The sequence below is a fragment of the Phenylobacterium sp. genome, assembly GCF_013822795.1.
Lineage (GTDB): Bacteria > Pseudomonadota > Alphaproteobacteria > Caulobacterales > Caulobacteraceae > Phenylobacterium.
Map to the genome: position 1 here is coordinate 1 of NZ_PNLB01000004.1, position 54,805 is coordinate 54,805.

Consider the following 54,805-nt stretch of genomic DNA (forward strand, 5'->3'; position numbering starts at 1 on the left):
GCGGCGGACCATCGCGCCGATCATGCCGAAGCCGGCGATCATCATCGCCCAGGTGGCGGGCTCGGGCACGGCCGACGCCACGTTCAGCTTCAGGCCCGCGCCGTCCGCAGGGTCGTCGACGAAGCTGTAGACCTTGCTGCTGGAGTCGCTGAAGCCGAACGTCACCTTGGTTCCGAGCAGGCTCAGCACGGTTGCGCCGTAGGCCGGGTTGTCGACCGCGTCGGGGTCGACGCCGTACAGCGAGAAGCTCTCGCCCGGGTTCCAGCCGTCGCCGCCGAAGAGGAAGGTCAGCACCGAGGTGTCGACGCCGGTCATGCTGACCGTGGCGCCCGCCGGGCTATTGTAGCTCACGCTGTCCCAGACCAAGGGGACCGGCGTGGCCGTTCCGCCGTCGATGATCAGCGAGGTGATGTTCAGGGTCGAGGACAGGTCGTTCAGGAACGACATGTCGATCGCGAAGCTGGTGTCCGGTCCGGCCAGGGATCCGCTGATCACCGAGGCGGCTTGAGCTGAGACAGGCGCCGACAGCGCCGCGCAGGCGGCGAGCGCCAGCATCATTTTCTTCATGGAATTTTCCCCCGCAGAATCTGGGCGAACCTCTACCAGGGGTTAAATGCGGTTGGGAATTGCAATCGCGCGAGGCGGGAACGCTTCCGGCGCCGCCTAGTCCGCGCGGGCGTCGAACAGCGTGCGGATGACCGGGATCAGGATGGCCTCGAGGTCGGCGGGTCTGGCGCCGGCCAGGGCCTCGATCTCCATCATCTGGCGCATGACCTGCAGTCCGGCGACCAGCGACAGGGCCAGGGCCGCGCGCTCGCGCGAGAGCGGCCCGCCGATCATCCGCTCGAGGGTCGTCTGGTGGCCCTGGCCGATCCAGTCGCGGCCGATCTGGGCGGCGCGTTCGCTCGACGCCGAGTGCAGCAGCACCAGGAAGCCGTCGAGCGGGGTCTCGCCCGGGGCGGTGACCTGGACCAACGCCTTGGCGAAGGCGGCCGGGAAGTCGGGGGCCGCCAGGTTCGCGGCCGAGAGGATGACGGGATCGCGCATGGTGTCGGCGCAGACCTCGGCGAACAGCTTCTCCTTCGAGCCGAAGTAGCGGTTGACCAGCATGGCGGTGACGCCGGCGCCGGCGGCGATCTCGCGCACGCCGGCTCCGTCGTAGCCCGAACGGGCGAAGGCGCGCCGCGCCGAGGCGAGGATCGCCGCGCGCGTGGCGGCGGCGTTGCGGCGGCGGGGCGGGGCGGCGGTCTCGGTCATGACTCTACGCTTGTAGACATACGCCCGTTCGATAAGTATACAAGTGAAGACTTATGATGCGTGCAGGCAGGAGCAGGCGATGGCGCAGCGGGTGTTGGTGACCGGCGGGACCGGCTTCGTCGGCGGCTGGACGATCGTGGAGCTGCTGCGGCGCGGCTACGCCGTACGCACCACAGTGCGCAGCGCCGCCCGCGAGGCGGACGTGAGGGCGGCGGTCGGCACGCAGATCGCGCCGGACGGGCTGGAGTTCGCGTTGGCCGACCTGACCGCCGACGCCGGCTGGGACACGGCGGCGGCCGATTGCGACGCGGTGCTGCACATCGCCTCGCCGCTGGGCAATGGCGGCGATGACGAGAGCCTGATCGCCGCAGCTCAGGGCGGGACGTTGCGGGTGCTGGCCGCGGCGGCGCGGGCCGGCGTCAAGCGCGTGGTCATGACCTCCTCGACCGCGGCCTGCACGCCGGCGAAACCGCTGGAGCGGGCCATCGACGAGAACGACTGGACCGATCCGGAGCAGAAGGACCTGGCGGCCTATCGCAAGTCCAAGCTGCTGGCCGAGAAGGCGGCCTGGGACTTCATCGCCGGCGCGCCACAGACGCAGCTGACCACCATCCTGCCCGGCGCGATCTTCGGGCCGGTGCTGACCCGCGAGCACCTGGGCTCGGTGGGGATCATCCAGCGGCTGCTGGACGGCCAGCCGCCGGCGCTGCCGCGGCTGGGCTTCAACATCACCGACGTGCGCGACCTGGCCGAGCTGCACATCAAGGCGATGGAGACGCCGCAGGCGGCCGGCCAGCGCTACATCGCGCTCGGCGAGTCGCTCTGGTACGGCGAGGTCGCCCAGGCCTTGAAGGAACGTCTGGGCGAAAAGGCCGCCAAGGTCCCGACCGCGGCCATGCCCGATCTGGTGGCCAAGGGGCTGGCGGTGGCCTCGCCGCAGATGAAGGCGCTGCTGCCGTTGCTCGGCCGGACCCAGAAGTTCAGCACTGACAAGGCCCGCGCGGAACTGGGCTTCGCGCCGCGGCCGGCGCGCGACACGGTGGCCGACTGCGGGGCGAGCCTGGTCGACTGACGCGACCGGAACGGGCGCCGGGCGCGGGCGTTGCCTTCACAGTCAAGGAGGCGTTCCGATGCTGAAATGGGCTCTGATCTTTGCGGTGGTGGCGTTGATCGCCGGCGCCCTGGGGTTTGGCGGGATCGCCGGCGCAGCGGCCGGCATCGCCAAGATCCTGTTCTTCGTGTTCCTGGTCGGCTTCGTGCTGTTCCTGGTGCTCGGCTTCATGGCCGGGCGGAAGATCACCGGCGGATAGCGGTCCCCAATCCCCGGCCGCGCATGCGAGCCGGGGATCCATATGCGCCGGGGATTACCGACGGAACTCGGCGTTTATGGATGGCCGGGACCTGACGGCCCGGCCATGACGAGCCTTAGGAGCTACTTCTGGGCCAGATAGGCCTGGGATTGGCTGCCGACGAGATCGACCAGGTTCCCCATGGTCAGGTTCACGTCGATCAGATGCAGGCCCCAATCCTTGAGCACGATCGGGCCGACCTTCACATCGCCGGCGATCTCGTCCGTACGCGGATCATTGGGGTCGGCGTTGATGCGCACCGACAGATAGTCGAAGCCGTCCTTGGAGACGCACTCGCCGGTCAGCAAGCCCGGGACCGAGACGAATGGCGTGGTGATCTTGGCGCCGTCCTTGGTCCAGGCCGGCGGGGCGGCGGACTCCGCAGCGATCATCGCGCCCGACGACAGGTAGGCGTGCAACTCGCCCTTGCCGCCGGCGAGCGCGGCGGGGTTGACGCAGGCCGCCTGCATGGCCGGGTTCGGCTCGCGCGGGACGCCGAAGCGGCTGCCCTTGGGCGGCGGCGAGGTCTCGCGGAAGCTGACATAGGCCACCGCGCAGCCGACCTGGCTCGGGCTCTTGCAGAGCGGGATCGACTTGAAGGTTCCCGTGTCCTGGCCCTTGAGCACCGGCAGGTTGGTTCCGAGCAGCAGGGCCGAGATCAGCTGCTTCTGGGCGGGCTTGCCGTCGATCTCCTTGGCGATCAGTTCGGTCAGCAGGCCCGCGCCCTGGGAGTGGCCGATCAGCACGACGCCGCGGCCCTTGTTCTCGTGCGTCAGGTAGTGGTTCCAGGCGTCGACGACGTCGTCGTAGTTGGTGGTCGGGATCGGTCCGGCCGGCGGCTTGGCGCCCGGGGCCATGCGCGCGCGCAGGGTGGTCAGGGTCACCTGCCGGTACATCGGCGCGTAGATCCTGCACTTGGAGCCGAAGCGGGCGAGCTGCTGCTCGACGACGCGGCGCTCCTCGGCGTTGGGGGTCATGTCGGAGAATACGCCCGGATCGTTGGAGACGGTCGGGTAGACGTAGAAGCAGTCGACCTGTGCGGCCGGGTCGGGCTTCCAGGTCTCCTTGGTCATGGAGCCGTCGGCCTGGATCACCGTGGTGGTGTTGTCGATCGCGCAGGCGTCGGCGCGGCCCGGCCAGCACAGCCAGTTCTCGGTCTTCGAGTAGTCGTTATGGGCCGCTGCGGCCGGCGCCTGGGCGGCGGCCGGGACGGCGAAAGCACTGAAAAGCAGGCCGGCGGCTGCCGCCGCGAGCGTTATCCTGGACATGTTCCCCACCTGAAAATCTGGTCTTCGTAATGGGGCGGAGAATGCGCAGAACGTCGGTTGGCGTCCAGGCGTCTTAGCTAACCTAGAGTGTCAGGCGACCCGCTGGTCGGCGGCCAGGCGGGTGTCGAGCGCCCGGTCGATGGCGTCGAGCAGGTGGGCGATCTCGATCGGCTTGGGCACGAAGCCGTTCATGCCGGCGGCCAGATACTCGGCCACCTGATGGGGCATGACGTTGGCCGACAGCGCCAGGATCGGGATCGGCGGCAGGTCGCGCTCGCCCTCCAGGCGGCGGATGGCGGCCGTGGCCTCGACGCCGTTCATCACCGGCATCTGGCCGTCCATCAGGATCAGCTGGAAGTCGCCCTCGAAGAATGCCTCGACCGCCTGGGCGCCGTCGCCGACGATGGTCAGGTCGATGGCGAACGGCTCCAGCATGGCGCGCAGGATCAGCTGGTTGGTCAGGTTGTCCTCGGCCGCCAGGATGCGCGCGCGGGCGCCGGGACGGGCGACGCGGGCCTGGGCCGGGGCCAGCGGCGCGGCCGGCGCCAGGGCCGCGGCGCGCCATTCGAGCGGCAGGACCAGGGTGAAGACCGAGCCTTGCCCCTCGATGCTCTCGACCGAGAGCTCGCCGCCCATCAGCGCCGCCAGTTCGTGGCTGATCGCCAGGCCCAGGCCGGTGCCGCCGTAGCGGCGGGTGGTGGAGGCGTCGACCTGGATGAACTTGTCGAACAGGTCGTGCATGCGGTCGGCCGGAATGCCGATGCCGGTGTCGGCGACGGTGATGCGCACGCCGGCCGCTTCGCGCTGGACGCGGACGGCGACCTCGCCGGCGGCGGTGAACTTCACGGCGTTGGAGACCAGGTTGGCGACCACCTGGCGCAGGCGCACGCCGTCGCCGCACCAGACGCCGTCGGCGGCGGGGTCGAGCTCGAAGCGGAAGGCGACGGCCTTCTGTTCGGCCAGGGCCGCGAAGGGGGCGCAGGCGACGTGGACGGCCTGGCCGAGGTCGAACTCGTGGGCGTCGAGCTGCAGGCGACCGGCCTCGATCTTCGACATGTCGAGGATGTCGTTGAGCAGCACCAGCAGGGTCTGGCCGCTCTCGCGCACGACGTCGAGCTGGCGGCGCTGGCCGGGGGTCAGGTCCTCACGCGAGAGGATCTGGGTCATGCCGAGGATGCCGTTCAGCGGGGTGCGGATCTCATGGCTCATGTTGGCCACGAACTGCGACTTGGCGATGCTGGCGGCGGCGGCCTCGTCGCGGGCGCGGACCAGGTCGTCCATGGTCTGGCGCAGGACCAGGTCGTTGCGGTCGATCTCGCCGAACACCCGGTGGACGCGCGCGGCCAGCAGCAGGGCCGAGATCAGCAGGGCGACCATGCCGAGGGCGAACAGCGGGGCGATCTGGCGCAGCACCATGTTGCCGGGATGGCTGCTGGTCCAGGCCAGGGCGGCGATCGGGGTCTGGTCCGGTGCGCGCAGCTGCACGCTGGCCGGGATGGCGCGGTTCCAGGGCAGCAGCCGCACGTCGGAGACCCGCATGGCTTGGGCGACGTCCTGCAGCATGGCCGCGTCGATGCGGCGGGCCGAGATGAGCAGCCGGTCGGGAGCGCCGCGCGAATTGATCGCCGGGGTCTCGGGCACGATGTTGGTGACCGCGGCCATGTAGAGCTCGCCGCCGACGCTGATCACGCCGGTGCGGGTGATCGAGCCGCCGATGCCGCGATTGCGGGCCGCGCCGCGCAGGGCCTCCAGCTCGCGCACCTGGGCGACCAGCGGCGCGGTCTCGCGAAGGAAGGCGGCGGCCTGGCGCTCGCCGGCGCGGGCTCCGTCGCGCCAGGCGTAGGCCGGCTGGTCCGCCTCATCGAGCACGAAGGAGGCGGCGTGGCGCATGTAGGTTTCGAAGTAGCTGCCGATGTAGAGGTCGGCCCATTCGGCGTCGACGTCGTGGCCGAGCTTCAGATAGGCGTCGTCCCAGATCGAGGCCGAGATCACCTGGCCGACCAGCTCGTGCTCGCGTTCGCTCAGGTAGTTCGAGATCAGCGCGCGTTCCTCGTCCACGTGGGCGCGGTCGACGACGCTGGCGGTGTAGAAGATCAGGCCCAGGCAACCGGCCGCCACGATCAGCAGCACCGCTGAGGAGAAGGCGACAATCCGGCTGATGGCGCGCCGGTTACGGGCGAGACTCGATCTGATCACACGACACACGGCACCTGGTTCGCCCCAGATGTCGCCTGCGCCGCGCTAGCAAATGGTGAATCGCGCCGACCGGGCGGGAGGTCTGCGACATCCCGCCTCAGTCGGTGAGGTCGTCAGGCCACGCGGACGCGGGCGGTGCTTTCCGGCAGATCCTGGCCGAAGGCGCGCTGGAAGAACTCGGCCACGGTGCCGCGCTCGAGCTCGTCGCACTTGTTCAGGAAGGTCAGGCGGAAGGCGAAGGCCAGGTCGCCGCCGAAGATCTCGGCGTTCTGGGCCCAGGTGATCACGGTCCGCGGGCTCATGACGGTCGAGATGTCGCCGTTCATGAAGGCGTTGCGGGTCATGTCGGCGACACGGACCATCGCAGCGATGGTGCGCTTGCCCTCGGCGGTGTCGTAGTGCGGCGACTTGGCCAGCACGATCTCGGCTTCGACGTCGTGCGGCAGGTAGTTCAGCGTGGTGACGATCGACCAGCGGTCCATCTGACCTTGGTTGATCTGCTGGGTGCCGTGATAGAGGCCGGTGGTGTCGCCCAGACCGATGGTGTTGGTCGTCGAGAACAGCCGGAAGAACGGGTTCGGGCGGATGACGCGGTTCTGGTCGAGCAGGGTCAGCTTGCCCTGCGCCTCCAGGATGCGCTGGATCACGAACATCACGTCCGGACGGCCGGCGTCGTATTCGTCGAACACCAGGGCGACCGGGCGCTGGATCGCCCAGGGCAGGATGCCTTCGCGGAATTCGGTGACCTGCTTGCCGTCCTTCAGGACGATGGCGTCCTTGCCGACCAGGTCGATACGCGAGACGTGGCTGTCGAGGTTGACGCGGATCAGCGGCCAGTTGAGGCGCGCGGCGACCTGCTCGATGTGGGTCGACTTGCCGGTGCCGTGATAGCCCTGGACCATCACGCGGCGGTCGAACGCGAACCCGGCGCAGATGGCCTTGGTCGTCTCGGCGTCGAACTTGTAGGCTGGGTCGATGTCCGGGACGTGAGCGTCGCGTTCGGAGAACGCGGGGACGGTCATGTCGACGTCGACGCCGAAGGTGTCGCGGACCGAGACCTTCTTGTCCGGCACCAGGGCGATGAGCTTGTCTTCTTGCGTATTGGCGAAAGAGGTCATGGCGCGGTTCGATTACAAGGTTACGGGGCCGATGCAAACGGCTGTTTGCGGATGACGTAGCGTCGGCCAGGGAAGGGGAATGTCTTTAGCCGGATTCCACGCGGCGGGGCAGTCCGATTGACCAAGCCAGGGCAGACCGCTCCGGCCGCCGCGTCTGGCGTGTAATGTCAATTCTTTGGCGCCTGGGGTCAAGCTGGCCGGCCTAGGGTGGCGCTCAAACAGGAGGAAACGACCATGGGCCAGATGCTCGCCGACGCCATCACCGTCACGCCGCAGCCGAGCGGCTTCGGCGCGGAGATCACCGGCCCGGACCTGTCGCGGCCGCTGGACGGGCCGACCCTGGCGGCGGTCAAGGACGCCTGGGCGCGGCATGGCGTGCTGGCGTTTCCCGACCAGCCGCTGAGCCTGGAGGCGCTGGAGGCCTTCACCCTGCAGATCGGGCCGTTCGGGGTCGACCCGTACATCAAGCCGATGGCCGGCCATCCCAACGTGCTGGAGTTGCGCCGCGAGCCCGACGAGAAGTCCAAGAACTTCGGAGCCGGCTGGCACTCGGACTGGAGCTTCCAGAAGGAGCCGCCGGCCGCGACGCTGCTGCGTTCGGAGGTCACCCCGCCGGTCGGCGGCGACACCCTGTTCGCCGACTGCGCGCGGGCCTACGACGCGCTGTCGGACGGGATGAAGGCGCTGCTGGCGCCGCTGAAGGCGGTGCACTCGGCGACCCGCGCCTACGGGACCGCGGGAGCGTACGCCAACGAGACCGAGGCGCGGACGATGGAGATCATCGTCTCGGCCGAGGCCGACAAGACCCTGACCCATCCGCTGGTCCGCACTCACCCGGTGACCGGCCGCAAGGCGCTGTTCGTCAGCCCGACCTACACGGTCGGCATCGAGGGCCTGACCTTCCAGGAGAGCCACGCGATCCTCGGCTACCTCTATCAGCACATGACCCAGGAGCAGTTCATCTACCGCCACAAGTGGAAGCAGGGGATGCTGCTGATGTGGGACAACCGCTGCACTGTGCATTTCGCCGAGGGCGGCTATGACGGCCACCTGCGGGTCATGCACCGCACGACCGTGGCGGGGGACGCGCCGGTTTAAGGGCGCTGGCTCGACCACACCTCATCCGCTCACCCCGGCGAAAGCCGGGGCCCAAGCGGCGCCTTGACTAGGCTGGAGCGCCGCACGCTTGTTGGCGCCTCGGCTTGGGTCCCGGCTTTCGCCGGGATGAGCGGTGTGAGCGAGAGGCGCGATGCTAAAACTTGGCCCGGCGTTGGTGATGACGCCCGACCTCGCTGCCGCGCTCAGCTTCTATCGTGACGTGCTGGGGTTGAGCCTCAGCGAGCAGTTCGAGAGTCAGCTGGTGTTCGATCTCGGCGGTCGGACGCTGCACGTGTTCGCCTGCGCGCGGCCGGCGCCGGAGGCCGCGCATGGCGCCGACGGCGCCAGCGTGATCAGCTTCGAGGTCGAGGCGATCGGGCCGGTGATGGCCGACCTCGCCGCCAAGGGCGTCGAATTCCTGCATGCGCAGCCGGCGTGGAACGCGCAGGCGGGCCTGGCCTATGCGGCGTTCCGCGCGCCGGGCGGGATCGTGCATGAACTGGTCGAGCGGCGGCGGAGCTAGCGCTTCACCCCGCCCGTACGACCTCGGGCAATTGCTGCGTCCCGTCGAGCAGCCCTTGGGTCGGGACGTAGGTGCGGACCAGCAGCGCGAACTGGCCGGCCGGCGCCGGCAGCCAGTTGGCCTTGGCGGTCGGATCGGCGGGCTCGCGGTGCGACATTGTCAGGGTCAGCGAGCCGTCGCCGGCGAAGACCAGTTCGTTGGCGTCGAGATTGACCGTGCCGAGGTTGGTCCGCCCGTTCGGGCTGTCGGCCAGCATGTAGTAGTCCTCGTCGTACATGCTGAGCGACCAGAAGCCGCCGCGCGTGCGGTCGACCGGCGGCAGGCCGTCCTTCGGGAAGGTGAGCGTGTAGGCGTAGCGGCCCTCGAGCAGCGCCCCCTTCGCGTCCGTGCCGCGAACGAAGTAGATCGCCTCGTGAAAGTCGTTGACATAGATGTAGATCACCGCGGCCTGGGCGCGGCCGAACCAGTCGGTTCCCCAGGCGCCGCCGTTCTCTTGCCGCTGCCAGCCGCCGCCGGCCCCGACGCCGACCTGATGGTACTTGGCGGACTCGAAGAGCTCGGCCTCGGCGACCAGCGCGACGCGATCGATCAGCGCCTTCCAGGCCGGGCCGCTGGCGCGCAGGGCCAGCAGGGTGCGGGCCTGATCGGCCATCGGTGCGTCGTCGCTCGAGACCTGGGGATTGAAGTCCAGCGCCGCCTTGAGGTCGTCCCAGAAGGTGGCGGCGTGGACCGGCCGGGCGCGCAGCATGTCGGGATCGGCGGCGATCATCTGCGGCGTGATCGGCGGGGTGAAGACCTTGTTGCGGGCGCTGGCCTCGCAGTCGAAGGTCCGCAGTCCCGGCTGGTCCTGGCCCAAGGGATAGACGCCGATCTGGTTGAGGACCTTGCGCGCCTGGGCCTTCGACTCCGGCGAATGGGCGGTGTAGCTGCGCCCGAAGAGCCCGGTGACGTTGGTCGGCGAGCGCAGCACGTCGATGAAGCCCTCGGGCTTTTCGCCCTGCCAGTCCGGCCCGACCACCAGCAGCTTGCCGCCGGGGGTTCCGGAGGCCGAACCGACTTGGTGGGTCACGGTGGTGAAGAGGTCGACGATCTGGATCGTCCAGTAGTGTCCCTCGGGAACCTCCGTCGGGGTCTGGACCACGAGCGCTTCGGTGGTCAGGTCTGCGAAGGAGACGCCGTAGATGGTGTCGCTGTTGGGGGTGACGACCTTGCGCTGGGCCGGCGACATGTAGTCGTCGAGATAGCCCATGGCGTTCTTCGGCGCGCCGGGGAACAGGCCGAAGGTGGCGCCGGGACCGGCCTTCATCACCTCCCACGAACTGGTGCGCCCGAAGGTGTCGACCGCCGGATAGCCCCAGTAGAACACCAGCTTGGCCAGGGCCTCGACATAGGCCTCGTTGGCCAGCTTGGCCGGCACGCCGGCCGAGTTGGCGAGGTCTGGATGGGCGGCGTTGAACTGCCGCGCGACGTAAGGCGTGGTGTCCGGCATCGGGCGCTCCTGTGACGGAGACGACGCTATGGGGCCGGACCTGAGGCGGTTATCCGGGAGCGCCCTGATGGCGCGGGCCCAGTCTACCGAGAGTGCTGCCGGCTAGGCGCTGCGGATTGCTTTCCAGTGGTCGAGGCGCTGGGCGATCAGGGCGGTGCGGGCGGCGTCGTCGCGGCCGTCCATGATCGCGACCTCGTCCGGGGCGGCGCGCAGATAGGTTCCGGAGGTGCGGGCGTTGAGGTCGGGCTGGCTGGCCGACAGGGTGGTGAAATAGCCCGAGGCGCGGTCGGGGGCTTCGAGTTTGAGCTCGCCGGTTCCGTGCAGCTGCGGGGCGTCGGGATCGAGCGGGCGCTCGCCGTTCCAGTAGTAGAACAGGCCGGCCGGATCGCGCCGCTCCTTCACCGCCTCGCTCCAGTAGCGCGAGGAGAGGGCGCCGTCCTCGCGCCAGGCCCGGCCGGTCATCTCCAGCTCGCCGCCGCGGGCGCGGGCGATCCGCATGAGGCTGAGCGCCGAGGGCTCGCGCTCGGTGCGGGCGGTCAGCGAGAACTGCCACCAGGCGCCTTCGATGCGGGCCAGGGCGCGTTCGGCCTCGATGGCGCCGCGCAGCTTCTGGAGCATGGCCTTGGTCTCGGCGGCGGTCAGCGCGTCCTCGTAGCGCACGCAGGTCAGGCCGAGCAGGTCGGTGGGCAGCTTCGCGCCGCGGGCGTGCAGGATGAAGGTGCGGCGCATGCCGAGCACGCCGCCGAACAGCCCCGCCTCGAAGACCACGTTGTCGCGCGGCGAGGCCTGGGCGGACTCATGGTCGGGGGCGGCGGCGGTCCAGTCGTCCTGGGCGAAGACGAAGGCGGCGAAGTCGACCTGGCCGGTCAGCTCCAGCAGGCGGCCGAGCGTGGTGGTGCCGGGGTTGAACGTCGTGGTCCAGGGCTCGACCTCGGCGACGTCGGCCAGGCCGCGGGTCAGGGCGGCGAGCAGCTTGGCCTGCTTGCCCGAGGAGCCCAGGAAGATGCGCGGCTTGTCCATGTGGTCCTCCGGCCGGAGGGGCCAGAGTGCCGGGGCGGCGGGCGGCCGCGCCATCCGGGCTTTCCCGCAGAGCGGGGGCGTAGACTCAGCGCCGAGACCACACGACCAGCGGGCCGATAGGATCGAACCCGCGTTGCTGGGCTGAGGCATTTCCGCCGGCTTCGTAGCAGACGACGGCGCGTTGCGGCAGCAACGAGGCGACGGCCGCCAGGGCCTGACCGCGTGATCCGAACACATTGGTCAGGCCGATCACGCCGGCGGCTTCGTAGGCGATCGCGCCGGCTATGATTTGGTCTTCGGCGTCGAAGCCGCCGAGGACATGAACTTGGGCGTCGCGCAGCAGGCCGTCGGGAAAGGTTCGGGCGGGTGCGACATGGTCGTCCCCGCGCCAAGCACGCTCCCAGCGGTTCAGATCGGGGAGCTCGACTCGCCGCCAGCGCACGTCGTCGCGCAGGGCGGGCGCGCCGACCGGCTCGCGCCAGAGCCAGGTGGCGGCGAAAAGCTGCTCCAGGCCGGCTTCGGCGAGGGGCAGGGATGCGAAGCTATCCTTGACGCTGAACTCGAACGCCGACCGCCCGGCGAGGTCGTGGATGAACCTGGTCTGGACCTGGAGATCGGCGTCGGGATCGACGGTCACGACGTTGGGGTAGAACTGCGGGGTCTCTAGGGCGCAGAACCACAGGCCGTGCGCGCGCTCGACAGGGAGGCCATGCGCCTTCCACACGGCGGCGCACCATTCGGCGTTGTTGCGCGCTGCGATCGCGTCTCTTCTCTCGAACACTCTGGACTCTCGAAAGCTAGGCGTCGCGCCCCGCCAGCCGCGCGGCCAGGGTGCGGGTGCGGCGCACGACGGTCCAGGCGGCGCCGGCGACGATGACCAGCAGGCCGAGGATCAGGCTCTGGCCGTCCCAGTCCCACATCGGCTCGAAGGCGGCGATGGCGCAGGTGAGGGTCAGCGCGGCCATGCGGTGCGGCTTGGCCATGGGGCCGGAGAAATCGGCCGGGAAACCGAGGCCGCGGCCGAGCTCCCGGACGTAGGCGGTGAGCACGGCCAGCACCGCAGCCGCCCAGCCGAGCGGCGCGCCGAGGGTGAAGCCGGCCAGGCCCGCGCAGTAGCCGGCCCCGACCAGGAACAGGGCGTCGGCGATGCGGTCGGGCAGCTCGTTCCAGATTGGGCCGGAGGGACCGCCCTTGCCGTGCTCGACCGCGACCATGCCGTCGAGCAGGTTGCAGAGCAGGCGCAGCTGGATGCAGACCCCGGCCCCGATCAGCAGCACGCCGCGATGGAACGGCGTCTGGTCGCCGGCGGCGTAGAGGAAGGCCAGCAGGCCGAGCAGGGCGAAGATGATGCTGCCGGCCGAAATCATGTCCGGGCTGGCGCCGGCCTTGGCCAGGCCCGAGGCCAGGCCCTGGGCCCAGCCGGTTCCGCGCGACTTCAGGGGGCGGCGGTTCTCTGGGGTCTCGGTCATTTGGGAGCCTTGGCTTGGCCGCGCGCCAGGGTCGCGGCGTAGACGACGGCGTAGAGGGTCGAGACCGACCACGGCACGGCGATGGTGCGGACGATCTCCGGGGTGCCGATCAGCTTGTGCACGGCCACCAGCAGGGCGAGCACGGCGCTGGCGGTGATCGCCGGCGGGACGACGTAGGCGAGGGCGCCGGGGAAGCGCGGGCTCATCGCCTCGAGCGCGCGCTTGAGCACCAGGGTGATCAGGCCTGACAGCACGCCTTGCGCCACGGCGGGCAGGGCGGCGGCGGCCAGGCCGTGGCCGGAGTTGGCCAGCAGCGCCCAGCCGCCCATGGCCAGGAACGCGAATCCGACATGGGCGAAGGTGGTGCCGGCGAAGGTGCGGAGCGCGCTCAAAGGTGGCAGGACGAGGCTTTGCTGCTGGGGGATGGAATCTGCGCCGTCATCGGCTGTACGGTCAAGCCAGCGAACCAGCGGGGAGCAGCTAACGGATGGACGCGGTCACGGCCTTTTTCGCGCAGCAGTCGCCGGTGGTGCTTTGGGGCCTCGGCGGGGTGCTGGCGGTGCTGACCCTGGCGGTGGGGATCACGGCGCTGCTGCCGGTGCTCAAGCCGGCCGGCGATTTCACCAACCTGCGCCAGCGGATCGCCTCGTGGTGGGTGATGATCGCGCTGCTGGCCGGGGCGCTGCTGCTGGGCTGGCAGGCGTTCACGGCGCTGATGATCGTGATCTCGTTCATCGCCCTGCGCGAGTTCCTGTCGCTGGCGCCGGTGCGGCGCGAGGACCGGCTGATCGTGCTGGCCGCGTTCGTGGCGATGGGGATCAACTACCTCTTCATCATCCTCGACGACTACGGCCTCTATCGGGTGTTCATCCCGACCTACGTGTTCCTGATCATCCCGTTCCTGATGGCCTGCATCGGCCAGACGCGGGCGTTCCTGGCGACCACGGCGACGTTCCACTGGGCCATCGTCACCTGCGTCTACAACCTCGGCTACATCGCCTTCCTGATGCGCACGCCGGCCGCCGAGGCGCAGCCGGCCGGGGCGGCGGGGCTGGTGTTCTTCCTGCTGGTGGTCACCGAGGCCAACGACGTGGCGCAGTACGTCTGGGGCAAGCTGTTCGGGAAGCGGAAGATCGTCCCCAAGGTCAGCCCCAACAAGACCTGGGAGGGCTTCATCGGCGGCTGGGTGACGACGAGCGCGCTGATCTGGTTCCTGGGTCCCGTGTTCACGCCGCTGAGCGGGATCGGGCTGGCGACGCTGGCCCTCTTCCTGCCGCTGGCGGGCTTCGCCGGCGACGTGACGATGAGCGCCATCAAGCGCGACATCGGGGTCAAGGACACCAGCGCGCTGATTCCGGGCCATGGCGGCCTGCTGGACCGGGCCGACAGCCTGACCTTCACCGCGCCGCTCTACTTCCACATCCTCGCCTACTTCGCCCTGGGGCACTTCTGATGCGCTGGTTCCGCCGCCTCGTCCTGGTGCTGATCGGCCGTCCGATCGCGCGCGTGTTCACCGGGGCCGACATCATCGGGCGCGAGAAGCTGCCGCTGAAGGGGCCGGCGATCCTGGCGGCGAACCACGCCAGCCACGTCGACACCATTCTGATGCTGACGCTCTACCCGTCGAAGGGGCTGGACCGGGTGCGGCCGGCGGCGGCGGCCGACTACTTCCTGCGCGGCGGGCTGATCAGCTGGCTGTCGAACACCATCATCGGCATCGTGCCGGTGGCCCGCGACAAGGCCGGGACCGGGGTCGACGTGCTGGCCCCGGTGCGCGCGGCGCTGGAGGCCGGCGACATCGTGCTGATCTTTCCGGAGGGCACGCGCGGCGACGGCGAGGAGATGGCGCAGCTGAAGAGCGGCGTGGCGCGGCTGGCGGCGGACGTGCCGCAGGCGCCGGTCTATCCGATCTGGCTGCAGGGCGCGGGCCGGGTGCTGCCCAAGGGCGAGGCGCTGCCGGTGCCGATGAACTGCACGGTGCTGGTCGGCGACCCGCTGCATTGGCAGGGCGACCGGAAGGCTTTCCTGGAGGAGCTGCGCGTGCGGCTGGAGGACCTGAAGGCCAAGGCTCCGCCGCAGCGGTGGGCTTAGGCGTCTAGTTGCTCCCCCAGCGGGGGAGGATCTAGGAGCTACTTCTGCCGGGGCGGCTTCAGGTCCTGGCCGGCCATCAGCAGCTTGCCGGCGTGCCGGGCCTTGGCGGCTTCGACCAGGGTGAGCGCGGCGTTGCGGACCTCGTCCTGGATCGCCTGGTCGGCGTCGAGTTCCTCGTGGTTGGTGGCGTAGGGCTTCCAGTAGCCGATGTAGCGGTCGAGCTCGGCGTTCACGCCGGCGGGGACCAGGTCCATGAACCGCAGCCAGTCCGAGACGCTGCGGCGGACGTTCTCGGCGCCTTCGACGTCGCCGTGGACGACGACTGAAAACACCCGGCCCTCCAGGTGCTTGGGGTAGGGCCAGCCCTTCAGTTCCTCGGCCTTGGCCTTCTTGGCGTCCTTGCCGTGGGTCAGGGTGGGGTCGGGGTTGCCGCCGTCGGCGCAGACCAGCCGGTCCATCATCAGCTTGAGCGGCGAGGAGACCTGGTACCAGTTGACCGGGGTGATGATCATCACCCCGTGGGCCTCGACCCACATCGGGTAGATCTCGTTCATCCAGTCGTGGACCTGGCCCAGCGAATAGTTGGGATAGCAGGAGCACGGCCAGTGGCAGAGGGCGGCGGCGGTCGAGAAGCAGGCCTTGCAGGGATGGATTTCGCGGCCGTACTCGGAGGCGAGGCGCGAGAGGTCGAGCAGGTTCACCGCAACACCCTCCTCCTCCATCGCCTCGCGAGCCAGGTCGGCCAAGCGGTAGGACTTGGACATCTCGCCGGGGCAGGTGTGCTCGCTGCGCGAAGAGGCGTTGATCACCAGCACGCGGCAGGGGCCGTCGTCGTCGTCATGCCGGACCTGGGCCGCTTCGATCGCGGCCTTCGTCGCCAGCCAGTCGACGGATAGGTCATAGTCGGGATCGGCGTAGCCGGGGCCGGCCTTGCGGGTGACCGGAGCCTTGCGGGCGTTGTCGTAGGCGTCCCAGGCGGCGGTCGCGATCTTGTCCAGCTCGACGGCGAGCGCTTCGAAGGCGGGGTCCACGAAGGCCGAGAGATAGCGGCGGCGGAACTCCTCCTCATCGAGCTGCGGGCTCGGCATCCCCTTGCGGGGTTCGGGAACGCGCGTCATCGGCGGCCTCCTTGCGGGAGGCCAACGTGAGGCGGGGAGGGCGGTTCCGAACGCCTTGCCGGTGTTAGAAGCCCTCGACGTCGAGCGCCACGGCGATATCGGAGCCGGCGGCGAGGTCGAGCCAGAGGGCGACGCGGGGCATCTCCTGTTCGAAGAAGAACCGGCAGGCGGCGACCTTGCCGGCGGTGAAGGCGTCGGCGGGCAGGGCCTTGGCGGCCAGCGCCTGGTCGAGCCACAGCCAGCCGACCACCGCGTGGCCGAAGGCGCGCAGGGCGCTGGTGGCGCCGGCCAGGGCGTGCGGGGTCAGCGGCGAGGCGATGGCCTCCGCGAAGGCGGCGATCTGCTCCCAGGCGGCGAGCAGGGCCTGGGCGTTTTGGGCGAGGTCCGGGTGGTTTTGCGCGGCCGCAGCGGTGGCTTCGATGAGGGTGCGCAGTTCGGCCAGCGCCTGCGGATCGCGGGCCAGCTTGCGGCCGACCAGATCGATGCCTTGGACGCCGGTGGTGCCCTCGTGGATCGGGTTCAGGCGGTTGTCGCGGTAGATCTGCTCGACGTCGAAATCGCGGGTGTAGCCGTAGCCGCCATGGATCTGGATGGCGAGGTCGTTGGCGGCCAGGCCCATCTCCGAGGGCCAGGTCTTGGCGGCGGGGGTCAAGAGGTCGAGCAGGCGGCGGGCGGTCTCGGCGTCGTCGCCGGTCTGTTCCTCGTCGAGCAGGCGCGCGCAGTAGAAGATCAGCGCCATGGCCCCTTCGACGTAGGCCTTCTGGGCCAGCAGCATGTTGCGCACATCGGGGTGGCCGATGATCGGGGCGGGCGCGCTGGCCCCGGCCGGGCGACCCTGCAGCCGCTCTTGCGCATAGGCCAGCGACTGGCGGTAGCCGCGGTAGCCGAGCATGGCGGCGCCGAGGCCGACATTGATCCGCGCCTCGTTCATCATCTGGAACATCTGCGCCAGGCCCTGGCCGACCTCGCCGACCAGGTAGCCGACAGCGCCGGGCCGGCCGCCGGGCGTGTGAGCGCCGTCGCCGAAGGCGAGCACGGTGTTGGGGATGCCGCGATAGCCCATCTTGTGATTGAGGCCGGTGACGACGACGTCGTTGCGCGCTCCGTCCAGCAGCTTTGGCACGATGAACAGCGAGATGCCCTTCACCCCCGGCAGCGGCTTGCCGTCCGGACCCGGCGTCTTGGCCAGCACCAGGTGGACGATGTCGGCGGTGATGTCGTGGTCGGCGCCGGAGATCCACATCTTGCCGCCGCGCAGCCGGTAGCGGGCGCCGAGGCTGTCCTGTCCGTCGGGCGTCGCCAGGGTGGTGATGTCGGCGAGCGAGGAGCCGGCCTGCGGCTCGGAGAGGCACATGGTGCCGAGCGCTTCGCCGGCGATCTGCGGCTGGGCGAAGGCGGCGACCTGGGCGGGCGTGCCGAAGGTCGCGATCAGCCGGGCGTTGGCCATGGTCAGCATCGGGAAGGCCGAGGCCGAGATGTTGGCGGCCATGAACGCGGCCATCGAGGCGCTGGCCGCGACGATCGGCAACTGCATGCCGCCGAGGTCTGCGTCAAAGGTCCCGGCCATCAGCCCGGCGGCTGCGTACTGGCGCACGGCGTCGGCGATCTCGGGGATGACGTGGACGCCGGCCTCGTCGAGCCACGGCTCGCGGTGGTCGGCGGGCTTGTAGGCCGGAACGAAGACGTCGGCGGCCAGGCCCTCGCTGAGGTCGAGCACGGCGTCCAGGGTTTCGCGCGAATGGTCGGCGAAGCGCGGCCGGGCGAGCAGATCCTCGACCTTCAGCCAGTCGAACAGCAGGAAGTCGAGATCGCGCCGGTTCAGGTGATAGTTGCTCATCGCTACGCCCTCGCGGCGCACCCGCGCGCCGGGGCGCGTGCTAGCAGACGCGCCTTAACTTGCAAATTGAAACTTATTGCGCGGCGCGAGCCATTGATAGCCTGAGCTAATAGGTCCTAGCGCATTTCGCGACCTAATGGCTGAGCGCCGCCGGACCTATCTTGAGGCGCTCGGGCAACAGGAGCGCTTCGATGAATGGCTGGTCGGCTTGGCTGACGATGCTGGCGGTCGCCGCCTGCACCGGGCTTGCATCGGCGCAGGAGCCGCTGGCGATCCAGAGTCAGGGCAGTTTCGCCGTCGGCGGGACGATGGCGCGCGCGCCCGGGACGTTCGATCCGCAAAAGCCGCTGGAGCCCGCGGGGCAGACCTATCGTGGCGACCACCTCTATGCCCGCTACCAGGCGCCGGTGAACGCGCGCCGCTATCCGATCGTGATGTGGCACGGGGCCGGGCAGTCCTCGAAGACCTGGGAGACCACCGCCGACGGGCGCGAGGGCTTTCAGACGATCTTCCTGCGCCGCGGGTTCGCGACCTATCTGATCGACCAGCCGCGTCGCGGCGCGGCCGGCCGCAGCATGGTCGCCGCGACGCTGACGCCGACCCCCGACGAGCAGCTCTGGTTCAACCAGTTCCGGGTCGGCCTGTGGCCCAGTTACTTCGAGGGCGTCCAGTTCGACCAGGGGTCGGAGACGCTCGATCAGTTCTTCCGGTCGATGACGCCGAACACCGGGGCCTATGACGTCGACGTGGTGTCCGACGGCGGCCAGGCGCTGTTCGAGAAGATCGGCCCAGGCGTGCTGTTCACCCATTCGCAGGGCGGCGGGCCCGGTTGGATGACCGCGATCAAGGCCCCCAATGTCAAAGCCGTCGTCGCCTTCGAACCGGGAAGCAGCTTCGTCTTTCCCGAGGGCGAGCTTCCGCCGCCGATCCCGAGCGCCTTCGACACGGTGGCCGGCGCGGCCGTGCCGAAGGACCAGTTCATGGCGCTGACCAAGATCCCGATCCTGATCGTCTATGGCGACAACATCCCCGATCGGCCGGTCGCAACGCCCGCCCAGGACAGCTGGCGGGCGCGGCTGGAGATGGCGCGCCAGTGGCGCGACACGGTCAACCGGCACGGCGGCCAGGCGACGCTGATCCACCTGCCGCAGATCGGCGTCCGCGGGAACACGCACTTCCCGTTCTCGGACCTCAACAATGTCGAGGTGGCCGACGTCGTCTCGAGCTTTCTGAAGGAGAACCACCTTGACTGATCGCCAGGCGCCGCGCGGCGCGCGCAAGCTGGTCGGGCCGCTGCTGGCGGCGAGCGCCCTGTGTGCGGCGGAGGCCGCCGCGGCGCAGACGCCGTCGCGGGCGCAGCAACTGATGGGCGACGTCGCGCCGAAGTTGGCGGAGCTGACCGATGAGGTGCTGCTGGGCGACGTCTGGGAGCGGCCCGGGCTTTCCAAGCGCGACCGCAGCCTGGTGACGGTGGCCGCCCTGGTGGCGCTGAACCGTCCCGAGCAGTTGCGCTCGCACATCGCGCTGGCGCGGCGCAACGGGGTGACCGAGGAGGAGATCGTCGAGGCGATCACCCAGCTGGCCTTCTATGCGGGTTGGCCGAACGCGATCACCGCGGTGGGCGTGGCGCGGGAGGTGTTTCGGAGCGAGCCGGACCAGTCAAAGGAGACCGGGAAATGAGCCTGATCGCAGCGTCCGTCGCCGCCGTCGCCCTGAGCGCCTCCGCCGCCAGCGCCATCGTCATCGAGCGTTCGAAGCCGCAGCCGCCGGTCGCCGGCGTCCCCAATTTCACCGGCGAGGTCAGCGTCAGTTCGCGGTTCCAGCGGGCGGGCCCGGCGCGCGTCGGCGGCGGCGTGGTGCGGTTCGCACGTGGCGCGCGGACGGCCTGGCACACCCATCCGCTGGGGCAGACGCTGTTCGTCACGGTCGGCGTCGGCCACGTCCAGAAGTGGGGCGGCCCGGTCGAGGAGATCCGCCCCGGCGACGTGGTGTGGATTCCGCCCGGCGTGAAGCACTGGCATGGCGCCACGCCTTGGTCGGGCATGACCCACATCGCGGTCTCCGAGGCGCGCGAAGGCAAGTCGGTGGAGTGGCTGGAGCCGGTCGCCGACTAAGGGCGGACGCGGGCCCAATCGTCGCGTTTGGATTTGGTGGGGCTCGAAGGCTGGCGTTCGCCGCCGGCCCGAGCTAGCAGACCGCCCCATGATCCGCCTCGACAATATCTCCAAGCAGAACGGCCACCAGATCCTGTTCATCGAAGCCTCGATGGGCATCCAGAAGGGCGAAAAGGTCGGGCTGGTCGGCCCGAACGGCGCCGGCAAGACGACGCTGTTCCGCATGATGACCGGTCAGGAACAGCCCGACGACGGGCTGGTCACGATCGATCCCGGCATGCGGCTCGGCTATTTCAGCCAGGACGTCGGCGAGATGGCGGGCCAAAGCGCGGTCGCCGCGGTGATGGACGGCGTCGGCCCGGTCAGCGCGCTGGCGGCCGAAATGGCCACGCTCGAGGCGGCGATGGTCGATCCAGAGCAGGCGGACGCCCTGGACGCCGTCATGGAACGCTATGGCGAGGTGCTGGAGCGCTTCCAGGAACTGGACGGCTACGCGCTGGAAGCCCGCGCGCGCGAAGTGCTGGCGGGCCTGAGCTTCAGCCAGGAACGCATGGACGGCGATGTCGGTATGCTGTCCGGCGGCTGGAAGATGCGCGTGGCGCTGGCCCGCATCCTGCTGATGCGGCCCGACGGCATGCTGCTGGACGAACCCAGCAACCACCTCGACCTGGAAAGCCTGATCTGGCTGGAGGCCTTCCTCAAGTCCTATGACGGCGCGCTGCTCATGACCTCGCACGACCGCGCGTTCATGAACCGCATCATCGGCAAGGTGGTGGAGATCGACGGTGGCGACCTCATCACCTATTCAGGCGACCTCGATTTCTACGAACAGCAGCGCGCGCTGAGCGAACAACAGCGCCAGGCGCAGTACGAGCGCCAGCAGGCGATGCTGGCCAAGGAAATCAAGTTCATCGAGAAGTTCAAGGCGCGCGCCAGCCACGCCGCCCAGGTCCAGAGCCGGGTGAAGAAGCTCGACAAGATCGAACGGGTCGAGGCGCCGCGCCGCCGCCAGTCGGTCCAGTTCGAGTTCCAGAGCCCGCCGCGCTCGGGCGACGACGTGGTCAGCCTGCGCAATGTCCACAAGGGCTACGGCGCCCAGCCGATCTATGCCAATCTCGATTTCCTGGTGCGCCGCAAGGAGCGCTGGTGCGTCCTTGGCGCCAACGGCGCCGGCAAGTCGACGCTGCTCAAACTGGTGGCCGGCGCCACCGCGCCCGACCAGGGCACGGTGAACATCGGCGCCAGCGTCAAGATGGGCTACTTCGCCCAGCACTCCATGGACCTGCTGGACGGCGAAGAGACGATCTTCGAGTCCCTGGACGGCTCCTTCCCGCAGGCGGGCCAAGGGGCGCTGCGCACCCTGGCGGGCTGCTTCGGCTTCTCCGGCGACGATGTCGAAAAGCCCTGCCGCGTGCTGTCCGGCGGTGAGAAGGCGCGTCTGGTCATGGCCAAGATGCTGTTCGACCCGCCGAACCTGCTGGTGCTCGACGAGCCGACCAACCACCTCGACATGGCCACCAAGGAGATGCTGGTCGCGGCCCTGGCCGACTTCGAGGGCACCATGCTGTTCGTCTCGCACGACCGCCACTTCCTGGCGGCGCTGTCGAACCGCGTGCTGGAGCTGACCCCCGAGGGCGTCCATCAGTACGGCGGCGGTTACTCGGAATACGTCGCCCGGACGGGCCAGGAAGCGCCGGGGCTGCACCCCGGAAGCTAGCGGTGCTAGATGCCGGCCGCGATCAACTTAGGCGCTGGAGACAGGCGGGCGATGATTCAACCAGGTGCGACGTTCAAGGATAACCTCCAGCAATTGCCGCCGGTCGACGGCGTGCAGCGCATCGACCTGCTGGACGGGACCGGAAGCGTGGTCGCCAGCATCGAGAACCAGCCGGGCAAGCAAGGCTCCCTGGCCGTCTACCAGTACCTGAAGCAGGCCTTTGGGAGCCTGGACGCGAGCGCGGCGGACCATGGCCTGGCGGTGTTCGCCGAGCACACCGCCGACGCCCGCAACCGCCCGGGCGCGCACCCGAATGTCGACCGCCTGCTGGAGATCGCCGCCGGCGGGGCTCCGCTGCGGATCGAGGTCGTCGCGGCCTGACGGGTCAGCGATTGGTCTGAGCCAAGACCGCCTGCGGCAGGCGGGCGCCCTGGATGGTGATCTGGGCGGCCGCCGCGTCGATGGCGCCGAGGTCTTGCAGCGACAGCTCGACGGCGGCTGCGCCGAGGTTTTCGTCCAGCCGATGCAGCTTCGTGGTGCGGGGGATCGGAACGATCCAGGGCCGCTGGGCCAGCAGCCAGGCGAGCGCGATCTGGGCGGGCGTCGCCTGCTTGGCCTGCGCGATCGTCGTCAGCAGGTCGACGATCGCGCGGTTGGCGGCGCGGGCCTCGGCGGTGAAGCGCGGGGAGATGGCGCGGAAATCGCCGGGCGCCAGCGGGGTCGCCGCGTCGATCGTGCCGGTCAGGAAGCCGGCGCCCAGCGGGCTGAACGGCACGAAGCCGATCCCCAGTTCTTCGCAGAGGTCCAGTACGCCGCCCTCTTCGACGTCGCGGGTCCACAGCGAGTACTCGCTCTGAAGGGCGGTCACCGGCAGGACGGCGTGGGCCCGGCGGATCGAGGCGAGGCTCGCTTCCGAAAGGCCGAAGCACCGGACCTTGCCTTGTCCGATCAGATCCTTCACGGCCCCGGCGACATCTTCCATCGGCACGGCGGGATCGACGCGGTGCTGGTAGAGCAGGTCGATGCGATCGGTGCGAAGGCGCGTCAGCATGGCCTCGACGACCTGCCGGATATGGTCTGGGCGACTGTTCAGGCCGCCGCTACGGGCGCCGGTCTGCGGATCGATGTCGAAGCCGAACTTGGTGGCGATCACGATCTGGTCGCGGAACGGCGCCACCGCCTCGCCGACAAGCTCTTCGTTGGCGAACGGGCCGTAGGCCTCGGCCGTATCGAACAGGGTCACGCCGCGTTCGTAGGCGGCGCGGATGATGGCAATGGCTTCGGGGCGAGGCGTAGGTGGTCCGTAGGCGGACGAAAGCCCCATGCAGCCATATCCGAGGGCGGAGACCTCGAGCTCGCCAAGCTTGCGCTGTTCCATGTCGAGTTCCGATCGCAGTGATGTGGATGTAACGCGGGAGGCGGCCTCCTGCGCCTGGTGCGACAAGGAATTTAGGCGGCGTGCATCCAGCTGATTAGCCGCTAGGATGCGCATGTACTTATGCCTGGAGCTTATGAATGCGCCGCGAGGATCTTGGCGGGCTCGCCGCCTTCGTCGCCGTCGCCGAGGAGGCCAGCTTCACCCGTGCGGCGGCGCGGATGGGCACGTCGCAATCGGCGCTGAGCCAGACGGTCAAGCGGCTGGAAGCGCGGCTCGGCGTGCGGCTGCTGACCCGCACCACGCGCAGCGTCGCGGTCACCGAGGCCGGGGAGCAACTGCTGGCGTCCCTGCGGTTCGCCTTTGATGAAATCGAGACCCAGCTGGTCGCGCTCGGCGAGCTGCGCGACCGGCCCGCCGGCACGATCCGGATCACCGCCGGCCAGCACGCCGCCGACACGCTGCTGTTCCCGGTGATCGCGCAGCTGCTGCCCGACTATCCCGACGTGAATGTCGAGCTTTCCGTCGACACCGGCTTTCGCGACATCGTCGCCGACCGCTTCGACGCCGGGGTGCGGCTGGGCGAGCAGGTCGAGAAGGACATGATCGCGGTGCGCATCGGCCCGGACCTGCGCATGGCGCTGGTCGCCGCGCCCGCCTATTTCGCACAGCGGCCCGCGCCGCGCACGCCGCACGACCTGACCGGCCACAACTGCATCAACCTGCGGTTCCCGACCCTGGGCGGGCTCTATGCCTGGGAGTTCGAAAAGGACGGGCGTGAGCTGAACGTGCGGGTCGAGGGGCAGCTGGTCTTCAACGAGACCAGGCTGATCGTGCGGGCGGCCTGCGCGGGCCTGGGCCTGGCCTACGTCCTGGAGGACCATGTCGCCGAGCACCTGGCCGACGGGCGGCTGGTGCGGGCGCTGGAAGACTGGTGCCCGCCGTTCTCCGGCTATCACCTCTACTATCCGAGCCGGCGTCAGCACACGCCGGCCTTCGCGCTGCTGGTCGAGGCGCTGCGCTCGCGCAGCTGAGGCGAGGCTTAGCTCGACCTGATCACCGCCGGCGGCGTCCACGAGCCCTCGATCACCTCCCGCTTGGGCCAATAGGTCCGCATGTACAGCGAGAAGTCGGCTCCCTTGGGGGCGGGCAGCCAGTTGGCGCGTTGGTCGTCCGGCGGCGGATCGGCCTGCACATAGATGGTCAGCGAGCCGTCCGCGCCGTACTGCAGCGTCTTGTTCTTGGTGCCGAGCGAGAAGCGCTTGATCTCGTTTGGCGCGAAGAAGTGCTGAGCGTTGTAGAGGGTGAGCGACCAGAATCCATCCACCGGGGGCGTCCGCCCCTTGGCGAAGGTCACGGTATAGCGATTGGCGCTGTTGAGGCGCGCGCCGGCGCTGTCGAGGTCCTGGTAGAAGTACCGGGTCTCGCGGGGCGCGTTGACCAGGATGTTCGACTTGGCCACCGCCGTACGGGTGAAGTAGTCGACGCCGAACGTCGCGCCATTGGTGACCGTGCGCCAGTGGTCCGGGAGCTCGATCCCCCAGTTTCGAAACTGCAGCAGCGGGCCGACCAGCTCGGTCTCTGCCTTGGCGGCCTCGTCGATCATCGCGGCCTTGAGCGCCGGGTCGCGTTCCGCCGCGGCGATCACCGCCAGGATTTCGGCGTAGCGGGCCTCTTCGCCCGGCAAGGGCGGGGCGTCGGCCAGGACCGCCGGCAGCTGGTCGAAGATCTTGTCTGGAAACACCCAATGGGTCTCGGCTTCGGCGTCCGCCGAGGGCGGCTTGTCGAAGGACGGCAGCTTGGTCCAGTCCCGCGTCTTGGTTTTGCCGTTGTACTCGGCGAGGGGATAGACATCGACGCCCGCGATCACGGCCTGGATCGCCGCCCGGTCCTCGTCGGTGTCGTCCATGAACACGCGCGGGACGATGAACCCCGTCGAGGTCTTGGCGCGAAAGACCCCCTCGATCCCCTTGGGCGTGTCGCCGTCCCAGTCTGGACCGACGAGCAGGTAGAGGCCCGGCCGCGTGCCGTACATCTGGCCAAGCGTGGCGAAGCTGTCGGTGCGCAGGTCGACGACCTGATAGACCCAGAAACGATCGCCGAAGTCCGGGACTTGCACGACGGCGGGGCTCAGATCGAACGCTAGCACGCCGCCGCCGTAGGCCACGTCCTGGTTGGGGCAGGCGACGTCGCGCTCCTGCGGCTCGACATAGTCGTGGAGCATCGCGAGCCGGTTGAGCGGCGCGGCCGGCAGGACCCCCGCCATCAACCCGGGCGTCGGAACCTGCGCGAACGCCAGCCTGCGATTGTAGATGTTGACCAGCGGCCACGCCCAAAAATAGGCGTTTCGGGCGACGAGCCGGGCGTAGGCCTCGGTGATCGTGACCGCGCGATCAGGAGCCGTGGGGGCGGCGAGCGCCCAGTTCGGCGAGGGGGCGAGACGGTCCGACCGATCGGACTTGGCGCCGCCGGCTTTCACTTGGCCCATGAGTGCGCTCCTTTTGGCAAGGAACGGCGCCACACAGTCCGGCGTGCGTCTATCGGGGGTATCCCGGATGCGAGAAGCGGATCGCGTTCCGGCTTCGCCATGCGCCGAGCATCGGCCGCCAAGCTTGCTGAGGAGCGCCGCCGACTGCTGACACGTTTCGGGCGGCGGGGGACGCAAGCTGGCGTCCTGACATGGAGGCGAGGATGATCCGGGGAAGCTGCAACTGCGGGACGGTCAGGTTCGAGCTGACCGCGCCGCCGACGATGATGGGCACGTGCCACTGCTCGCGCTGCCGCAAGGCCGGGGCCGGGACGTTCGTGCTGGTCGCCCGCGAGAGCCTGAGCTGGATCGCCGGGCGCGAGGCGGTGGCAAGCTATCTGCCCGAACCGCCGTTCAAGTACGCGCGCTGCTTCTGCCGCCATTGCGGCACGGGGCTGGGGGAGATCGCCTCGGAGGCCGAGACCTTCCCGATCGCCGCCCACTGCCTGGACGACGACCCGCAGGTGCGCAACCGCTTCCACGAATGGGTGTCGGTCAAGCCGGGCTGGTACGAGATCTGCGACAGCGCCAAGCAGTTCCCGGAGAACCCGGGGTAGGGCGTTGCGCGGGCCGCAGCCGGCTGCGAGGCTCGCCGTATGAGCGAGGGCGACCTGATCATCGGCTTCGAGGCGGCGCTGACCGGCAAGGGGCATGCGATCCGCGGCGCCGGCGAGCTGTCGCGGTTTGCGCGATACGCGGTGTCGCGCGGCCACCTGATCTGCAACGTCGAGACCTATGAGCTGCGCGGCAATCTGGAGGTCCCGAGGATCGACCTTGGCCTCTATCAGGGCTCGGCCGAGGAGACCAAACTCTCAGCCGACGAGCGGGCGGGGCGTTCGATGCTGCGGCTTGGCGAGATCATCGAGGACTGCGAGGCCGAGGGGGCCGGGTTCCTGTTCCAGGTCTGGATCGACTGCCTGGCGGCCTAGGCCATCTTGGCTTTCTTGAGAACCAGTCAGGGACGCGTTCGAGCTTGTGCTCCAGCGAACATCGCCTAAATTGAATTCAATTCAATCTCTGGGGCCGCTATGGGCGCTGCAAGGATCGGCACGGCGGAGCGGCTGGTTCAGGCCGCCCAGGAGGAGCTGATCCACAGTCAGGGCCTGCTGGAGATGCAGGCGGTCGCCAAGCGGGCCAAGGTGTCGGTCGGGCTGGCCTATCACCACTTCGGCTCCAAGGCCGGGCTGATCGCCGCGGTGGTCGAGGCGTTCTACAACCGGCTCGAGGCGGCGGCCTTCGATCCGGCGAGGCTGAGCGCGGCGGATTGGGCGGGGCGCGAAAAGGAGCGGATCGCGGCCTACATCTCGTTCCACTACGACCATCCGTTCGCACCGCTGGTCGTCGGGGCGCTGAGCCGGGCGCCCGAGGTGCTGGACGTCGAGCAGGCGTTCACGCGCCGGCAGCTGACCGCCGGCGCGTACAATGTGAGAGCCGGGCAGCGGGACGGGGTGATCCCCGCCGATCTCGATCCAAGGCTGACCATCGCGCTGCTGATCGGCGGCATCCGGCAGGCGCTGATCGGTGCGCTCACCGCCAGCCATCGCCCCGACCGCGGGGTGCTGACCGAAAAGATCTGGGTCTTCGTCGCGGGCGCGCTGCGCCTGTCGCAATAAGGGAGGAAGGCCATGGCCGATCCGCACGCGTTCCACACGCCGCAGTCCAGCTATTCGAAGGCGGAGCTGCTGCTTTCCAGCAAGGGCAGGTATTTCGGGCCCGGCAATGCGCAGCTGCCGGCCCCGCCGATGCTGATGATGGACCGCATCACGTCGCTGAGCCTGGACGGCGGCGAGTTCGGCAAGGGCAGCATCGCCGCCGAGCTCGATATCACCCCGGACCTCTGGTTCTTCGCTTGCCACTTCCCAGGCGACCCGGTGATGCCCGGCTGCCTGGGGCTGGACGCGTTGTGGCAGATGCTGGGCTACTGGCTCGGCTGGTCGGGGTCGCCGGGCAAGGGCCGGGCGCTGGGCGTCGGCGAGGTGAAATTCCGCGGCGACGTCACGCCCAAGACCCGCAAGGTCCGCTACGAGGTCGACCTGCGGCAGGCGCGGCGCGGCCAGCTGGCGCTGGGCGTCGCCAACGGCCGGATGTTTTCGGATGACGAGTGCGTCTACTGGGCGACCGACCTGCGGGTCGGGATGATCCGGCCGCAGGCTTAGGCCATCTTGGCTTTCTTGAGCGCCTGGTAGGCCTTGATGACGCGCTGGAGCTTGTGCTCGGCCGAGCGGTCGCCGCCGTTGGAGTCGGGGTGGGTGCGCTTGACCAGCTCGATGTAGCGGGCGCGGATGGTCGGGCCGTCGGCGTCCTCGTCGAGGTCGAGGTCGGCCAGGGCGTTGCGCTCGAGCTTGCCGAGGCGGCGGGCCGGCTCGGCCGCCTTGGCCTGCGGCTTGGCGCCGGCCCCGAACAGGCTGAACGGATCGGCGTAGCCTTCGCCCTTGCCGAAGCCGTGGGCGGCGCCGGCCGCTTCACGCGAGAACTTGCTGGCCTTGAACTGCCAGGTCGGGCGGTCGCCGACGGCGCTCTGGGCCTGGCGATTGCGAATCTCGCCCTCGCTCATGCCGGCGAAGAAGTCCCACTGCTTGTTGTACTCGGCCGCGTGCGGCTGACAGAACCAGTAGTGCTCGTTGAGCATGTCGCGCGACTTGGGCGCGCGCGCCGTCGCCGCCGTCCGGCAGCCCGGATGGTCGCAAGCCCGTTCGCCGGGCTTCAGCGCATAGACGTCCTCATTCCGCTTGGCCTCCTCCTCCGAACCGGGGGGACGCACTCGGATATCGACGAATTTAGGCTTGTATTGAAACGCGCCGGCCATGGCCCAAGTATGAGGCTCCCTGAGTCCCTTTCAAGAATTGAACATCGATACGATGGGCGCCATATTTGAGGCCATCCGCCACAAGCTGAACGCGGCGTTTTCACCCACCCGCCTGGAAGTCGTCGACGACTCCGACCGGCACGCCGGTCATAGCGGCGCGCGCGAGGGCGGCGAAAGTCACTTCAACGTGCTGATCGAGTCCGCGGCCTTCGCCGGGGTGTCGAAGGTGGTGCGCCAGCGGCTGGTCTACAAGGCCCTGGCCGACGAACTGGCCGGGCCGGTGCATGCGCTGTCGGTGAAGGCGCTGGCGCCGGGCGAGGCGGCCTAAAAACAACGCCGCGGACCGGAACGAGCGTTTGAACGTTCGTAGCTGGACCCGCATACTGACGACGTATGTGAGTGCTCACATCAGGGGAGGTGGGGATGCGCACGACGATCACGGTCAATGGGACGGCGCGAACGCTGGACGTCGACCCGCGGACCACCCTGCTCGACGCCCTGCGCGAGCATCTGGGGCTCACCGGCTCGAAGAAGGGCTGCGACCACGGGCAGTGCGGCGCCTGCACCGTGCTGGTGAACGGGGTGCGAATCAATTCCTGCCTATCGATCCTGGCGATGCACGACGGCGATCAGGTGACGACGATCGAGGGGTTGGGCCAGCCGGGCGCGCTGCACCCGGTGCAGCAGGCGTTCCTGGAGCGTGACGCCCTGCAGTGCGGCTACTGCACGCCCGGGCAGATCTGCTCGACGGTCGGCATGTTGCAGGAAGCGGCGGACGGCTGGGCCAGCAAGGAGACCGCCGACCTCAGCGCGCCGACGGCGCTGACCGACGCCGAGATCCGCGAGCGGATGAGCGGCAACATCTGTCGCTGCTCGGCCTATCCGCAGATCCTGGCGGCGATCCGCGACCTGGCCGGAGAGGTGGCATGAAGCCCTTCACCTACGAGCGGGCGGCCGACGCCAAGGCCGCGGTCAAAGCTGTGGCCGAAAACCCTGGCGCGAAGTTCCTGGCCGGCGGCACCAATCTGCTGGACCTGATGAAGCTGGAGATCGAGACGCCGACTCACCTGGTCGATGTCGGGCGGCTGCCGTTTGCGGGGATCGAGGCGACCGACGAGGGCGGCCTGCGGATCGGCGGGGCGATGACCAACGCCAAGCTGGCGGCGCATCCGAAGGTGCGCGAGCTCTATCCGGTGCTGGCCCGCGCGATCCTGGCCGGGGCCTCGGGTCAGCTGCGCAACAAGGCGACGACGGCCGGCAACCTGCTGCAGCGGACGCGCTGCGACTATTTCTACGACACCGCCAAGCCCTGCAACAAACGCGAGCCGGGCTCAGGCTGCAGCGCGATCGGCGGACCGGGCGGCTATGGGGCGATCTTCGGGGCCAGCGAGGCCTGCATCGCCACCCACACCTCGGACATGGCCGTGGCGCTGACCGCGCTGGACGCCAGCGTCGAGACCATGACCCCGGACGGCGGGGCGCGGACCATCAAGGTCGAGGCGCTGCACCGGCTGCCGGGCGCGAGCCCGCAGGTGGAGACCGACCTGGCGGCCGGCGAGCTGATCACCGCGGTGGTGTTGCCGCCCCCGCCGGCGGGCGGCCAGGCCTACGCCAAGGTCCGCGACCGCGCCTCGTACGCCCACGGCCTGGCCATGGTGGCGGTGGCCGGCGGGCGGGTGGCGTTCGGCGCGGTGGCCCACAAGCCCTGGCGTGCGGAAAAGGCCGAGGCGGCGCTGGCCGCCGGGGCGAGCGCGGCCGAGGCGGCGAGCGCCGAGGTGGCCGGCGCCGACGCCGACGACCGCCGCGCGCACAAGATCGCCCTGGTCCGTCGGCTGGCGGCCGCGACCATCGAAGACGCCGGGAGCGCCCGATGACCTCCGTCCGCGACTGGGCCGAGCCCAACCCCGTCACCGAGAACCGCGGCGGCGTGATCGGCAAGGGCGTCGACCGCTACGAGGGGGCGCTGAAGGTCACCGGGACCGCGCCCTACGCCTATGACACCGTGGCGCCCTCGCCGCCCGCCATCGGGGTGCTGGTCACCGCGACGATCCCGCGGGGGCGGGTGACGTCGGTGGACACCGCCGCCGCCGAGGCCGCGCCGGGCGTGCAGTTGGTCTGGACCCACCTCAACGTGCCGGCCCAGGCGCCGCGCGGGACGCGGGCCAATCCACGCAGCCAGCGGGCCTCGAACCCGGCGCTGGGGAGCGACCGGGTCGAGTACTACGGCCAGAGCGTCGCCTTCGTGGTCGCCGACACTTTCGAGAACGCGCGCGCTGCGGCCGAGCTGGTCAAGGTCGCGTACGCGGCTGAGCCGGCGGTGGTCGACTTCATGGCCAGCTTCGACCAGGCGACCTTGCCGCCGGACGAGGAGGACGTGCACATCGGCGACTTCCACGGCGCATTCGCCGCCGCGCCGGTGACCATCGACGAGACCTATTTCAGCCCGATCCAGAACCACGTGCAGATGGAGCCCTGCGCCACCATCGCCTGGTGGGAGGGGGACAAGGTCACGGTCCACACCTCGATCCAGATGGTGAAGGGCGGGCAGCACGCCCTGGCCGAGACCCTCGCGATCCCGTCGAGCGACGTGCACCTGCTGACCCGCTACATCGGCGGCGGCTTCGGCGGCAAGGGCCAACCCTATGACGACCTGATCCTGTCGGCGCTGGCGGCGCGGGCGCTGAAGCGGCCGGTCAAGGTGGCCTACACCCGCCAGCAGATGTTCCACGGCACCATCCACCGCCCGGCGGTGGACATGCGCGTGCGGCTGGGGGCCGAGCCGAACGGGCGGCTGACCGCCTTCGCGGTCGAGGCGACCACCCACTGCGCGCGGGCGGCGACCTTCACCGAGCACGCGGCCAACTTCTCACGCAACCTCTACGCCGCGCCCAATCGGCTGACCGGGCACCGGCTGGTGCGGATGGACCTGCCGCATGCAGGTCCCATGCGCGCGCCGGGCGAGGCGCCGGGCATGCTGAGCCTGGAATGCGCGATGGACGAGCTGGCCGAGAAGCTCGGCCTCGACCCGATCGAGCTGCGCATCCGCAACGAGCCCGACATCGACCCGGAGACCGGCAAGCCGTTCTCGATCCGCCAGCTGGTGCGCTGCATGACCGAGGGCGCGCAGCGCTTCGGCTGGGAGCGGCGCAATCCGGTTCCCGGCCAGGTCCGCGACGGGCGCTGGATGGTCGGCATGGGGATGGCCGCGGCGATCCGCGGCAACTTCCTGCTGCCGGCCAAGGCCGGGGTGCGGATCGACGCCGGCGGGATCATCACCCTGCGCCAGGGCATGACCGACATCGGCACCGGCACCTATACGATCCTGGCGCAGATCACCGCCGAGACCCTGGGCGTGCCGCTGGGCCACGTGCGGGTGGAGATCGGCGATTCCGACTTCCCGCCGGCCCCCGGGTCGGGCGGCCAGTTCGGGGCGGCGACGGCCGGCTCGGCGGCGTTCGAGGCCGGGATGAACCTGCGCCGGGCGCTGACCGAACTGGCGGTGGGCGACCCGAACTCGCCGCTCTATGGCGGGCCGGCCGAGTACGTGACCTTCGAGAACGGGGTCATCGCCATCGAGAACCGCAGCGAGACGCTGGCGGCGCTGGTCGGCCGGGCGGCGCCCGACGGGATCTATGTCGAGGGCTCGATCTCGCCGGCGGCCGACGCGCGCGACTATTCCCAGCACACCTACGGCGCGCACTTCGCCGAAGTGGGGGTGAACCAGGTGACCGGCGAGGTGCGGCTGCGCAAGATGTTCGGCGTGTTCGCGGCCGGGCGGATCCTCAACGCCAAGACCGCCAAGAGCCAGATCACCGGCGGGATGATCTGGGGCGTCGGCACGGCGCTGACCGAGGTCAACGCCGTCGATCCGCGCTTCGGCTCGTTCGTCAATCAGGACATGGCCGAGTACCTGGCGCCGGTGCACGCCGACATCGTCGACCTGGATGCGATGTTCCTCGACGAGGCCGACGACAAGGCCAATCCGATGGGCATCAAGGGCGTCGGCGAGCTGGGCATCGCGGGGGCCGGGGCGGCGATCGCCAACGCCATCTACAACGCCACCGGCGTGCGGCTGCGCGACTATCCGATGACGCCCGACAAGGTGCTGGCTGGGCTGATGGCCAAGGGGCTGTAGTGGTCAGATGCTCCCCCACTGGGGGAGCTGTCAGCCGGATGGCTGACTGAGGGGGACTTTGACTGCTGCTGCTTGAGAGCAGTCCCCCTCCGTCTCGGCGCTTTGCGCCGATCCACCTCCCCCAGAGGGGGAGGAACTAGGCGGGACGTCTACCCCACCCGCGGCAGGAGCTCGCCGAGGATGCGGGCGAGGTCGCCTTCGCGGAAGGGCTTTTGCAGGACCGGCGAGCCCTTGTCGGCGTCGCGCAGGCCGGCGTCGCCGTAGCCGGTGGCGAAGGCGAAGGGGGCGCCCTTTTCGCGCAGCAGGTCGGCGAGCGGGAAGATCGGCTGGCCGCCGAGATTGACGTCGAGCACCGCGCAGTCGAGCTCGACGCTGTTGGCCAGTTCGATCGCCTCCTCGAGTCGGGAGGCCGGCCCGACGACCTTACAGCCGAGGTCTTCGAGCATGTCCTCGATCAGCATCGAGACCATCATCTCGTCTTCGACCACTAGGACCCGCAGGCCGGCCAGGTCGCTAAGTCCGGTCATTCGGAGGGCTCCAAGACGTGAAGGGGAAGATCCATCCGGCAGGACAGCCCCGCAGGATGATAGTCCAGTCGGACGCGGCCAGCGAGTTCTCCCGCCAGCCCGCGTTCAAGAAGTCGGCTCCCGAAACCTTGCCGTTGCGGCTTGACCACGTGGGGGCCGCCGGACTCGGTCCATTCGATCATCAGGCGTCGGTCCGACTGGCGATCGTCCAGGCGCAGGCGCAGCGCCACGTGGCCGGCGGGCGTGGAAAGCGCGCCGTACTTCACCGCATTGGTCGCCAGCTCGTGGAACGCCATGCCGAGCGCCAGCGCCGCCTTGGGCCGCAGCCGCACATCCTGGTCGCCCTGGAGGGTGAAGCGCGCGCCGCCGTCCAGGCGGCCGCCGCTGTAGGGGCGCAGTTCGGCGGCCAGGATGTCGAACAGGCTGGCGCCTTCCCAATTCTGGGCGGTGAGCAGGTTATGGGTCTGCGAGAGGGCCATCAGTCGGGCTTCGAACGCCTTGTAGTAGGTGTCGATATCCTTGGCGTTAACCAGGCTCTGGCGGGCTAGGGATTGCACCGAGGCCAGGGTGTTTTTGACCCGATGGTTCAGCTCGTTGAGCAACAGGCGCTGGCGTTCCTCGGCCAGCACGCGCTCGCGGACCTCGGCGCGGGCGGCCTGGTGCAGGCGCACATTGTCGATGGCGACCGCGGCCTGCGCCCCGACCCCGGCCATCAGGTGCTCGAGCCGTTCGGAGAAACGTCCCGCCTCGGGATGGCCGAACAGCAGGGCGCCCAACACCTCGCCCGAACGGGAGATCACCGGCACGCCCAGATAGCTGCGCACCGGCAGGTGGCCGGCGGGCATGCCGTGAAACGGTGCGTTGCGGCCATAGCGCCGGTCGGCGGTGATGTCGTCGCTGCGCAGGATGCCTTCGCCGTTGAAGGCGGGCGCGAACACCGCGGTCTTGCGGACCATCGGGAAGTGGTCGAAGGCCGAGCGCGGCGCGCCCGACAGCGAGTAGAGGGTAAGGGTGTCGCCCTTGTCGTCGAAGGCCGAATAGAAAAAGGCGCCGAAAGCGGCGCCGGTCAGCTCCACGCCGCCGTCGACGACAACCTGGACCACTTGGTCGAGGTCGCCGCCGGCCCCGATCGCGGCGGCGACGCGATTGAGGGCATCGGCGCGGAGGGTCTCCTCCGCCAAAGCGGCGCGCGCTCGCGCCAGGCTCGCTTCAAGCGCCTCGATCCTGGCGGACGTCGTCTCAGTCATGCTCACGGTTTCGCACGGCGCCCCAGAACTGTGCTGACTTAGGCTGCAAACCAAAGTTCTTTTGCCAGCTAGGTCAAGAGGCTACGCCCAAGGAACTAGTCTTACTCGCCTTGTTGGGGCGGCGAGATCTTGATTGCAGTAATCTGATTGCGCTCGCGCCGCACGATCTGGAAGCGATGACCATAAAACGTCCAGGTCTGGCCGACCTTGGGAATGGTCTGGGCTTCATGAATGACCAGACCGGCGACGGTGACGGCGTCGTCGTCAGGCAGGTCCCAGTCCAGCGCGCGGTTGAGGTCGCGGATCGCCACCCAGCCGTCGACCACCACCGCCCCGTCGGTCTGGCGGCGGACGCCGTCGAGGGCGCTGTCGTGCTCGTCCTCGATCTCGCCGACGATCTCTTCGAGGATGTCCTCGAGCGTGATCAGGCCCTGCAGGGCGCCGTACTCGTCGACCACCAGGGCGAAATGGCTCTGGCGCTTGAGGAACGCGCCGAGCTGGTCCTTGAGCGAGGTGGTCTCTGGAATGAACCAGGGCTCGCGGGCCAGGGCCGGCAGGTCGAGGGCGTCCAGCGGGGCCCCGGCCAGCGCGGTCAGAACGTCCTTGGCGTGCAGCACGCCGACGATGTTCTCCGGGTCGTCGCGGTAGAGCGGCACGCGGCTGTGGCCGGTCTCCAGCAAGGCGGAGAGCAGTTCCTTGGGCGTCAGGGCGGCGTCGATCATCGCGATCGAACGGCGGTGGACCATGACCTGGGTGACGTCCATCTCGGCCAGGTCGAGGACGCCGCCGAGCATGTGGCGGTCGCTGCTGGCCACCAGGCCCTCGGAGTGGTGGTACTCGACCGCGCCGCGGATCTCCTCGTGGGCGGCGAGCACGTCGGTCTCCATCGACAGCTTGATGCCGAACGGGCGCAGGGTCTGGCGCACGATCCACTGGGCGCCGTTGGCCAGCGGCCCGAAGATGCGCACCACCCACCAGGTCGGGATCGACAGGAAGCGGGCGACGTCGTCGGCGCGGGCGATGGCCAGGGTCTTGGGCAGGATCTCGCTGAACACGACGATCAGCACCGTCATCACCGCGGTGGCGATCAGCGCCCCGACCGGGCCGGGAAAGGCGGTGGAGAGCGCCAGGGTGGTGAGGGCCGAGGCGCCGATATTGATGACGTTGTTGGAGAGCAGGATCGCCCCGATCATCTTCTCCTGATCGGCCATCATGCTGTTGACGCGCTTGGCGGCGCGGTCGCCTTCGCGCTCCAGCTGGTGCATTCGCGCACGGCTGGCGGCGGTCATCGAGGTCTCGGCCGCCGAGATCAGGCCCGAGAGCGAGAGCAGCACGACCAACACGGGCGCAAGGCCCGCGAGGACGGCGACGATCGTCACGGAAGCGCCCCTTCAGCGACCAGGAAGTCGCGCACGGCCTGGCCGTCGACGTCCTTGGCGACGAACGCATCGCCCAGCGCGCGGGCGAGGATGAAGGTCAGGCGGCCGCCCTCGGCCTTCTTGTCCTGGCCCATATGGCGCACGAGCTTGCGGGCATCGAAGGCGCCCGAGCCGACCTGGTCCAGGCGGGTGGGCAGGCCGACAGCGGCGATGGCGTTTTCGGCCCGCTGGGCGTCCTGGGCCGAGCACAGGCCTTGCGCGGCGGAGAAGCGGAAGGCGATGGCGCTGCCGGCGGCGACGGCCTCGCCGTGCAGCAGGGCCTCGCCGTAGCCGGTCTCGGCCTCCAGCGCGTGGCCGAAGGTGTGACCGAGGTTCAGCAGGGCGCGGCGGCCGGCCTCCTTTTCGTCGGCCTCGACGATCTGCGCCTTCATCTCGACCGAGCGGGCGACCGCGTAGGCCAGGGCGTCGGGTTCGCGGGCGAGCACGGCCGGGCCGTTCTTCTCCAGCCACTCGAAGAACGCGAAGTCGCCGAGCAGGCCGTACTTGATGATCTCGGCGTAGCCGGCGCGCATCTCGCGGTCGGGGAGGGTGGCCAGCAGGTCGAGATCGGCCAGGACCAGCTTGGGTTGGTGGAAGGCGCCAATCAGGTTCTTGCCGCGCGGGGTGTCGATCGCGGTCTTGCCGCCGACCGACGAGTCGACCTGGGCCAGCAGGGTCGTCGGGATCTGCACGAAGTCGACGCCGCGCTTATAGATGGCCGCGGCGAAACCGGCGAGGTCGCCGACCACGCCGCCGCCGAAGGCGACGATCAGGTCGCCCCGATCCAGCTCCAGCTCCAGCAGCCGGTCGCAGACGTCGGAGAGGCCCTCCCAGCTCTTGGTCGGCTCGCCCGGCGGCACGACGATCGCCTGGGACGAGATCCCGGCCGCAGCCAGGGCGGCGGTCAGGCGTTGGCCGTGCAGGCCCCACACCGTCTCGTCGCTGACGATGGCGGTGCGGCCCTGCTTGAGCAGCGGGGCGAGCAGCACGCCGGCCTGGTCCAGCAGGTCCCCGCCGACCACGACGTCGTAGGCGCGATCGCCGAGACCAACGCGGACGGTGCGGCTCATGGGGTATTTTCCTCGAGGTGGCGGGTCAGGGCGCGGATCACCTGGTCGACGGCGACGTGGTGCGCCGTGTCGCCGGTTTCGACGGTGACGTCGGCCTCGGCGTAGACAGGGTAGCGCTTCTCGGCGAGCTCGGTGAGCACTTCCAGCGGGTCCTTGCCCGAGAGCAGGGGGCGGCTGTCCTTGCGCCCGACGCGGCGCACGAGCACGTCAAGATCGGCCTTCAGCCAGACCGAAATCGAGCGCTCCTTGATGAGCTTGCGGGTCTCGTCGTTCATGAACGCGCCGCCGCCGGTGGCCAGCACGTGCGGCGGGTTCTCCAGCAGCCGGGTGATCACCCGGCGCTCGCCCTCGCGGAAGGCGGGCTCGCCCATCTCGGCGAAAATATCGGGAATGGAGCGGCCGGCGGCGGCCTCGATCTCGACGTCGGCGTCCTTGAACGGCAGGTCGAGCGCGTTGGCGAGGCGGCGGCCGACGCTTGATTTGCCGACCCCCATCAGGCCCACGAGGGTGATGGTGCGGGCGCGCAGCGGTGTGTAACGGTCCATGAACGGCGCAGGTCTTACACGAGCAAAGGCCTCCGCGCCAAGTTGGCGTAACGCAAGGCAGGTAATGATGAGCCGCAGGCTAACCGGCATGGCGCTCGGCGCCCTCCTGATCGGCGCTGTTCCGGCGTTCGCCCAGCCGGCGGTGGAGGTGACGCCGCTGGCGGCGCCCGACGCCTTCTCTAACGGCGCGCGCGATACCGGCCTGCCGGCCGACCTGTGGCGCGGAGCCTCAGTCGAGACGGCGCGCACGGTGCTGCCGCTGGTGGCGGCCAAGCCGCTGTCGCCGGCCGCCGCGGCGCTGGCGCGGCGGGTGCTGGCGACCGGCGCCAACGGCCCGGAGGGCGCGGGGCAGGACCGCGACCTGGCCGGGGCGCGGATCGCGGCGCTGATCGCCCAGGGCGCGGTGAAGGACGCCGGGACGATCTTGTCGCGGACGACGGGCCTGGAGAGCAATCCGGCGCTGGCGCAGGCCGGCGCCGAGGCGGCGCTGCTGGCCGGGCAGGATGAGCGGGCCTGCGAGATCGGCGACCGGTTGGCGAGCGGCCGTGAGGACATCTACTGGCTGCGGCTGCGGGCCTACTGCCAGGCGCGCGCCGGGCAGGCCGACGCCGCCCACGTGACCTTCGACCTGGCCCAGGGCGTGGCGCGCGATGCGACCTACGGGCGGCTGATGGGCGCCAAGCTGGCGGGGGCGGGAAGTCCGGGCGCGGCGTCGCTGCGGGGCGGGCTGGACTATGCGCTGTCGCGCAGCCTGGGCTTGGATCTGACGGCCGCGACCCCGGCGCCGGCGGTGGCCGCGGCGCTGGCGGCGGGCGAGCCGGGGGCGGCGACCTGGAACATCGAGACCGGGCCGGGGCCGCTGCGCGCGGCGATGGCGGCGGTGGCGGCCGGGGATCTGGCGAGCGCGCAGACCTTGCGGGCCGGGCTGACGGCCGACGCGACGCCGGTCAACGAGCTGGCGCTGCTCGACGCGCTGATCGCGGCGGCGAGCGGCAAGCCGGACGGCCCGACGCTGGACCGGCTGGTCGAGCGCGGAGCGGTGTCGGACGCCAAGATCCGCGGCAAGATGCAGAACGCGGCGATCCTGCTGGCGGCGCTGGGCGGGCCGATGACGCCGCAGGCGCGCGGCGAGTTCGCCAAGTTCGCCGGGGCCGAGGCCGGCAAGGCGACGGTGGCGCGGGGCCTGGCGCTCGACCTGGCCGGCGAGGCCAGGCTGATGGGCGAGAGCGCGCTGCTGGCGCTGTGGATCAGCGCCGACGCCGGCGCGGCGGGACCGGCGACCGGCGATCGGGCGCGGATCGTCCGCGCGCTGCGGCTGGCCGGGTTGGACGCCGACGCCCGCGCCTTCGCAGTCGAGGGGCTGCTGGCGCAAAGATGAGCGGCGCGGGCTGGATCGAAGCCTTTCTCGAGATGATGGCCGGCGAGCGGGCCAGCGCCCGCAACACCCTGACCGCCTATGGCAAGGACCTGGCCGATGCGCAGGCGTTCCTCAAAGGGCGCGGCGTGGATCTGAGCAACGCCGGGGCCGAGCAGATCGAGGCCTATTTCGCCGCGCTCAGCGACCGCGGCATGTCGCCGGCGACGGCGGCGCGGCGGCGCTCGGCGGTGCGCCAGTTCTATCGCTTCGTGCTGGGCGAGGGGTGGCGGGCGGACGATCCCTCGCGCCGCGTCGACGCCCCCAAGAAAGGCCGGCCGCTGCCCAAGGTGCTGAGCCGCTCGGAGGTCGATGCGATCATCGGCGCGGCCGGCGCGCGGGACGGCGGCCAGGGCCTGCGGCTGGCCTGCATGGTCGAGCTGGCCTACGCCTCGGGGCTGCGGATTTCGGAGCTGACGGCGCTGCCGTTGTCGGTACTGGCGCGCGATCCGGCCTATCTGATCGTCAAAGGCAAGGGCGGCAAGGAGCGGCTGGCGCCGCTGAACGACGCCGCGCGGGCGGCGGTCAAAGCGTATCTGGAGATCCGCAAGGATTTCCTGCCGAAGGGCGACGCGGCGAACCCGTGGCTGTTCCCCTCGCGCAGCAAGGCCGGGCGGCTGACCCCGCGGCGGTTTGCGCAGCTGCTGGACGAGGCCGCGGCCGACGCCGGGATCGATCCGGCCCGGGTCAGCCCGCACGTGCTGCGCCACGCCTTCGCCACCCATCTGCTGGAGGGGGGAGCCGACCTGCGGGTGGTGCAGAAGCTGCTCGGCCACGCCGACATCGCCACCACCCAGATCTATACCCACGTCGCCGGCGAGCGGCTGCGAGAGGTGGTGCGCAGCAAGCATCCGCTGGCGAAGAAGTAAGTGCGTCGGCGGACGGCTGGGTTCGCAACAAACCGTGAGCGGGCCGGGCCAGTCGCAGCCCCGCTGCGCTGGCGTCTTGACGCCGGGGGCGCGATGGCTGTTCCTCGGGGTTGTGAGGCGGGCGCTTCGCGCCTAGGTTCCGCCGCTTCCGCAAACGGAAAGAGAAGATTCCTCGAATGGCCGCCCACTATCTCGAGTTCGAGCGCCCGATCGCCGACCTCGAAGCGAAGATCGAGGAACTGTCGAAGCTGTCGGAGACGACCGGCTCGGGAACGCTGGACGCCGAGATCGAGGCGCTGCGCGCCCGCGCCCAGGAAGTCCGCCGTCAGGCCTACTCCAAGCTCGACGCCTGGCAGAAGACCCAGGTCGCGCGCCATCCCGACCGGCCGCACTTCATCGACTATGTCGGCGGGCTGATCGACGAGTTCGTCGAACTGCGCGGCGACCGCAAGTTCGCCGACGATCAGGCGCTGATCGGGGGCCTGGGCCGGTTCCGCGGCCAGCCGGTGGTGGTGATCGGCCACGAGAAGGGCCGCGACACCGTCAGCCGGGTGAAGCACAATTTCGGCTATGCGCGGCCCGAGGGCTATCGCAAGGCCATCCGCCTGATGGAGCTGGCCGAGCGGTTCAACCTGCCGGTCATCAGCTTCGTCGACACCCCCGCCGCCTATCCGGGCGTGGGTTCGGAAGAACGCGGCGTGGCCGAGGCCATCGCCCGCTCGACCGAAAAGAGCCTGATGCTGGAAGTGCCGATGATCGCCATCGTCACCGGCGAGGGCGGTTCGGGCGGGGCGCTGGGCATCGCCTGCGGCAACCGGGTGCTGATCCTGGAGCACGCCATCTATTCGGTGATCCCGCCGGAAGGCGCCAACTCGATCCTGTGGCGCGGCGCGCGCACGGCCGAGGAAGCGGCCAAGGCGATGAAGATCACCGCCCAGGACCTGATCGGCATGAAGATCGTCGACCGGATCATTCCGGAACCGCCGGGCGGCGCGCATTCCGACAAGGAAGCGATGGTCGCGGCGGTCGGCGAGGTGATCGCCGACGAACTGGCGAAGATCGCCGACATGACCACCGAGCAGCTGAAGAAGCAGCGCGCCGACCGCTTCTACGCCATCGGCCGCAGCGGCCTGCAGTAGGGGCCGACTCCAATCGCGCTTGCCTGACGCTCCGGCGCCGGGCTCAGTGTCTTCCAAACAAACGTTTGGAGGGCGCGATGGCCTTGAAAACCCGTTTCACCGAGCTCGTGGGCGTCGAGCACCCGATCGTCCAGGGCGGCATGCAGTGGGTCGGCCGCGCCGAGCTGGTCGCGGCGGTCGCCAACGCCGGCGGCCTGGGCTTCATCACCGCCCTGACCCAGCCGACGCCGGATGACCTGCGGCGTGAGATCGACCGCTGCCGCAAGCTGACCGACAAGCCGTTCGGCGTGAACCTGACCATCCTGCCGGCGATCAGCCCGCCGCCCTACGCCGAGTACCGCCAGGCGATCATCGACAGCGGCGTCACCGTCGTGGAGACGGCCGGCTACAAGCCGCAGGAGCACGTCGATCACTTCAAGGCGCACGGGATCAAGGTGATCCACAAGTGCACGGCGGTCCGTCACGCGCTGTCGGCCGAACGCATGGGCGTGGACGCCATCTCGATCGACGGCTTCGAGTGCGCCGGTCACCCCGGCGAGGACGACATTCCCGGCCTGATCCTGATCCCGGCCGCGGCCGACAAGGTGAAGATCCCGATGATCGCCTCGGGCGGCTTCGGCGACGCGCGGGGGCTGGTGGCCGCGCTGGCGCTGGGCGCCGACGGCGTCAACATGGGCACCCGCTTCATGTGCACCAAGGAAAGCCCGATCCATCGGAAGGTGAAGGAGCAGATCGTCGCCAACGACGAGCGGGCCACCAACCTGATCTTCCGCACCATGCACAACACCGCGCGGGTGGCGAAGAACGCCGTCTCCGACGAGGTGGTGGCGATCGAGCGGCGCGGCGGCGCCAAGTTCGAGGACGTCAAGGACCTGGTCGCCGGCGCGCGCGGCAAGGTGGTCTATGAGGCGGGCGATCCCGATCACGGCATCTGGTCGGCCGGCATGGTCCAGGGCCTGATCCACGACATCCCGTCCTGCGAGGAGCTGATCAGCCGCATCGTCCGCGAGGCCGAGGAGATCATCCACGGCCGCCTGGCCCGCTTTGCGCCGACCAGGCAGGCGGTTTCAGCCTAGGCGCCGAACCCTATCGCTGAAAAAGAAGAACCCGCCGGAGCGCGAGCCCCGGCGGGTTTTCTGTTGGCTGCGAAGCCTTCGGCCGCCCGCCCGTGGGGCGGGCGAGCGGCGTCCGGTTCCTAGTAGCGCAGGGTCGCGCCCATGTAGAAGAAGCGACCACGGTTGTCGAAGCTCGACGAACCGGTGCCGACGCCCTGGAAGGTTTCCGGCAGGTACGGCGGGTTTTCGTTGGTGACGTTCAGGATCCCCGCACGCATCGAGACCTGATCGTTCAAGGTGTAGCTGACCTTGATGTCGTGGTTGTAGTAGTCGCCCGTGTAGTACGGGGCGAGCTGGGTCTCGGTGAAGGCCGTCGTCGAGGCCATCGAGCCGATGTAGTGCGTGGTCCAGCTGACGCTGACGTCGTCATAGGTCCATTGGATGGTGCCCTGGGCCTTCCACTCCGGCGTCGCGTTGGTGATGGTGTTCGCGAGTTGGGTGTAGGCTTGGCCCGGCAGGCCCTGCTGGGCCCAGCGGTACATCCAGGTGCCGTCCAGACGCATGGCCACTTGGCCCCACGGCTTGTTGATGGCGTCCTGGAGGTCGAAACCGTACTGGATCGAGGCGTCGTAGCCCTCGACCTTCACCTTGGCGACGTTCTGGTTGGTCTGGATGACCTCGATCACGCCGCCCGGAACCGCGCCGCCGTTCGTGCCGGTCGGATCACGAATGATGAGCGCGCAGAACGGGTTCGACGCATAGGCGTCGGTCGACTGGTAGCAGAGGTCCTGCAGCAGGGTGTTGATCGGGATCGTGCCGACCTGGTCCTCGATGTTGTACTTGAAGAAGTCGAGGGACATCTGCAGCCGCGGAATCCAGCGGGGCTGGATCACGACGCCCAGGTTGTAGGTGTTCGCCGTTTCCGGGCCGAGGTCCGGATTGCCGCCTTGCAGCAGCGGCAGCGACGGGCGGCCGGTGCCGAAGTTCGAGACGAAGGTCGCCGGGTTGTAGTTGGCGATGGCGGCCGAGCAGGTGGCCAGGCGCAGGGCCTTGTTGGCGGCGCTGGCGACGGCGTAGCTGTCCTTGTCGCAGGGGTCGACGGCCGCGGTGGTGAAGTTGCGGCTCTGCGGCGAATACAGCTCGACGATGTTCGGCGCGCGCACGGCGGTGCCTTGCGAGGCGCGGAAGCGGATGTCCTGCACCGGGGCCCAGTCCAGGCGGACCTGGTACTGGTCGGTCTTGCCGATCGAGGAGTAGTCGGCGATGCGGCCGGCGGCCTCGAAGGTCAGTTCCTGGGCGAACGGCAGATCCTTCAGGATCGGAACGCGCAGTTCGGCGTAGGCTTCCTTGGTGTCGTACTCGCCTTCACGGGTGCCGATGGCGTTGAAGAACAGCGCGCCCGAAGCGCCGAGGGCGTCCTGGGCGAAGTAGCTTTCTTCCTTGCGGTACTCGGCGCCGACGTTGATCCCGACATGGCCGGCCGGCAGCTCGAACAGGTTCGTGCTGATGTTGCCGGCGACGACGGTCTGCTTGACCTCCTGGTCGGTCACCGAGTTGGCGTTGGTCCAGGCGACGGCCGCCTGGTTCGGGCCGTTGACCAGATCCCACGGCACGCAGCCGGCGGCGCGGGCGGCGACGTCACGGCAGACGACGACGCCGTTGACCAGCACCGCATCGGTGGCTTGCTGGACGCGGGCCACGCGCGGCACGTTGTAGGAGGTCGTCGTACCGGTGGTCTTGCCGTACTGGGCGTACCAGTCCCAGTTGAAGGTGCGGCCGACGGCTTCGAAGTCGCCTTCCATGCCGCCGAGGACGCGGAGGGTCTCGCGCTCGGTCTTGACGTCACGGCCGCCGAATTCGGTCCAGAACTTGCCGACCTGGGCGGTGGAGCCTTGGGTCAGGGTCTTGCCGGCCGCGAGCCATTCGGCGCGCAGGGCCGCGGCGGTGGAGCCGGCGCCGTTCAGGTAGGCGTTGTCGCCCTTCAGACTGACCGGCATCGTCCCGCCGCCCTGGGCGTTGGAGAACGGCGGCTGGAAGAAGCCGTAGCCGTCGACCTTGGAGTAGGTGATGTCGGCGAAGGCCTTGATGTTGTCGGTGACGCGATAGTCGGCGTAGCCGCGGATAGTGCCGCGTTGCGACTTGGCCTGCAGGGCGTTGAGCGAGGCCGAGTAGAACAGGGCGTCGTCCTGGCAGGTCGGCTGCACGGCCGGGGTCGAGCAGGGGGCGCTGAGGCGCACGACCTGGGACGGATTGCGGTAGTCGAGGGTGACCGCGCGGGCCACGCCGACCGCGCCGGGCGTCAGCTGGAACGTGGCGGTCGGGGTGGTGTTGGTCTTGCTGGCCGGGATCACCGTCTGGGGGTTGGCCAGGGTGTTGCGGCGAATGCCGGGATAGCCCCACTCGCGGTCGACCTGGAAGATCGGCTCTTCGCGCGAGACTTCACCACCGACCAGGATGTTCAGGCGGTCGTCCAGCAGCTTCGTGCCGTACATGCCCGAGATCCGGAAGGTCTCGCCGTCGCCTTCCTGCGAGGCGCCGACCTGGCCCTCGATCTGCAGGCCGTCGAATTCCTTCTTCATGATCAGGTTGACGACGCCGGCGATGGCTTCCGAGCCGTAGACCGCCGAGGCGCCGCCCGCGACGGTGTCGATGCGCTCGACCATCATGGCCGGCAGCAGGTTCAGGTCGACGGCGGGCGAGGAGGCGTCGGAGAACACGATCCGGCGGCCGTCCTGCAGCACCAGGGTGCGCGTCGGGCCAAGGCCGCGGATGTCGGCGCGGGCCTGACCGGCGAGGAACAGCGTCGAGGACGTGTTCTGGCCGTTGCTGGCCGCGTTGATCATCGGAATGTCGAGCAGCATGTCGCCGATCGACAGGTTGCCGGAGGCGGCGATCTGTTCGGACGTCATGACCGAGACCGGGACCGGCGAGTTGAAGGTGTCGCGACGGATGCGCGAACCGGTGACGACGATCTCGTCAACCGCGACCTGCTCCTGAGCGGAAGCGATAGCGGGCACGGCGAAACTGCTCGCCGCGACAGAGCCGAGCAATACGGCTCGAAGCGCGTTCTTCATTGGAACTTTCAATCTGGCCCCCCGGCCTGAATGAGGAAGAGGGCTTCGGATGGGACGCCGAAGCCACGGTTTCTCAGCCGGTATCGCAACGCCAGATTGTTACCATCGCTGTCGCGATTGTGACGGTCTTGCGTCCCGAAAACGGCGAACCGGGACGCTTCCACGCGCTTGTTGCGCCCGCAACGGCAAAGTCACAGGTTTGTAATGTTGCGTCTCTGTAAGTATCAAAATGCCCAGATGTGCGGCGTATGTGACACACATGATACGTGTGTCGGGCCTAGCTGCGCGGGCGCACGTCCTCAGGCGATCAGGCGATCGCCTTGAGCGCTACGCCGAGCTCGTCGACGCTGTCCGGGGTCACGGCCCACGAGCACATGAAGCGCACTGAGCCGTCGAGGAAGCGATAGGCGAACCAGCCCGCGGCGTGGAGGCGGCTAAGCGTCGCATCGTCCATCTCGACGAACACGGCGTTGGCCTCGACCGGGTGGCGCACCGGGAAGGGCGAGAGCTCGGCCAGCCGCCGGGCCATGGCGTTGGCGTGGGCGGCGCGGGCGACGAAGGCGCCGCTTTCCAGCATGCCGATGAAAGGCGCGGCATAGAATCGGCCCTTGGACGGCAGTTGGCCGGACTGCTTCAGGCGAGCGTCGAACCGGCGGGCGAGGGTCCGGTCGAAGATCACCACCGCCTCGGTGGCGGTCATGCCGGCCTTGGTCCCGCCGACCACCAAGATGTCGACGCCCAGCGAGCCGATCGCCTTGAGGTCGAAACCGGCGGCCGCGGCGTTGGCCAGCCGCGCGCCGTCCAGGTGCACGCCGAGCCCCTTGGCCTTGGCCGGGGCGGTCAGGGCGGCGATCTCCTCGAGCGAATAGACCGTGCCGTACTCGGTGGCGTTGGTCAGCGACAGGGCGACCGGGAACTGACGGTGAGCCATGTCGGGCTGGGCCAGCGGGCCGGCGAGGGCGGCCGGATCGATGCGGCCCGAAGCGCCGGGCAGGCCGACGAGGCCGAGCCCATGGCCAAAGAAACCGGGCGCGCCGGTCTCGTCGGTGCAGACGTGGGCGTGCTCGTGGGCCAGGACCGCCTCGAACGGGCGGCAGAGCGTGGCCAGGGCGATGGCGTTGGCGGCGGTCCCCGAGGCGACGAAGCGGACCTCGGCGTCGGCGTCCAGCAGGGCCCGAACGGCGTCGGCGGCGCGCGCGCTGACTTCGTCGGTCCCGTAGCCGGAGGTGAAGCCGGTGTTGGCGGCGACCAGCGCCTCAATCGCTTCGGGCGCGGCGGGGGCGGTGTTGTCGGAGGCGAAATCGTAGCGGGCCATGGGCGTCTTCGTAGCGCGGCCTCACGTCACAGCGAAGCCTGGAGTTTTCTGGTTTTTTCATAGTCGTGGGGCATGGTGCCGCCCAGGGGGAGCGTAGCGTATGGGTGGTTCCAAGGCGGCCGACCTGACGTCGCGGTTGGCGAGCGTGGCGCGGCTGACGCCGCACTCGGTGGTGCTGTGCGATCCGGCCGGGCGGATCGACTGGGTCAACGACGGCTTCACGGCCATGACCGGTTATGGGTTCGAGGAGGTGAAGGGGCGCACGCTGGCCGAGGTGCTGCGCTGCCCCGAGGCCGATCCCGAGACCTTGGTGATGATGGATACGGCGGTGGCCGCCGGCGAAGGCTTTCGCACCGAGATCGTCGACCAGACCAAGGACGGGCGGCGCATCTATGTCGACGTCGACATGCGGCCGAGCTTCGCGGTCGATGGGACGTTGGACGGATACATCGTGATCACGGCCGACATCTCGGCGGCGCACGCCACCCGTGAGCGGCTGAAGTCGACGTCGCTGGCGCTGAAGTCGGCGGGCAGCCTGGCGCGGCTGGGCGGCTGGGAAGTCGACCTGATCGCGGAGGTGGTGCGCTGGAGCCCGGAGCTGGTCGAGCTGTTTGGCCGTCCGGCGGTCGACGACCATATCGCCTCGTTGGCGGTCTATGTCGATGAGGACCGTGAGTGGGTGCTGGAGCACCTGCGCGAGGCGATGACTACGGGCATCCCGATCGACTTCGAGGCGCGGGCCCGGCGGGCCGACGGCGAGATCATCTGGGTGCGGGTGATGGGCGAGCCGCTGATGGTCGACGGCCGCTGCGTGGCGTTGCACGGGGCCAGTCAGGACGTCACCGCCCAGCGCGAGGCGATCGCCGACCTACGCGAATCCGAGCGCTTCGGGCGTGGGGTGATCGACAGCGTCGCCGCCTTTCTGACGGTCATCGATGAAGACGGCGCGATCATCGCCGCCAACTCGGCCTTCAAGACGCTCGGCGCCGAACTGCTCGGCGCCGAAACCTACCCGATGGGCCGCAACCTGTTCGGGGTGTTCGACGGCCTGCCCAACGGTCGCGGCAAGGCGCTGGTGCGCGGGGTGCGCTCGGTGATCGCTGGCGATGCTGAGAATTTTTCGCGGGCCTACCAGGCCAAGGACGGCGAGTGGTTCCGGCTGACCGCCGCGCGGTTCCAGGGCGAGGGTCCGGTGCGCTGCGTGGTGGTCACCCAGTCGATCGAGGATCTGAAGCGATCCGAGCGGCGGCTGAAGGTGGTCAACTCATCGCTGAAGCGGGCCCGTGACCAAGCCAACGCCGCCAATGTCGCCAAGTCGGCGTTCCTGGCGACCATGAGCCACGAGATCCGCACGCCGCTGAACGGGGTGCTGGGCATGGCCCAGGCGATGGAGCGGGACGAGCTGAGCGCGCGGCAGCGGGAGCGGCTGGGCGTGGTGCGCCAGGCTGGCGAGACGCTGCTGGTGCTGCTGAACGACCTGCTGGACCTGTCGCGGATCGAGGCCGGGCGACTGGAGCTGGAGGAGGGCGTCATCGACATCTTCGCCCTGATGCAGGGCGCAGAGTCGACCTTCGGGCCGTTGGCTGCGGAGAAGGAGCTGGCCTTGGAGCTGGAGGTCGAGCCGGCGTTGAAGGGCGTGTGGGTCGGCGATCCGACCCGCGTGCGCCAGATCGTGCACAACCTGGTCTCCAACGCGGTGAAGTTCACGGCGCAGGGGTACGTCCGGGTGCGGGCCCTGCGCCGGGCGGGCAGGCTGGTGGTCGAGGTGTCCGACACCGGGCCGGGCATCGCCGCCGAGCGCCAGGGGGCGCTGTTCCAGAAGTTCGTGCAGGAGGACGCCTCGACGACGCGCCGCTATGGCGGCTCGGGGTTGGGGCTGGCGATCTGCCGCGAGCTGACCGAGCTGATGGGCGGGAGCATCGCGGTGGCTTCGGAGCCGGGCGAGGGGGCGAGCTTCACCGTGGCTCTGCCGCTGGTGCGGGCCAAGGCCGCGCCGGTGTCTGCGCCGGAGACGCCCGCCGCAGCCCCGGCCGGCGAGCTGCGGGTGCTGGCGGCCGAGGACAATCCGGTCAACCGGCTGGTGCTGAAGACGCTGCTGGACCAGCTGGGCGTCGAGCTGCGCTGCGTCGAGGACGGGGCGGCGGCGGTCGCCGCGGCGCAGGAGGGCGGCTGGGACGTGATCCTGATGGACGTGCAGATGCCGGTGATGGACGGTCCGACCGCGGCGCGCGCGATCCGCGAGCGCGAGGCCGAGCGGGGACTGGCGCGCACGCCGATCATCGCGCTCACCGCCAACGCCATGGCCCACCACGAAGCCGAGTATCGCGCCGCCGGCATGGACGTGCTGGTGCCCAAGCCGGTCGAGCTGGAGCGGTTGATCGGCGCCATCGCGGCGGTGACGGAGGTCTCTTAAGTTGCTCCCCCTCTGGGGGAGCTGTCGGCTGTATGGCCGACTGAGGGGGATTGCTGACTCAGAAGGCCCCCTCCGTCTCGGCGCTCTGCGCCGATCCACCTCCCCCCAGCGGGGGAGGAATTAGTCATCCGTGCTCCCGTCCCCAGGCCTGGACGTCGGTGACGAAGAGGTCGGGTTCCTCCATGGCCGCGAAGTGGCCGCCGCGGGGCTGGTCGCTCCAGCGCACGATGTTGTAGGCCCGCTCGGCCCAGCCGCGCGGCGGGGCGGTGTAGAGCGGCTCGCCCGGGAAGTTGGCGAAGGCGGTCGGGGTCTCGCAGCGCTGGCCTTCGGCGAGGGCGACGCCGCCCTCTTCGAGGAAGCCGCGATAGTACCAGGCGCCGGTCGTGAAGCTGCCGGTCATGACGTAGAGCATGATGTTGGTCAGCAGGGCGTCCTTGGGGTGGACCTGATCAAAGGGCTTTTCGCGCAGGTCCGACCAGTCGTGGAAACGCTCGGCGATCCAGGCGGCCTGGCCGACCGGGTTGCCGGCGCCCATCCAGGCCAGCGATTGCGGCTTGGAGGCCTGGAGCCGGAAGTAAGCCCCCATCAGCTCCATCATCTGGCCCTGGCGGGTGAGCCAGGCGACCTCGGCCTCGTCCTTCGGACCGCCGAATGGACGCAGGGCCATCATGTTCAGGTGGATGGCGCGGACGTGTGCGCCGTGCTCGTGGCCGAGCCAGGAGGTGACCATCGCGCCCCAGTCGCCGCCCTGGGCAAGGTAGCGGTCGTAGCCGAGCACCTGCGTCATCAGGGTGTTGAACAGCCGCGCGGTGGTGCGCTGGCCGATCGGGCGGACCGGCTTTGACGAGAACCCGAAGCCGGGCAGCGAGGGGATCACCAGATCGAAGGCGTCCTTCGGATCGCCGCCGAAGCGGCTGGGGAAGGCGAGCTTTTCGATCGAGCCCCAGAACTCGTAGTGCGAGCCCGGCCAGCCGTGGGTGAGCAGCAGCGGACGCTTGCCGCCGGCCTCGCCGACCACGTGCAGGAAGTGCAGGTCGTAGTCCTCGACCTTGGCGGTGAACTGCGGGAACCGATTGAGATCGGCGACGGCCGCGCGCCAGTCGTAGCCGCCGGTCCAGTGGGCGCAGAGGTCTTTCAGGTAGGCGCCGTCGCAGCCATAGGCCCAGCCGTCCGGAACCTCGGGGATCGGCGGCCAGGTATAGGCGCGGACCTGGTCCAGCACCGCCTGCACGGCCTGGTCGCTCCAGGCGACCTCGAACGGTTGAACCATATTACCCCTCCCGATCTCGTTGGGCGGGAGGATGAGCGGCTTGCCCCAAGGGGCGTCAAGAGGGCAGGCGACCTAGGGCTGCAACGATGGCGTAGGCGCGTCGACGACGACGACCCGAAGCCTGCCTCCCCGCTGGAGGATCCATAGGCCGAAGGCCACAAGCAGGCCCAGCGCCAAGCCCTGTAGACCTACGATGATCGGGACGGCGATAAGCAGGGCGATGGCCTTGACGAGCGGGCCGTCAGGCGACGACGGCGCCGCGCCGAAGATCTCCAACACGGCGAGGACCGAAAAGGCGAGCGTTCCGCCGCCAACCAGATAGCCCGTCGTGACGATCTTGAGCACGCCGCCTGCCGTCAGGCAGCCGTCCGACGTTCGCACTTCCATCCCCGGCCCTCCCCAAAGCCAAACGTGGACCGGAGGCTAGAGCCAAGCCGTGGGGGCGGCAACCGATCCGCTACGCCCCCGGCCGCAGGCCTTTGGCCAGGGCGTGGCCGAGTTGGCGGTTGAGGGTGCGGGCCATGCCCTTGGGCAGCTTGCCGGACAGTTCGAGCGTCACCGCGCCGTGGGTGGCGGCCCAGAACATGCGGCCGATCTCCTCGGGGTCGCCTTCCATGACGCCGGCCTCGACCAGACCCTTGATGTAGGCCGACTGCATGGCGTTGGCGCGGGCCGCGGCGGCGACCAGCTCGGGATAGTCCTTCTCGTGCGGCTGGTTGAGGTCGAACATCAGCTTGTAGGTCTGCGGGTGTTCGAAGGCGAAGTTCAGATAGGCCTCGCCCACTGCCGAGCTCTTGGCCTTGGCGCTGCCCTGGGTGGTCGAGAGCGCGGTCTCCAGCGCTTCGGCGAAGCGGTTGAAGCCGTTGGTGCGCACCGCCGCCAGGATGTCTTCCTTGTCGGTGAAGTAGCGGTAGGGGGTCATCGGGCTGACCCCCAGCTCGGCGGCCAGCTGGCGCATGGTCACCGCGTCCGGCCCCTTGTCGGCGAACAGCTTCTCGGCCGCGTCGCACAGGCGTTCGCGGAAGTCGGCGACATCGGACTCGGAGAGGACGCGGGGCATCGGTAAACTCGACCCAAAGAAAGTGCTTGTCCTGGGGTAGCTCTTACGTAATAAATTTACAACGTAAAAAGGCGAGGAAGCGATGTCGGACTGGGATGTGCTCGTCGCGAAGGACGATTTGCGCAAGATCGAGGTGCGTGAGGCCGCGCCGCGGGCGCCGCTGGCGGACGGCGAGGTCCGGCTTGAGGTCGAGCGGTTTTCGCTGACCGCCAACAACATCACCTACGGGCTGATCGGCGAGACCTTCGGCTACTGGAAGTTCTTCCCGGCGGAGGGCGGGCTGGGCCGCATCCCGGTCTGGGGCTTTGCGACGGTGGTCGAATCCAACGCCGCCGATGCTCCGGTCGGCTTGCGGGTGTTCGGCTATCTGCCGATGTCGAGCAGCTTTGTGGCGAAGCTGGCGCGCAAGGGCGGCGGCTTCATCGACACCTCCGCGCACCGGGCCGAGCTGCCGCCGACCTACAACGCCTATGCCGAGGCACCCGAGGACGGGATGGACGATCATCGGGCGCTGCTGCGGCCGCTGTTCATGACCTCGTGGCTGCTGGACGACTTCCTGTCCGAGGACGCGTCGCTGAAGACACTGGTGCTGTCGAGTGCGTCGAGCAAGACGGCCATGGGACTGGCCTGGTTCGCACGGCGGCGCGGCGTGCCGGTGGTGGGGCTGACCTCGCCCGGCAACGCGCAGACGCTGAGCGGCCTCGGGCTCTATGACCGCATCGTTCCCTACGGCGAGGCGGGATCGCTGAAGGTCGAGGGGCCGGCGGTCTATGTCGACTTCGCCGGCGACGCGCAGGTCAACGAGACGGTGCACGCCGCGCTGGGCGAGACGCTGGCGCGCAGCATCATCGTCGGCGGCACCCACTGGAGCGGCGATCGCGCGCCGCGCGCCCTGGTTGGTCCGCAGCCGGTGCTGTTCTTCGCGCCCGACCAGATCCCAAGCGCGCGGCCGAATGGGGCCAGCAGGAGCTGGACCAACGGTTCGTTACGGCGCTGCGCGAGTTCGTGGCCGACGCCGGCTGGCTGAAGCTCAAGCAATCGACCGGGCCCGACGGTCTTCTGGCCGCCTATCGCGAGGTGCTGGAAGGCCGGGCCCGACCCGACGAAGGACACATCATTCGACCGGCGTGAAGCCGGCCAAAGAGGAGGAAGACCATGGACGGCGATGTTCGCATCAACCCCTACCTGTCCGGTAACTTCGCGCCGGTCCGCAGCGAGGACGACTTCGAGCTGACGGTGACCGGGGAGATCCCCAAGGGCCTGCGCGGCACCCTCTATCGCACCGGCCCCAACCCGCAGTTCGAACCGCGCGGCGAGTACCACTGGTTCTCGGGCGACGGCATGATCCACGCCTTCCATGTCGAGGACGGCAAGGTCAGCTACCGCAACCGCTATGTTCGCACGCCCAAGTGGGAGGCGGAGAACGCCGCCGGTCGGGCGCTGTGGGGCGCGTTCGGCAATCCGGCGACCACCGATCCGAGCGTCCTGGGCAAGGACAGCGGCGGGGTGGCCAACACCAACATCGTCTTCCACGCCGGCAAGCTGCTGGCCCTGGAAGAGGGCCACATGCCCTTCGAGATGCAGCCGCGGACCTTGGAGTCGAAGGGCCCGGTCGAGCAGTACAAGGGCCGCGTCACCGCCCACCCGAAGATCGATCCGAAGACCGGCGAGATGGTCTGGTTCGGCTATGGCATCGGGCCGATGCCGTTCGGCACGGGGATCAGCTATGGCGTCACCGACGCCAGCGGCAAGGTCGTGCGGCGCGACGACTTCGAGGCGCCCTATTCCTCGATGATCCACGACTTCCTGGTCACCAATAACTACGTGCTGTTCCCGGTGCTGCCGCTGACCGGCAGCATGCAGCGGGCCATGAGCGGCCTGCCGGCCTACGCCTGGGAGCCCGACAAGGGCAGCCACGTGGCGGTGATGCGTCGCGACGCCGACGTCTCGACCATCCGCTGGTTCAACGCCCCGCCGTCTTACGTCTTCCACCCGATGAACGCCTGGGAGGAGGACGGCAAGATCATCGCCGACGTGTTCCGCTATGACAGCGCCCCGCTGTTCCCGAACGCGGACGGGTCGCCCGGCGCCAAGGCTGCGGCCCGGCTGGTGCGCTGGACCTTCGACCTGAGCGGCGCCTCCGACGCCATCAAGGAAGAGGCGATCGACGACCTGGACGGCGAGTTCCCGCGGTTCGACGAGCGGCATGCGGGCCTGGCCTATCGGCACGGCTGGTACGCGGCCGATCCCAGCAACGCCAAGACCATCAAGCAGACGGCGATCGCACACCTGGACCTCAAGACCGGCAAGCGCCAGGTCTATGAGCTGTCGGGCGGCGACATGACGTCGGAGCCGGTGTTCACCCCGCGCTCAGGCAGCGCCGACGAGGGCGACGGCTGGGTCACCGCGGTGGTCTGGCGGGCGGCCGAGAACCGCAGCGACTTCGTGGTGTTCGACGCCCAGGACATCGCCAAGGGCCCGATCGGGACCGCGCACCTGCCGCGCCGGGTTCCGTTCGGCTTCCACGGCAACTGGGTGGCGGAGTAGGCCGCTCAAATTGCTCCCCCGCTGGGGGAGCTGTCAGCGAAGCTGACTGAGGGGGACTGCTGAATCCGTAGTCCCCCTCCGTCTCGCCTTCGGCGATCCACCTCCCCCAGCGGGGGAGGAACTGGAAGCTTGCGCCGCCTTCGCCTAGACCTGTCGCCCTGACACGAAGCGGAGGCGTCATGCGGGCGATCTGGTACGACCGGACGGGACCGGCGCGCGAGGTGCTGCACCTGGGCGACCGGCCGACGCCGCAGCCGGGGCAGGGCCAGGCGCTGATCCGGGTGCGGGCCTCGGGGGTCAATCCGTCCGACGCCGGCATGCGGGCGGGACCGGCGCCGATGGCCTATCCGCGCATCACCCCCAACAGCGACGGGGCCGGCGTGGTCGAGGCGGTCGGGCCGGGCGTCGCCGAAAGCTGGGTCGGCAAGCGGGTCTGGTTCTACAACGGCCAGCGCAACGGCCGAGCGTTCGGCTCGGCGGCCGAGTACATCGAACTGGATGTCGACCTCTTAAGCGAGCTGCCGGAGGCGGTGTCGTTCGCGGAAGGCGCGACCCTGGGCATCCCCTGCATGACCGCGCATCGCAGTCTGTTCCTGGCCGGGCCGGTGCAGGGACGCACCGTGCTGGTCACCGGCGGGGCCGGGGCGGTCGGCCACTACGCGGTGCAGCTGGCGGCCTGGGCCGGCGCGACCGTGATCGCCACGGTGAGCTCGGAGGAAAAGGCGCAGCGGGCCCGCGAGGGCGGGGCGCATCATGTCATCGACTACCGGCGTGAGGACGTCGCCGCGCGGGTGCGGGAATTGACGGGCGGCGAGGGGGTGCATCACGTGGTCGAGGTCGACTTCGGCGGCAACCTGGCCTCGACCCTGGCCAGCCTGCGCATGAACGGCTCGATCGCCTACTACGCCACCAAGGGGAACCGTGAGCCGGTGGTCCCGGCCGGGGCGGCCATGGGCCTCAATCTGCAGATCAACAGCGTCTACCTGCCGGTGTCGCCGCACGAGGCGCGGCGGCGCGCGCAGGCCGACATCACCCGCTGGATCGGAACCGGCGGGCGGATGCTGTCGGTGGCCGGGCGCTTCCCGCTGGAGGACTGCGCGGGGGCGCACGAGCTGGTCGAAAGCGGCGGCAAGGTCGGCACTGTGGTGGTCGAACCGTGACCGCTCCGGAAGACGCTATCCGCGCACGGCGCAAGCTGACCAACAAGCTGATCGCCGCCCACGACGCGCAGCGGCTGAAGCCGTTCTTCGCAGCCGACGCCAACCTGATCTCGGGCGAGGGCGGGCTCTTGATGGGCGCGCCGGCGATCATCGCCGCGTTCGAGGCGCAGTTCGT

General features: G+C 69.5%; 55 protein-coding genes (1 of these 55 cut by a window edge). 30 read left to right on the forward strand and 25 right to left on the reverse strand.

Features of this window, described 5'->3' with window-relative positions:
- Positions 1-567: PEPxxWA-CTERM sorting domain-containing protein (locus C0481_RS04420; protein WP_293401055.1), on the reverse strand; the 567-nt coding region annotated here is incomplete at its 3' end.
- A 96-nt stretch (positions 568-663) separates the two neighbouring features.
- Positions 664-1,257 carry a TetR/AcrR family transcriptional regulator gene (locus C0481_RS04425; RefSeq protein WP_293401056.1) on the reverse strand — a complete coding sequence of 198 codons (594 nt, stop codon included), beginning with the start codon at positions 1,255-1,257 and terminating at the stop codon, positions 664-666.
- A 79-nt stretch (positions 1,258-1,336) separates the two neighbouring features.
- Here C0481_RS04425 and C0481_RS04430 point away from each other — a divergent pair, with 79 nt between their 5' ends.
- Positions 1,337-2,329 (forward strand): NAD-dependent epimerase/dehydratase family protein, encoded by a 993-nt coding sequence (locus tag C0481_RS04430; RefSeq protein WP_293401057.1) that lies wholly within the window; start codon positions 1,337-1,339, stop codon positions 2,327-2,329.
- A 58-nt stretch (positions 2,330-2,387) separates the two neighbouring features.
- Positions 2,388-2,567, forward strand: coding sequence for a DUF1328 domain-containing protein (locus C0481_RS04435; protein WP_267232609.1), 180 nt, complete (start codon positions 2,388-2,390; stop codon positions 2,565-2,567).
- A 122-nt stretch (positions 2,568-2,689) separates the two neighbouring features.
- On the opposite strand, the gene C0481_RS04440 is transcribed toward C0481_RS04435, so the two are convergent.
- From C0481_RS04440 to cobS, 3 genes are all read right to left on the reverse strand, one after another.
- Positions 2,690-3,874: a DUF3089 domain-containing protein gene (locus tag C0481_RS04440; RefSeq protein WP_293401058.1), complete on the reverse strand. Its 1,185-nt coding sequence runs from the start codon at positions 3,872-3,874 to the stop codon at positions 2,690-2,692.
- Between the two features lie 90 nt (positions 3,875-3,964).
- Entirely contained in the window at positions 3,965-6,070 is a 2,106-nt protein-coding gene (locus tag C0481_RS04445; RefSeq protein ID WP_293401060.1) for an ATP-binding protein, read from the reverse strand.
- 113 nt (positions 6,071-6,183) lie between these two features.
- A complete protein-coding gene (cobS, locus tag C0481_RS04450; protein WP_293401062.1) occupies positions 6,184-7,188 on the reverse strand; it encodes a cobaltochelatase subunit CobS in 1,005 nt (334 codons plus the stop codon).
- Between the two features lie 234 nt (positions 7,189-7,422).
- Here cobS and C0481_RS04455 point away from each other — a divergent pair, with 234 nt between their 5' ends.
- A complete protein-coding gene (locus tag C0481_RS04455) occupies positions 7,423-8,286 on the forward strand; it encodes a TauD/TfdA family dioxygenase (protein ID WP_293401064.1) in 864 nt (287 codons plus the stop codon).
- Between the two features lie 151 nt (positions 8,287-8,437).
- Complete coding sequence (locus tag C0481_RS04460; RefSeq protein WP_293401066.1) at positions 8,438-8,809, forward strand: VOC family protein; 372 nt, start codon at positions 8,438-8,440, stop codon at positions 8,807-8,809.
- 4 nt (positions 8,810-8,813) lie between these two features.
- Here the strand turns inward: C0481_RS04460 and C0481_RS04465 are convergent, their stop codons facing one another.
- From C0481_RS04465 to C0481_RS04485, 5 genes are all read right to left on the reverse strand, one after another.
- A complete protein-coding gene (locus tag C0481_RS04465; protein ID WP_293401068.1) occupies positions 8,814-10,298 on the reverse strand; it encodes a DUF1254 domain-containing protein in 1,485 nt (494 codons plus the stop codon).
- 102 nt (positions 10,299-10,400) lie between these two features.
- Complete coding sequence (locus C0481_RS04470; RefSeq protein ID WP_293401070.1) at positions 10,401-11,318, reverse strand: TIR domain-containing protein; 918 nt, start codon at positions 11,316-11,318, stop codon at positions 10,401-10,403.
- An 85-nt stretch (positions 11,319-11,403) separates the two neighbouring features.
- Positions 11,404-12,099: a hypothetical protein gene (locus C0481_RS04475; protein WP_293401072.1), complete on the reverse strand. Its 696-nt coding sequence runs from the start codon at positions 12,097-12,099 to the stop codon at positions 11,404-11,406.
- A gap of 16 nt (positions 12,100-12,115) precedes the next feature.
- Complete coding sequence (locus C0481_RS04480; RefSeq protein ID WP_293401074.1) at positions 12,116-12,787, reverse strand: CDP-alcohol phosphatidyltransferase family protein; 672 nt, start codon at positions 12,785-12,787, stop codon at positions 12,116-12,118.
- On the reverse strand, positions 12,784-13,179 hold the full coding sequence (locus tag C0481_RS04485) for a hypothetical protein (RefSeq protein WP_293401076.1): 396 nt from the start codon (positions 13,177-13,179) through the stop codon (positions 12,784-12,786). The genes C0481_RS04480 and C0481_RS04485 overlap by 4 nt, the downstream gene beginning before the upstream one ends.
- Before the next feature lie 95 nt (positions 13,180-13,274).
- Here C0481_RS04485 and C0481_RS04490 point away from each other — a divergent pair, with 95 nt between their 5' ends.
- Positions 13,275-14,240 carry a phosphatidate cytidylyltransferase gene (locus C0481_RS04490; protein WP_293401078.1) on the forward strand — a complete coding sequence of 322 codons (966 nt, stop codon included), beginning with the start codon at positions 13,275-13,277 and terminating at the stop codon, positions 14,238-14,240.
- Entirely contained in the window at positions 14,240-14,878 is a 639-nt protein-coding gene (locus C0481_RS04495; protein WP_293401080.1) for a lysophospholipid acyltransferase family protein, read from the forward strand. The genes C0481_RS04490 and C0481_RS04495 overlap by 1 nt, the downstream gene beginning before the upstream one ends.
- Before the next feature lie 38 nt (positions 14,879-14,916).
- Here the strand turns inward: C0481_RS04495 and C0481_RS04500 are convergent, their stop codons facing one another.
- Both C0481_RS04500 and C0481_RS04505 read right to left on the reverse strand, forming a co-directional pair.
- Complete coding sequence (locus C0481_RS04500) at positions 14,917-15,996, reverse strand: flavodoxin family protein (RefSeq protein WP_293401082.1); 1,080 nt, start codon at positions 15,994-15,996, stop codon at positions 14,917-14,919.
- 64 nt (positions 15,997-16,060) lie between these two features.
- Positions 16,061-17,833, reverse strand: a complete 1,773-nt coding sequence (locus tag C0481_RS04505) for an acyl-CoA dehydrogenase (protein WP_293401084.1) — start codon at positions 17,831-17,833, stop codon at positions 16,061-16,063.
- A 191-nt stretch (positions 17,834-18,024) separates the two neighbouring features.
- Here C0481_RS04505 and C0481_RS04510 point away from each other — a divergent pair, with 191 nt between their 5' ends.
- The 5 genes from C0481_RS04510 (at position 18,025) to C0481_RS04530 (ending at position 22,045) form a co-directional block, all read left to right on the forward strand.
- Positions 18,025-19,086, forward strand: coding sequence for an alpha/beta fold hydrolase (locus C0481_RS04510; RefSeq protein WP_293401086.1), 1,062 nt, complete (start codon positions 18,025-18,027; stop codon positions 19,084-19,086).
- The gene (locus tag C0481_RS04515; protein ID WP_293401088.1) at positions 19,079-19,513 is read left to right on the forward strand and encodes a carboxymuconolactone decarboxylase family protein; all 435 of its coding nucleotides are present in this window, start codon (positions 19,079-19,081) and stop codon (positions 19,511-19,513) included. The genes C0481_RS04510 and C0481_RS04515 overlap by 8 nt, the downstream gene beginning before the upstream one ends.
- On the forward strand, positions 19,510-19,947 hold the full coding sequence (locus C0481_RS04520; RefSeq protein ID WP_293401090.1) for a cupin domain-containing protein: 438 nt from the start codon (positions 19,510-19,512) through the stop codon (positions 19,945-19,947). The genes C0481_RS04515 and C0481_RS04520 overlap by 4 nt, the downstream gene beginning before the upstream one ends.
- Before the next feature lie 88 nt (positions 19,948-20,035).
- The gene (locus C0481_RS04525) at positions 20,036-21,664 is read left to right on the forward strand and encodes an ABC-F family ATP-binding cassette domain-containing protein (protein WP_293401092.1); all 1,629 of its coding nucleotides are present in this window, start codon (positions 20,036-20,038) and stop codon (positions 21,662-21,664) included.
- Positions 21,665-21,715: 51 nt separating this feature from the next.
- Complete coding sequence (locus tag C0481_RS04530; RefSeq protein WP_293401094.1) at positions 21,716-22,045, forward strand: DUF2322 family protein; 330 nt, start codon at positions 21,716-21,718, stop codon at positions 22,043-22,045.
- Positions 22,046-22,049: 4 nt separating this feature from the next.
- Here C0481_RS04530 and C0481_RS04535 read toward each other — a convergent pair whose 3' ends face one another.
- The gene (locus tag C0481_RS04535) at positions 22,050-23,042 is read right to left on the reverse strand and encodes an aldo/keto reductase (RefSeq protein WP_293401096.1); all 993 of its coding nucleotides are present in this window, start codon (positions 23,040-23,042) and stop codon (positions 22,050-22,052) included.
- Positions 23,043-23,179: 137 nt separating this feature from the next.
- Here C0481_RS04535 and C0481_RS04540 point away from each other — a divergent pair, with 137 nt between their 5' ends.
- On the forward strand, positions 23,180-24,073 hold the full coding sequence (locus tag C0481_RS04540; protein WP_293401098.1) for a LysR family transcriptional regulator: 894 nt from the start codon (positions 23,180-23,182) through the stop codon (positions 24,071-24,073).
- Positions 24,074-24,081: 8 nt separating this feature from the next.
- Here the strand turns inward: C0481_RS04540 and C0481_RS04545 are convergent, their stop codons facing one another.
- The gene (locus C0481_RS04545) at positions 24,082-25,527 is read right to left on the reverse strand and encodes a DUF1254 domain-containing protein (protein WP_293401100.1); all 1,446 of its coding nucleotides are present in this window, start codon (positions 25,525-25,527) and stop codon (positions 24,082-24,084) included.
- 203 nt (positions 25,528-25,730) lie between these two features.
- On the opposite strand from C0481_RS04545, the gene C0481_RS04550 reads away from it, so the two are divergent.
- The 4 genes from C0481_RS04550 to fabA all read left to right on the forward strand — a co-directional run bounded on the left by C0481_RS04550 (position 25,731) and on the right by fabA (position 27,722).
- Positions 25,731-26,123, forward strand: coding sequence for a GFA family protein (locus tag C0481_RS04550; RefSeq protein WP_293401102.1), 393 nt, complete (start codon positions 25,731-25,733; stop codon positions 26,121-26,123).
- A gap of 39 nt (positions 26,124-26,162) precedes the next feature.
- Positions 26,163-26,495, forward strand: coding sequence for a hypothetical protein (locus C0481_RS04555; protein WP_293401104.1), 333 nt, complete (start codon positions 26,163-26,165; stop codon positions 26,493-26,495).
- A gap of 99 nt (positions 26,496-26,594) precedes the next feature.
- Positions 26,595-27,179: a TetR/AcrR family transcriptional regulator gene (locus tag C0481_RS04560; protein ID WP_293401106.1), complete on the forward strand. Its 585-nt coding sequence runs from the start codon at positions 26,595-26,597 to the stop codon at positions 27,177-27,179.
- Positions 27,180-27,191: 12 nt separating this feature from the next.
- The gene (gene fabA, locus C0481_RS04565; protein ID WP_293401108.1) at positions 27,192-27,722 is read left to right on the forward strand and encodes a bifunctional 3-hydroxydecanoyl-ACP dehydratase/trans-2-decenoyl-ACP isomerase; all 531 of its coding nucleotides are present in this window, start codon (positions 27,192-27,194) and stop codon (positions 27,720-27,722) included.
- On the opposite strand, the gene C0481_RS04570 is transcribed toward fabA, so the two are convergent.
- On the reverse strand, positions 27,719-28,372 hold the full coding sequence (locus C0481_RS04570) for a J domain-containing protein (RefSeq protein ID WP_293401110.1): 654 nt from the start codon (positions 28,370-28,372) through the stop codon (positions 27,719-27,721). The two genes, fabA and C0481_RS04570, sit on opposite strands and share 4 nt — an antisense overlap.
- Before the next feature lie 52 nt (positions 28,373-28,424).
- Here C0481_RS04570 and C0481_RS04575 point away from each other — a divergent pair, with 52 nt between their 5' ends.
- The 4 genes from C0481_RS04575 to C0481_RS04590 all read left to right on the forward strand — a co-directional run bounded on the left by C0481_RS04575 (position 28,425) and on the right by C0481_RS04590 (position 32,507).
- Positions 28,425-28,700 carry a BolA family protein gene (locus tag C0481_RS04575; RefSeq protein ID WP_293401513.1) on the forward strand — a complete coding sequence of 92 codons (276 nt, stop codon included), beginning with the start codon at positions 28,425-28,427 and terminating at the stop codon, positions 28,698-28,700.
- A 95-nt stretch (positions 28,701-28,795) separates the two neighbouring features.
- Positions 28,796-29,302 carry a 2Fe-2S iron-sulfur cluster-binding protein gene (locus C0481_RS04580; RefSeq protein WP_293401112.1) on the forward strand — a complete coding sequence of 169 codons (507 nt, stop codon included), beginning with the start codon at positions 28,796-28,798 and terminating at the stop codon, positions 29,300-29,302.
- Positions 29,299-30,246 carry a xanthine dehydrogenase family protein subunit M gene (locus C0481_RS04585; RefSeq protein WP_293401114.1) on the forward strand — a complete coding sequence of 316 codons (948 nt, stop codon included), beginning with the start codon at positions 29,299-29,301 and terminating at the stop codon, positions 30,244-30,246. The genes C0481_RS04580 and C0481_RS04585 overlap by 4 nt, the downstream gene beginning before the upstream one ends.
- Positions 30,243-32,507: a xanthine dehydrogenase family protein molybdopterin-binding subunit gene (locus C0481_RS04590; RefSeq protein ID WP_293401116.1), complete on the forward strand. Its 2,265-nt coding sequence runs from the start codon at positions 30,243-30,245 to the stop codon at positions 32,505-32,507. The genes C0481_RS04585 and C0481_RS04590 overlap by 4 nt, the downstream gene beginning before the upstream one ends.
- A gap of 149 nt (positions 32,508-32,656) precedes the next feature.
- Here the strand turns inward: C0481_RS04590 and C0481_RS04595 are convergent, their stop codons facing one another.
- From C0481_RS04595 to C0481_RS04615, 5 genes are all read right to left on the reverse strand, one after another.
- Positions 32,657-33,034, reverse strand: coding sequence for a response regulator (locus C0481_RS04595; RefSeq protein ID WP_267232639.1), 378 nt, complete (start codon positions 33,032-33,034; stop codon positions 32,657-32,659).
- Positions 33,031-34,281, reverse strand: coding sequence for an HWE histidine kinase domain-containing protein (locus tag C0481_RS04600; protein ID WP_293401119.1), 1,251 nt, complete (start codon positions 34,279-34,281; stop codon positions 33,031-33,033). Before C0481_RS04600 ends, C0481_RS04595 begins: the two co-directional genes overlap by 4 nt.
- A gap of 101 nt (positions 34,282-34,382) precedes the next feature.
- Positions 34,383-35,654: an HlyC/CorC family transporter gene (locus C0481_RS04605; RefSeq protein ID WP_293401515.1), complete on the reverse strand. Its 1,272-nt coding sequence runs from the start codon at positions 35,652-35,654 to the stop codon at positions 34,383-34,385.
- A gap of 2 nt (positions 35,655-35,656) precedes the next feature.
- Positions 35,657-36,769, reverse strand: coding sequence for a 3-dehydroquinate synthase (aroB, locus tag C0481_RS04610; RefSeq protein ID WP_293401121.1), 1,113 nt, complete (start codon positions 36,767-36,769; stop codon positions 35,657-35,659).
- The gene (locus C0481_RS04615) at positions 36,766-37,314 is read right to left on the reverse strand and encodes a shikimate kinase (RefSeq protein WP_293401123.1); all 549 of its coding nucleotides are present in this window, start codon (positions 37,312-37,314) and stop codon (positions 36,766-36,768) included. Before C0481_RS04615 ends, aroB begins: the two co-directional genes overlap by 4 nt.
- A 67-nt stretch (positions 37,315-37,381) precedes the next feature.
- Between C0481_RS04615 and C0481_RS04620 the strand changes: the two genes are divergently transcribed.
- From C0481_RS04620 to C0481_RS04635, 4 genes are all read left to right on the forward strand, one after another.
- Positions 37,382-38,692 (forward strand): hypothetical protein, encoded by a 1,311-nt coding sequence (locus C0481_RS04620; RefSeq protein ID WP_293401125.1) that lies wholly within the window; start codon positions 37,382-37,384, stop codon positions 38,690-38,692.
- Positions 38,689-39,597, forward strand: a complete 909-nt coding sequence (locus C0481_RS04625; protein WP_293401127.1) for a site-specific tyrosine recombinase XerD — start codon at positions 38,689-38,691, stop codon at positions 39,595-39,597. The genes C0481_RS04620 and C0481_RS04625 overlap by 4 nt, the downstream gene beginning before the upstream one ends.
- A 176-nt stretch (positions 39,598-39,773) precedes the next feature.
- A complete protein-coding gene (locus C0481_RS04630; RefSeq protein WP_293401129.1) occupies positions 39,774-40,736 on the forward strand; it encodes an acetyl-CoA carboxylase carboxyltransferase subunit alpha in 963 nt (320 codons plus the stop codon).
- Between the two features lie 77 nt (positions 40,737-40,813).
- Positions 40,814-41,812, forward strand: coding sequence for a nitronate monooxygenase family protein (locus tag C0481_RS04635; RefSeq protein WP_293401131.1), 999 nt, complete (start codon positions 40,814-40,816; stop codon positions 41,810-41,812).
- A gap of 119 nt (positions 41,813-41,931) precedes the next feature.
- Here C0481_RS04635 and C0481_RS04640 read toward each other — a convergent pair whose 3' ends face one another.
- Together C0481_RS04640 and C0481_RS04645 are read right to left on the reverse strand one after the other, a co-directional pair.
- Entirely contained in the window at positions 41,932-44,808 is a 2,877-nt protein-coding gene (locus C0481_RS04640; protein ID WP_293401133.1) for a TonB-dependent receptor, read from the reverse strand.
- A gap of 364 nt (positions 44,809-45,172) precedes the next feature.
- The gene (locus tag C0481_RS04645; RefSeq protein ID WP_293401135.1) at positions 45,173-46,180 is read right to left on the reverse strand and encodes a beta-eliminating lyase-related protein; all 1,008 of its coding nucleotides are present in this window, start codon (positions 46,178-46,180) and stop codon (positions 45,173-45,175) included.
- 100 nt (positions 46,181-46,280) lie between these two features.
- On the opposite strand from C0481_RS04645, the gene C0481_RS04650 reads away from it, so the two are divergent.
- A complete protein-coding gene (locus C0481_RS04650; RefSeq protein WP_293401137.1) occupies positions 46,281-48,593 on the forward strand; it encodes an ATP-binding protein in 2,313 nt (770 codons plus the stop codon).
- A gap of 124 nt (positions 48,594-48,717) precedes the next feature.
- Here C0481_RS04650 and C0481_RS04655 read toward each other — a convergent pair whose 3' ends face one another.
- The 3 genes from C0481_RS04655 to C0481_RS04665 all read right to left on the reverse strand — a co-directional run bounded on the left by C0481_RS04655 (position 48,718) and on the right by C0481_RS04665 (position 50,923).
- Positions 48,718-49,863, reverse strand: a complete 1,146-nt coding sequence (locus C0481_RS04655; RefSeq protein WP_293401139.1) for an epoxide hydrolase family protein — start codon at positions 49,861-49,863, stop codon at positions 48,718-48,720.
- 72 nt (positions 49,864-49,935) lie between these two features.
- A complete protein-coding gene (locus C0481_RS04660) occupies positions 49,936-50,250 on the reverse strand; it encodes a hypothetical protein (protein WP_293401141.1) in 315 nt (104 codons plus the stop codon).
- 70 nt (positions 50,251-50,320) lie between these two features.
- Positions 50,321-50,923 (reverse strand): TetR/AcrR family transcriptional regulator, encoded by a 603-nt coding sequence (locus tag C0481_RS04665; protein WP_293401143.1) that lies wholly within the window; start codon positions 50,921-50,923, stop codon positions 50,321-50,323.
- An 82-nt stretch (positions 50,924-51,005) separates the two neighbouring features.
- Between C0481_RS04665 and C0481_RS04670 the strand changes: the two genes are divergently transcribed.
- The 5 genes from C0481_RS04670 to C0481_RS04690 all read left to right on the forward strand — a co-directional run.
- Entirely contained in the window at positions 51,006-51,950 is a 945-nt protein-coding gene (locus tag C0481_RS04670; protein WP_293401145.1) for a DUF2855 family protein, read from the forward strand.
- Positions 51,929-52,054, forward strand: a complete 126-nt coding sequence (locus C0481_RS04675) for a hypothetical protein (protein ID WP_293401147.1) — start codon at positions 51,929-51,931, stop codon at positions 52,052-52,054. The genes C0481_RS04670 and C0481_RS04675 overlap by 22 nt, the downstream gene beginning before the upstream one ends.
- A gap of 24 nt (positions 52,055-52,078) precedes the next feature.
- A complete protein-coding gene (locus C0481_RS04680) occupies positions 52,079-53,470 on the forward strand; it encodes a carotenoid oxygenase family protein (protein WP_293401149.1) in 1,392 nt (463 codons plus the stop codon).
- Between the two features lie 179 nt (positions 53,471-53,649).
- Positions 53,650-54,630, forward strand: a complete 981-nt coding sequence (locus C0481_RS04685) for an NADPH:quinone reductase (protein WP_293401151.1) — start codon at positions 53,650-53,652, stop codon at positions 54,628-54,630.
- Positions 54,627-54,805: the 5' portion of a nuclear transport factor 2 family protein gene (locus tag C0481_RS04690; RefSeq protein ID WP_293401153.1), read on the forward strand. The gene runs 196 nt beyond the window's last position; only the first 179 of its 375 coding nucleotides appear in the window; it begins with the start codon at positions 54,627-54,629; the stop codon falls past the right edge of the window. The genes C0481_RS04685 and C0481_RS04690 overlap by 4 nt, the downstream gene beginning before the upstream one ends.

Excerpts from the sequence above, each read along its gene's own strand:
- C0481_RS04425 (WP_293401056.1), bottom strand. The coding sequence starts at position 1,257 with ATGACCGAGACCGCCGCCCCGCCCCGCCGCCGCAACGCCGCCGCCACG.
- C0481_RS04430 (WP_293401057.1), top strand. The coding sequence starts at position 1,337 with ATGGCGCAGCGGGTGTTGGTGACCGGCGGGACCGGCTTCGTCGGCGGC.
- C0481_RS04435 (WP_267232609.1), top strand. The coding sequence starts at position 2,388 with ATGCTGAAATGGGCTCTGATCTTTGCGGTGGTGGCGTTGATCGCCGGC.
- C0481_RS04440 (WP_293401058.1), bottom strand. The coding sequence starts at position 3,874 with ATGTCCAGGATAACGCTCGCGGCGGCAGCCGCCGGCCTGCTTTTCAGT.
- cobS (WP_293401062.1), bottom strand. The coding sequence starts at position 7,188 with ATGACCTCTTTCGCCAATACGCAAGAAGACAAGCTCATCGCCCTGGTG.
- C0481_RS04455 (WP_293401064.1), top strand. The coding sequence starts at position 7,423 with ATGGGCCAGATGCTCGCCGACGCCATCACCGTCACGCCGCAGCCGAGC.
- C0481_RS04460 (WP_293401066.1), top strand. The coding sequence starts at position 8,438 with ATGCTAAAACTTGGCCCGGCGTTGGTGATGACGCCCGACCTCGCTGCC.
- C0481_RS04465 (WP_293401068.1), bottom strand. The coding sequence starts at position 10,298 with ATGCCGGACACCACGCCTTACGTCGCGCGGCAGTTCAACGCCGCCCAT.
- C0481_RS04470 (WP_293401070.1), bottom strand. The coding sequence starts at position 11,318 with ATGGACAAGCCGCGCATCTTCCTGGGCTCCTCGGGCAAGCAGGCCAAG.
- C0481_RS04480 (WP_293401074.1), bottom strand. The coding sequence starts at position 12,787 with ATGACCGAGACCCCAGAGAACCGCCGCCCCCTGAAGTCGCGCGGAACC.
- C0481_RS04490 (WP_293401078.1), top strand. The coding sequence starts at position 13,275 with ATGGACGCGGTCACGGCCTTTTTCGCGCAGCAGTCGCCGGTGGTGCTT.
- C0481_RS04495 (WP_293401080.1), top strand. The coding sequence starts at position 14,240 with ATGCGCTGGTTCCGCCGCCTCGTCCTGGTGCTGATCGGCCGTCCGATC.
- C0481_RS04500 (WP_293401082.1), bottom strand. The coding sequence starts at position 15,996 with ATGACGCGCGTTCCCGAACCCCGCAAGGGGATGCCGAGCCCGCAGCTC.
- C0481_RS04505 (WP_293401084.1), bottom strand. The coding sequence starts at position 17,833 with ATGAGCAACTATCACCTGAACCGGCGCGATCTCGACTTCCTGCTGTTC.
- C0481_RS04510 (WP_293401086.1), top strand. The coding sequence starts at position 18,025 with ATGAATGGCTGGTCGGCTTGGCTGACGATGCTGGCGGTCGCCGCCTGC.
- C0481_RS04520 (WP_293401090.1), top strand. The coding sequence starts at position 19,510 with ATGAGCCTGATCGCAGCGTCCGTCGCCGCCGTCGCCCTGAGCGCCTCC.
- C0481_RS04525 (WP_293401092.1), top strand. The coding sequence starts at position 20,036 with ATGATCCGCCTCGACAATATCTCCAAGCAGAACGGCCACCAGATCCTG.
- C0481_RS04530 (WP_293401094.1), top strand. The coding sequence starts at position 21,716 with ATGATTCAACCAGGTGCGACGTTCAAGGATAACCTCCAGCAATTGCCG.
- C0481_RS04535 (WP_293401096.1), bottom strand. The coding sequence starts at position 23,042 with ATGGAACAGCGCAAGCTTGGCGAGCTCGAGGTCTCCGCCCTCGGATAT.
- C0481_RS04540 (WP_293401098.1), top strand. The coding sequence starts at position 23,180 with ATGCGCCGCGAGGATCTTGGCGGGCTCGCCGCCTTCGTCGCCGTCGCC.
- C0481_RS04545 (WP_293401100.1), bottom strand. The coding sequence starts at position 25,527 with ATGGGCCAAGTGAAAGCCGGCGGCGCCAAGTCCGATCGGTCGGACCGT.
- C0481_RS04550 (WP_293401102.1), top strand. The coding sequence starts at position 25,731 with ATGATCCGGGGAAGCTGCAACTGCGGGACGGTCAGGTTCGAGCTGACC.
- C0481_RS04555 (WP_293401104.1), top strand. The coding sequence starts at position 26,163 with ATGAGCGAGGGCGACCTGATCATCGGCTTCGAGGCGGCGCTGACCGGC.
- C0481_RS04560 (WP_293401106.1), top strand. The coding sequence starts at position 26,595 with ATGGGCGCTGCAAGGATCGGCACGGCGGAGCGGCTGGTTCAGGCCGCC.
- fabA (WP_293401108.1), top strand. The coding sequence starts at position 27,192 with ATGGCCGATCCGCACGCGTTCCACACGCCGCAGTCCAGCTATTCGAAG.
- C0481_RS04570 (WP_293401110.1), bottom strand. The coding sequence starts at position 28,372 with ATGGCCGGCGCGTTTCAATACAAGCCTAAATTCGTCGATATCCGAGTG.
- C0481_RS04575 (WP_293401513.1), top strand. The coding sequence starts at position 28,425 with ATGGGCGCCATATTTGAGGCCATCCGCCACAAGCTGAACGCGGCGTTT.
- C0481_RS04580 (WP_293401112.1), top strand. The coding sequence starts at position 28,796 with ATGCGCACGACGATCACGGTCAATGGGACGGCGCGAACGCTGGACGTC.
- C0481_RS04585 (WP_293401114.1), top strand. The coding sequence starts at position 29,299 with ATGAAGCCCTTCACCTACGAGCGGGCGGCCGACGCCAAGGCCGCGGTC.
- C0481_RS04590 (WP_293401116.1), top strand. The coding sequence starts at position 30,243 with ATGACCTCCGTCCGCGACTGGGCCGAGCCCAACCCCGTCACCGAGAAC.
- C0481_RS04595 (WP_267232639.1), bottom strand. The coding sequence starts at position 33,034 with ATGACCGGACTTAGCGACCTGGCCGGCCTGCGGGTCCTAGTGGTCGAA.
- C0481_RS04600 (WP_293401119.1), bottom strand. The coding sequence starts at position 34,281 with ATGACTGAGACGACGTCCGCCAGGATCGAGGCGCTTGAAGCGAGCCTG.
- aroB (WP_293401121.1), bottom strand. The coding sequence starts at position 36,769 with ATGAGCCGCACCGTCCGCGTTGGTCTCGGCGATCGCGCCTACGACGTC.
- C0481_RS04615 (WP_293401123.1), bottom strand. The coding sequence starts at position 37,314 with ATGGACCGTTACACACCGCTGCGCGCCCGCACCATCACCCTCGTGGGC.
- C0481_RS04620 (WP_293401125.1), top strand. The coding sequence starts at position 37,382 with ATGAGCCGCAGGCTAACCGGCATGGCGCTCGGCGCCCTCCTGATCGGC.
- C0481_RS04625 (WP_293401127.1), top strand. The coding sequence starts at position 38,689 with ATGAGCGGCGCGGGCTGGATCGAAGCCTTTCTCGAGATGATGGCCGGC.
- C0481_RS04630 (WP_293401129.1), top strand. The coding sequence starts at position 39,774 with ATGGCCGCCCACTATCTCGAGTTCGAGCGCCCGATCGCCGACCTCGAA.
- C0481_RS04635 (WP_293401131.1), top strand. The coding sequence starts at position 40,814 with ATGGCCTTGAAAACCCGTTTCACCGAGCTCGTGGGCGTCGAGCACCCG.
- C0481_RS04645 (WP_293401135.1), bottom strand. The coding sequence starts at position 46,180 with ATGGCCCGCTACGATTTCGCCTCCGACAACACCGCCCCCGCCGCGCCC.
- C0481_RS04650 (WP_293401137.1), top strand. The coding sequence starts at position 46,281 with ATGGGTGGTTCCAAGGCGGCCGACCTGACGTCGCGGTTGGCGAGCGTG.
- C0481_RS04655 (WP_293401139.1), bottom strand. The coding sequence starts at position 49,863 with ATGGTTCAACCGTTCGAGGTCGCCTGGAGCGACCAGGCCGTGCAGGCG.
- C0481_RS04660 (WP_293401141.1), bottom strand. The coding sequence starts at position 50,250 with ATGGAAGTGCGAACGTCGGACGGCTGCCTGACGGCAGGCGGCGTGCTC.
- C0481_RS04665 (WP_293401143.1), bottom strand. The coding sequence starts at position 50,923 with ATGCCCCGCGTCCTCTCCGAGTCCGATGTCGCCGACTTCCGCGAACGC.
- C0481_RS04670 (WP_293401145.1), top strand. The coding sequence starts at position 51,006 with ATGTCGGACTGGGATGTGCTCGTCGCGAAGGACGATTTGCGCAAGATC.
- C0481_RS04680 (WP_293401149.1), top strand. The coding sequence starts at position 52,079 with ATGGACGGCGATGTTCGCATCAACCCCTACCTGTCCGGTAACTTCGCG.
- C0481_RS04685 (WP_293401151.1), top strand. The coding sequence starts at position 53,650 with ATGCGGGCGATCTGGTACGACCGGACGGGACCGGCGCGCGAGGTGCTG.